This window comes from Micromonospora sp. NPDC049048 (genome assembly GCF_043197615.1).
GTDB lineage: Bacteria > Actinomycetota > Actinomycetes > Mycobacteriales > Micromonosporaceae > Micromonospora.
In genome coordinates, this window is record NZ_JBICTM010000002.1 from 556,089 (window position 1) to 612,592 (window position 56,504).

The 56,504-nt window shown below is 74.5% G+C and carries 53 protein-coding genes (2 of these 53 cut by a window edge); 28 read left to right on the forward strand and 25 right to left on the reverse strand.

The features are described 5' to 3' along the window. The 3 genes in view from ACGFIG_RS07970 to ACGFIG_RS07980 are tightly spaced (each overlapping or abutting the next) and all read left to right on the forward strand, a layout consistent with a single transcriptional unit that may run on beyond the window. Nucleotides 1–707, forward strand: partial view of an alanine racemase gene (locus ACGFIG_RS07970; protein ID WP_393000381.1) — the 3' portion only. It extends 301 nt beyond the left edge of the window; 707 of the gene's 1,008 nt are visible here — the last part of the coding sequence; its start codon lies off the left edge, out of view; the stop codon is at nt 705–707. Then, nucleotides 704–1,951 (forward strand): MFS transporter, encoded by a 1,248-nt coding sequence (locus tag ACGFIG_RS07975; RefSeq protein WP_393000383.1) that lies wholly within the window; start codon nt 704–706, stop codon nt 1,949–1,951. The genes ACGFIG_RS07970 and ACGFIG_RS07975 overlap by 4 nt, the downstream gene beginning before the upstream one ends. Then, nucleotides 1,935–2,678, forward strand: coding sequence for a class I SAM-dependent DNA methyltransferase (locus ACGFIG_RS07980; RefSeq protein WP_393000384.1), 744 nt, complete (start codon nt 1,935–1,937; stop codon nt 2,676–2,678). Before ACGFIG_RS07975 ends, ACGFIG_RS07980 begins: the two co-directional genes overlap by 17 nt. 79 nt (nt 2,679–2,757) lie before the next feature. On the opposite strand, the gene ACGFIG_RS07985 is transcribed toward ACGFIG_RS07980, so the two are convergent. From ACGFIG_RS07985 to ACGFIG_RS08000, 4 genes are all read right to left on the reverse strand, one after another. After that, complete coding sequence (locus ACGFIG_RS07985; protein ID WP_393000386.1) at nt 2,758–4,140, reverse strand: hypothetical protein; 1,383 nt, start codon at nt 4,138–4,140, stop codon at nt 2,758–2,760. After that, on the reverse strand, nt 4,137–4,661 hold the full coding sequence (locus ACGFIG_RS07990) for a SigE family RNA polymerase sigma factor (RefSeq protein ID WP_393000388.1): 525 nt from the start codon (nt 4,659–4,661) through the stop codon (nt 4,137–4,139). Before ACGFIG_RS07990 ends, ACGFIG_RS07985 begins: the two co-directional genes overlap by 4 nt. A gap of 54 nt (nt 4,662–4,715) precedes the next feature. Further along, a complete protein-coding gene (locus ACGFIG_RS07995; protein WP_393000390.1) occupies nt 4,716–6,911 on the reverse strand; it encodes an APC family permease in 2,196 nt (731 codons plus the stop codon). A 226-nt stretch (nt 6,912–7,137) separates the two neighbouring features. Continuing rightward, nucleotides 7,138–8,109, reverse strand: coding sequence for a DMT family transporter (locus ACGFIG_RS08000; protein WP_393000392.1), 972 nt, complete (start codon nt 8,107–8,109; stop codon nt 7,138–7,140). 96 nt (nt 8,110–8,205) lie between these two features. Between ACGFIG_RS08000 and ACGFIG_RS08005 the strand changes: the two genes are divergently transcribed. Further along, nucleotides 8,206–8,952: an HAD family hydrolase gene (locus ACGFIG_RS08005; protein ID WP_393000394.1), complete on the forward strand. Its 747-nt coding sequence runs from the start codon at nt 8,206–8,208 to the stop codon at nt 8,950–8,952. A 126-nt stretch (nt 8,953–9,078) separates the two neighbouring features. Here the strand turns inward: ACGFIG_RS08005 and ACGFIG_RS08010 are convergent, their stop codons facing one another. Further along, complete coding sequence (locus ACGFIG_RS08010) at nt 9,079–9,588, reverse strand: hypothetical protein (RefSeq protein WP_393000396.1); 510 nt, start codon at nt 9,586–9,588, stop codon at nt 9,079–9,081. 137 nt (nt 9,589–9,725) lie between these two features. Continuing rightward, entirely contained in the window at nt 9,726–10,595 is an 870-nt protein-coding gene (locus ACGFIG_RS08015) for a PhzF family phenazine biosynthesis protein (RefSeq protein ID WP_393000398.1), read from the reverse strand. 33 nt (nt 10,596–10,628) lie between these two features. Between ACGFIG_RS08015 and ACGFIG_RS08020 the strand changes: the two genes are divergently transcribed. The 3 genes from ACGFIG_RS08020 to ACGFIG_RS08030 all read left to right on the forward strand — a co-directional run bounded on the left by ACGFIG_RS08020 (nt 10,629) and on the right by ACGFIG_RS08030 (nt 13,807). Beyond that, nucleotides 10,629–11,915 (forward strand): magnesium transporter MgtE N-terminal domain-containing protein, encoded by a 1,287-nt coding sequence (locus ACGFIG_RS08020; protein ID WP_393000400.1) that lies wholly within the window; start codon nt 10,629–10,631, stop codon nt 11,913–11,915. After that, nucleotides 11,908–12,537 carry a DUF1003 domain-containing protein gene (locus ACGFIG_RS08025; RefSeq protein ID WP_393000402.1) on the forward strand — a complete coding sequence of 210 codons (630 nt, stop codon included), beginning with the start codon at nt 11,908–11,910 and terminating at the stop codon, nt 12,535–12,537. The genes ACGFIG_RS08020 and ACGFIG_RS08025 overlap by 8 nt, the downstream gene beginning before the upstream one ends. A gap of 124 nt (nt 12,538–12,661) precedes the next feature. Next, a complete protein-coding gene (locus tag ACGFIG_RS08030) occupies nt 12,662–13,807 on the forward strand; it encodes an Mrp/NBP35 family ATP-binding protein (RefSeq protein WP_393000404.1) in 1,146 nt (381 codons plus the stop codon). 189 nt (nt 13,808–13,996) lie between these two features. On the opposite strand, the gene ACGFIG_RS08035 is transcribed toward ACGFIG_RS08030, so the two are convergent. Further along, complete coding sequence (locus ACGFIG_RS08035; RefSeq protein ID WP_393000406.1) at nt 13,997–14,419, reverse strand: preprotein translocase subunit TatB; 423 nt, start codon at nt 14,417–14,419, stop codon at nt 13,997–13,999. A gap of 72 nt (nt 14,420–14,491) precedes the next feature. Continuing rightward, complete coding sequence (locus ACGFIG_RS08040; protein WP_393000408.1) at nt 14,492–15,838, reverse strand: S1C family serine protease; 1,347 nt, start codon at nt 15,836–15,838, stop codon at nt 14,492–14,494. A 279-nt stretch (nt 15,839–16,117) separates the two neighbouring features. Here ACGFIG_RS08040 and ACGFIG_RS08045 point away from each other — a divergent pair, with 279 nt between their 5' ends. Beyond that, on the forward strand, nt 16,118–16,705 hold the full coding sequence (locus ACGFIG_RS08045; RefSeq protein WP_089003702.1) for an O-methyltransferase: 588 nt from the start codon (nt 16,118–16,120) through the stop codon (nt 16,703–16,705). Between the two features lie 46 nt (nt 16,706–16,751). On the opposite strand, the gene ACGFIG_RS08050 is transcribed toward ACGFIG_RS08045, so the two are convergent. After that, nucleotides 16,752–18,218, reverse strand: coding sequence for a leucyl aminopeptidase family protein (locus ACGFIG_RS08050; RefSeq protein WP_393000410.1), 1,467 nt, complete (start codon nt 18,216–18,218; stop codon nt 16,752–16,754). Between the two features lie 129 nt (nt 18,219–18,347). Continuing rightward, nucleotides 18,348–18,515 carry a DUF3117 domain-containing protein gene (locus tag ACGFIG_RS08055; protein WP_007455245.1) on the reverse strand — a complete coding sequence of 56 codons (168 nt, stop codon included), beginning with the start codon at nt 18,513–18,515 and terminating at the stop codon, nt 18,348–18,350. Between the two features lie 190 nt (nt 18,516–18,705). On the opposite strand from ACGFIG_RS08055, the gene ACGFIG_RS08060 reads away from it, so the two are divergent. Continuing rightward, on the forward strand, nt 18,706–19,524 hold the full coding sequence (locus ACGFIG_RS08060) for a PaaX family transcriptional regulator C-terminal domain-containing protein (protein WP_393000412.1): 819 nt from the start codon (nt 18,706–18,708) through the stop codon (nt 19,522–19,524). Between the two features lie 2 nt (nt 19,525–19,526). Continuing rightward, nucleotides 19,527–20,318, forward strand: a complete 792-nt coding sequence (locus ACGFIG_RS08065) for an enoyl-CoA hydratase-related protein (protein WP_393000414.1) — start codon at nt 19,527–19,529, stop codon at nt 20,316–20,318. Between the two features lie 24 nt (nt 20,319–20,342). Here the strand turns inward: ACGFIG_RS08065 and ACGFIG_RS08070 are convergent, their stop codons facing one another. From ACGFIG_RS08070 to ACGFIG_RS08085, 4 genes are all read right to left on the reverse strand, one after another. Beyond that, entirely contained in the window at nt 20,343–20,969 is a 627-nt protein-coding gene (locus ACGFIG_RS08070) for a hypothetical protein (RefSeq protein WP_393000416.1), read from the reverse strand. Nucleotides 20,970–20,982: 13 nt separating this feature from the next. Then, nucleotides 20,983–21,564: a DNA-3-methyladenine glycosylase I gene (locus ACGFIG_RS08075; protein ID WP_393000418.1), complete on the reverse strand. Its 582-nt coding sequence runs from the start codon at nt 21,562–21,564 to the stop codon at nt 20,983–20,985. A 224-nt stretch (nt 21,565–21,788) separates the two neighbouring features. After that, nucleotides 21,789–22,286, reverse strand: a complete 498-nt coding sequence (locus tag ACGFIG_RS08080) for an SRPBCC family protein (protein WP_393000420.1) — start codon at nt 22,284–22,286, stop codon at nt 21,789–21,791. After that, on the reverse strand, nt 22,283–22,981 hold the full coding sequence (locus ACGFIG_RS08085) for a DivIVA domain-containing protein (protein WP_393000422.1): 699 nt from the start codon (nt 22,979–22,981) through the stop codon (nt 22,283–22,285). Before ACGFIG_RS08085 ends, ACGFIG_RS08080 begins: the two co-directional genes overlap by 4 nt. A 176-nt stretch (nt 22,982–23,157) precedes the next feature. Here ACGFIG_RS08085 and folP point away from each other — a divergent pair, with 176 nt between their 5' ends. Beyond that, complete coding sequence (folP, locus tag ACGFIG_RS08090) at nt 23,158–24,027, forward strand: dihydropteroate synthase (RefSeq protein ID WP_393000424.1); 870 nt, start codon at nt 23,158–23,160, stop codon at nt 24,025–24,027. Nucleotides 24,028–24,104: 77 nt separating this feature from the next. Here the strand turns inward: folP and ndhC are convergent, their stop codons facing one another. Continuing rightward, nucleotides 24,105–24,482, reverse strand: coding sequence for an NADH-quinone oxidoreductase subunit A (gene ndhC, locus ACGFIG_RS08095; RefSeq protein WP_393000426.1), 378 nt, complete (start codon nt 24,480–24,482; stop codon nt 24,105–24,107). A gap of 99 nt (nt 24,483–24,581) precedes the next feature. Here ndhC and ACGFIG_RS08100 point away from each other — a divergent pair, with 99 nt between their 5' ends. The 3 genes from ACGFIG_RS08100 (at nt 24,582) to ACGFIG_RS08110 (ending at nt 29,197) form a co-directional block, all read left to right on the forward strand. Then, a complete protein-coding gene (locus ACGFIG_RS08100) occupies nt 24,582–26,021 on the forward strand; it encodes a hypothetical protein (RefSeq protein WP_393000428.1) in 1,440 nt (479 codons plus the stop codon). Nucleotides 26,022–26,322: 301 nt separating this feature from the next. Then, nucleotides 26,323–28,170, forward strand: a complete 1,848-nt coding sequence (locus ACGFIG_RS08105; protein WP_393000430.1) for a 2-oxoacid:acceptor oxidoreductase subunit alpha — start codon at nt 26,323–26,325, stop codon at nt 28,168–28,170. After that, nucleotides 28,163–29,197 carry a 2-oxoacid:ferredoxin oxidoreductase subunit beta gene (locus ACGFIG_RS08110; RefSeq protein WP_393000432.1) on the forward strand — a complete coding sequence of 345 codons (1,035 nt, stop codon included), beginning with the start codon at nt 28,163–28,165 and terminating at the stop codon, nt 29,195–29,197. The genes ACGFIG_RS08105 and ACGFIG_RS08110 overlap by 8 nt, the downstream gene beginning before the upstream one ends. A 112-nt stretch (nt 29,198–29,309) precedes the next feature. On the opposite strand, the gene ACGFIG_RS08115 is transcribed toward ACGFIG_RS08110, so the two are convergent. After that, nucleotides 29,310–30,323 (reverse strand): potassium channel family protein, encoded by a 1,014-nt coding sequence (locus ACGFIG_RS08115; protein WP_393000434.1) that lies wholly within the window; start codon nt 30,321–30,323, stop codon nt 29,310–29,312. 230 nt (nt 30,324–30,553) lie between these two features. Between ACGFIG_RS08115 and ACGFIG_RS08120 the strand changes: the two genes are divergently transcribed. Together ACGFIG_RS08120 and ACGFIG_RS08125 are read left to right on the forward strand one after the other, a co-directional pair. Continuing rightward, entirely contained in the window at nt 30,554–31,051 is a 498-nt protein-coding gene (locus tag ACGFIG_RS08120; RefSeq protein ID WP_393001381.1) for a helix-turn-helix domain-containing protein, read from the forward strand. A gap of 139 nt (nt 31,052–31,190) precedes the next feature. Further along, the gene (locus ACGFIG_RS08125) at nt 31,191–31,790 is read left to right on the forward strand and encodes a ClpP family protease (RefSeq protein ID WP_393000436.1); all 600 of its coding nucleotides are present in this window, start codon (nt 31,191–31,193) and stop codon (nt 31,788–31,790) included. A 300-nt stretch (nt 31,791–32,090) separates the two neighbouring features. Here the strand turns inward: ACGFIG_RS08125 and ACGFIG_RS08130 are convergent, their stop codons facing one another. From ACGFIG_RS08130 to ACGFIG_RS08155, 6 genes are read right to left on the reverse strand one after another with little or no spacing between them, the layout of a single operon-like run. Further along, on the reverse strand, nt 32,091–33,068 hold the full coding sequence (locus ACGFIG_RS08130; RefSeq protein ID WP_393000438.1) for a zinc-binding dehydrogenase: 978 nt from the start codon (nt 33,066–33,068) through the stop codon (nt 32,091–32,093). A gap of 50 nt (nt 33,069–33,118) precedes the next feature. Then, a complete protein-coding gene (locus ACGFIG_RS08135) occupies nt 33,119–33,895 on the reverse strand; it encodes an ABC transporter ATP-binding protein (protein WP_393000440.1) in 777 nt (258 codons plus the stop codon). After that, nucleotides 33,892–34,911: a FecCD family ABC transporter permease gene (locus ACGFIG_RS08140; RefSeq protein WP_393000442.1), complete on the reverse strand. Its 1,020-nt coding sequence runs from the start codon at nt 34,909–34,911 to the stop codon at nt 33,892–33,894. The genes ACGFIG_RS08135 and ACGFIG_RS08140 overlap by 4 nt, the downstream gene beginning before the upstream one ends. Next, entirely contained in the window at nt 34,908–35,897 is a 990-nt protein-coding gene (locus tag ACGFIG_RS08145) for a FecCD family ABC transporter permease (protein ID WP_393000444.1), read from the reverse strand. The genes ACGFIG_RS08140 and ACGFIG_RS08145 overlap by 4 nt, the downstream gene beginning before the upstream one ends. Next, nucleotides 35,887–36,702 (reverse strand): siderophore-interacting protein, encoded by an 816-nt coding sequence (locus tag ACGFIG_RS08150; protein ID WP_393000446.1) that lies wholly within the window; start codon nt 36,700–36,702, stop codon nt 35,887–35,889. The genes ACGFIG_RS08145 and ACGFIG_RS08150 overlap by 11 nt, the downstream gene beginning before the upstream one ends. Then, nucleotides 36,699–37,697, reverse strand: a complete 999-nt coding sequence (locus tag ACGFIG_RS08155) for an ABC transporter substrate-binding protein (protein ID WP_393000448.1) — start codon at nt 37,695–37,697, stop codon at nt 36,699–36,701. Before ACGFIG_RS08155 ends, ACGFIG_RS08150 begins: the two co-directional genes overlap by 4 nt. Nucleotides 37,698–37,801: 104 nt before the next feature. Here ACGFIG_RS08155 and ACGFIG_RS08160 point away from each other — a divergent pair, with 104 nt between their 5' ends. Both ACGFIG_RS08160 and ACGFIG_RS08165 read left to right on the forward strand, forming a co-directional pair. Continuing rightward, entirely contained in the window at nt 37,802–38,650 is an 849-nt protein-coding gene (locus tag ACGFIG_RS08160; protein WP_393000450.1) for a helix-turn-helix transcriptional regulator, read from the forward strand. 252 nt (nt 38,651–38,902) lie between these two features. Further along, nucleotides 38,903–39,298, forward strand: coding sequence for a RidA family protein (locus tag ACGFIG_RS08165; protein ID WP_393000452.1), 396 nt, complete (start codon nt 38,903–38,905; stop codon nt 39,296–39,298). Nucleotides 39,299–39,374: 76 nt separating this feature from the next. On the opposite strand, the gene ACGFIG_RS08170 is transcribed toward ACGFIG_RS08165, so the two are convergent. From ACGFIG_RS08170 to ACGFIG_RS08180, 3 genes are read right to left on the reverse strand one after another with little or no spacing between them, the layout of a single operon-like run. Then, entirely contained in the window at nt 39,375–41,249 is a 1,875-nt protein-coding gene (locus ACGFIG_RS08170; protein WP_393000454.1) for a BTAD domain-containing putative transcriptional regulator, read from the reverse strand. A 41-nt stretch (nt 41,250–41,290) separates the two neighbouring features. Then, complete coding sequence (locus tag ACGFIG_RS08175) at nt 41,291–42,844, reverse strand: amino acid adenylation domain-containing protein (protein ID WP_393000456.1); 1,554 nt, start codon at nt 42,842–42,844, stop codon at nt 41,291–41,293. After that, the gene (locus ACGFIG_RS08180; protein WP_393000458.1) at nt 42,841–44,211 is read right to left on the reverse strand and encodes an MFS transporter; all 1,371 of its coding nucleotides are present in this window, start codon (nt 44,209–44,211) and stop codon (nt 42,841–42,843) included. Before ACGFIG_RS08180 ends, ACGFIG_RS08175 begins: the two co-directional genes overlap by 4 nt. A gap of 764 nt (nt 44,212–44,975) precedes the next feature. Between ACGFIG_RS08180 and ACGFIG_RS08185 the strand changes: the two genes are divergently transcribed. The 10 genes in view from ACGFIG_RS08185 to ACGFIG_RS08230 are tightly spaced (at most 10 nt apart) and all read left to right on the forward strand, a layout consistent with a single transcriptional unit that may run on beyond the window. Further along, nucleotides 44,976–45,224 (forward strand): acyl carrier protein, encoded by a 249-nt coding sequence (locus tag ACGFIG_RS08185; RefSeq protein WP_393000460.1) that lies wholly within the window; start codon nt 44,976–44,978, stop codon nt 45,222–45,224. After that, nucleotides 45,221–48,412: an amino acid adenylation domain-containing protein gene (locus ACGFIG_RS08190; protein WP_393000462.1), complete on the forward strand. Its 3,192-nt coding sequence runs from the start codon at nt 45,221–45,223 to the stop codon at nt 48,410–48,412. The genes ACGFIG_RS08185 and ACGFIG_RS08190 overlap by 4 nt, the downstream gene beginning before the upstream one ends. Continuing rightward, on the forward strand, nt 48,409–49,137 hold the full coding sequence (locus tag ACGFIG_RS08195; protein WP_393000464.1) for an alpha/beta fold hydrolase: 729 nt from the start codon (nt 48,409–48,411) through the stop codon (nt 49,135–49,137). The genes ACGFIG_RS08190 and ACGFIG_RS08195 overlap by 4 nt, the downstream gene beginning before the upstream one ends. Next, on the forward strand, nt 49,134–49,874 hold the full coding sequence (locus ACGFIG_RS08200; protein ID WP_393000466.1) for an SDR family NAD(P)-dependent oxidoreductase: 741 nt from the start codon (nt 49,134–49,136) through the stop codon (nt 49,872–49,874). Before ACGFIG_RS08195 ends, ACGFIG_RS08200 begins: the two co-directional genes overlap by 4 nt. Then, entirely contained in the window at nt 49,871–51,151 is a 1,281-nt protein-coding gene (locus tag ACGFIG_RS08205) for a glutamate-5-semialdehyde dehydrogenase (protein WP_393000468.1), read from the forward strand. The genes ACGFIG_RS08200 and ACGFIG_RS08205 overlap by 4 nt, the downstream gene beginning before the upstream one ends. Beyond that, on the forward strand, nt 51,148–51,417 hold the full coding sequence (locus ACGFIG_RS08210; RefSeq protein ID WP_393000470.1) for an acyl carrier protein: 270 nt from the start codon (nt 51,148–51,150) through the stop codon (nt 51,415–51,417). Before ACGFIG_RS08205 ends, ACGFIG_RS08210 begins: the two co-directional genes overlap by 4 nt. After that, complete coding sequence (locus tag ACGFIG_RS08215; protein ID WP_393000472.1) at nt 51,414–52,745, forward strand: TrpB-like pyridoxal phosphate-dependent enzyme; 1,332 nt, start codon at nt 51,414–51,416, stop codon at nt 52,743–52,745. The genes ACGFIG_RS08210 and ACGFIG_RS08215 overlap by 4 nt, the downstream gene beginning before the upstream one ends. Nucleotides 52,746–52,755: 10 nt before the next feature. Further along, nucleotides 52,756–53,994, forward strand: a complete 1,239-nt coding sequence (locus tag ACGFIG_RS08220) for an acyl carrier protein (protein WP_393000474.1) — start codon at nt 52,756–52,758, stop codon at nt 53,992–53,994. Then, nucleotides 53,991–55,490, forward strand: coding sequence for a class I adenylate-forming enzyme family protein (locus tag ACGFIG_RS08225; RefSeq protein WP_393000476.1), 1,500 nt, complete (start codon nt 53,991–53,993; stop codon nt 55,488–55,490). The genes ACGFIG_RS08220 and ACGFIG_RS08225 overlap by 4 nt, the downstream gene beginning before the upstream one ends. After that, nucleotides 55,483–56,504, forward strand: partial view of a type III PLP-dependent enzyme gene (locus ACGFIG_RS08230; protein WP_393000478.1) — the 5' portion only. The gene runs 229 nt beyond the window's last position; only the first 1,022 of its 1,251 coding nucleotides appear in the window; the start codon lies at nt 55,483–55,485; the stop codon falls past the right edge of the window. The genes ACGFIG_RS08225 and ACGFIG_RS08230 overlap by 8 nt, the downstream gene beginning before the upstream one ends.

The following is a 56,504-nucleotide window of genomic DNA, read 5'->3' on the forward strand; positions in this document are numbered from 1 at the left end:
ACGCGGTGACCGGGCTCGGCGCGGCGGCCGAGGCCCACGGCGTCGAACTCGGCGTACGGGTCGAGGTCGACACCGGCCTGCACCGCGTCGGCGTCGAGCCGGACGCCGCCGTGGAGCTGGCCGCCACGGTCGTGCGGACCGGCGGGCTGCGAATGGCGGGCGTCACCGGGTACGTGGGGATCACCGACCCCGCCGCCGCGCGCGACCGGGTCGAGCTGGGCCGCAGCCAGGCGCGCCTGCTGGTGGCGGTCGCGGAGCGGATCCGCGCGGCCGGATCGCCCTGCCCGGCCGTGAGCGTGGGGGGCACCCCGACCCTCACCGGCGCGCTGGACGTCGCTGGCGTGACCGAGGTCTGCGCCGGGGCGTACGCGCTGCTCGACGGCGGGTTCGCCCGGCTGGGCGAGTGCGACCCCGGGGCGGTCGCGATATCCGTCGCCACGACCGTCACCGGCACCGACGGGCAGGTGCTGCGCACCGACGCCGACGAACTGCTGGCGGGCGCCGACCAGACCTGGATGAGCGGCGTCGTGCTGACCGCGCCCGACGGCGGGCCGGTCGCCGTGGAGTCGGTGTCGGTGGGCGACGAGCTGCGGGTGCTGCCCGGGCACGTGTGCCCCGTGGTGGCCCGCCGGCCGCTGCTGCACGTGCTCGACTCCGGCGAGCCGGTGGCGCGGTGGCAGGCACTCGTCCGCCCGGACCGGGCGTGACCCACGCCGTCGCGTCCGTGGACCGCCCGGCGGATCCGCTGCGCGAGCGCCGGTTCCTCCTGTTCGCCACAGCCAGGACCATCTCCGTCTTCGGCAACGCGATGGGCCCGCTCGCGCTGACCTTCGCCGTGCTCGATCTTCCGGACGGGTCGCCCCCGGCGCTGTCGCTCGTGCTCGCCGCCATCTCGGTGCCCCGGATCGCGCTGATGCTGCTCGGCGGCGTCATCGGCGACCGGCTGCCGCGTCACCGCGTACTCGTGGCGGCGGAGCTGATGTGCGGCACGGCGTACGGCGCGATGACCGTCCTCGTCCTGACCGGACGGGCCAGCGTCGCCGCCCTCGCCGTCTGCGCGGCCGTCGCCGGCACCGCCTCCGCGCTGCTGCTGCCCTCGCTGAACGGGTTGACCGCCGAACTCGTCGCCCCGCAGGCACGGCAGCGCGGCAACGCCCTGCTGCGGCTCGGTACGAACACCGCCACGGTCGCGGGCTTCACCACGGGCGGCGCGCTGATCACCTGGCTGGGGCCGGGCTGGGCGCTGGCCCTCGACGCCACGACGTTCGCCGTCGCCGCCGCGCTCCTCGCCCGGCTGCGCCTCGCCGGGACCGCCCGTACGGGCAGGCGGAACCTGCCGGCCGAGCTGCGCGACGGCTGGCGTGAGTTCGTGCGGCGCAGATGGCTGTGGCAGATCGTGCTCGCCGCCGCGGTGATCAACGCCGCCGTCGGGGTCACCTTCGGGCTCGCGGGGCCCCTGCACGCCAGGGCGCACCTGGGTGGCGCGGGCGCCTGGTCCGGCGTCCTGGCCGGGTACGCGGTCGGCATGTTCGCCGGCGTGCTGGTGGCGATGCGGATCAGGACGACCCGCCCCCTACGTACGGCCGTACTCGCCGTGTCGCTGCTGGGGCTGCCGGCGTTGCTGCTCGGGTCCGGTGCCGCCCTGCCGTTCGTGATCGTCGCCGCCGTGCTGGCCGGGGTGGCCTTCGACGTCTTCGGGGTGCTGTGGGAGACGACCGTCCAGTCGGAGGTGCCGACGGAGGCGATGTCCCGCGTGAGCGCGTACGAGTGGCTGGGGGCGGTGGGGCTGGGCCCGCCGGTCATGATCGCCGCCGGTCTCGTCGTACCCGCGATCGGCGTACGGACGGCCCTGCTCGGCCTGGCCACGGTCATCTTCGTCGCCGCGCTCGTCCCGTTGGCGAGTTCCACCGTCCGGCACTACGAAAGGCAACCCGATGGCCGAGTACGTTGACGCCTTCGTCACGGCGTATGACCGCTTCTGGGCGCCCTACCCGGAGCGGATGGGTGAGGCGTGGCTGCGGCTGCACGCGCACGTCGCACCCGGATCCGAGCGCAGCCTGCTCGATGTGGGCTGCGGCACCGGCATCGTGGCCGCCCGATTCGCCGCCGCCGGCTACCGGGTCGTCGGCGTCGACATCTCCGAGGCGATGATCGACCGCGCCCGGGAGCGGCTGGCCGGCACCGACGCGGTGCTCATCGCCGCGGACGCCGCGGACTTCGAGGTGCCGCGCCCCTGCGCGTTCGCGGTCTCCACGTACGACGTCCTCAACCACGTCGGCGACATCGACCGGGTGCGGGCCTACCTGCGCTGCGTGCACCGGGCGGTCGCGCCGGGCGGCTGGTTCGGCTTCGACATGTCGACGACGAGGGGACTCCTCGCCGACGTCCCCCCGGTCGCCCGGCAGGACGGCACCGTCTCGGTCGAGGTGGCCCGGGGCCCGCTCGACGGCGACCGCCGCCCGCTGCACGTCACCGGACAGCTGCGCACCGAGGACGGCCGGACGGCCCCCTTCACCACGACGATCACCAACACCGCCCACCCCGTCGCCGACGTGCTCTCCGCCCTGGCCGAGGCCGGCTGGGCGACGAGCCACGTGGCCGCCATCGACGACCTGCTCACCCCGGTCCCGGACCCGGAGGCGCTGCCCCGGGTCGCGGTGGTCGCCCGCCGCGACTGACGGACAGCGGGCCGAGCAGCCCGACGGCGGCGGGCCGGGCCGCCGTCCAGGCGGGCAGCGGGTGCGGCGACGTCCCCGGCTACGCCGCGCCCGCCGGGCCCGCCTTCGCCGCAGCCGAACGGTGTCGGAGTCGCACCAGCGCCACCACGCAGGCGACCAGCAGCGCCACGCTGGCCAGGCCGAGGGCGACCAGCCAGGGCGGCGGCGGACCGAAGTCGGGATCACCTGACGTCCGTACCGCGCCGTCGACCGCGAGGTCGGCGGCGACCGAGAGTTCGGTGACGCCTTCCGGGGTGTGCAGCAGCACCTCCGGCACGGCGGCGCCCCGGCGCAGCAGCACCAACTGGACGGCTGCCGTGCCCGGCTCGTGGTAGGGCCCCCAGGCGCTGTCGTGCTCGTCCGGCCGGTCGACCGCGTCCGGGCCGGGCACGCCCACCAGCGCGACCGCCTCGTCCGCCGACCGCCAGCCGAGCACCTGCACGAAGGTGGCGGAACGCACCTCCGGGAAGGCGGCCCCGGTTGACGGCCCCGCCGGGACGGTCAGCTGCCAGCTACGCCGGTAGGTCGGCACCGGGCCCGGACAGGGCCCGCAGGTTGTCCGCGAGACCACCGCCACCGCTCCTCCGTCGGGCAGCCACCCGCCCGGTCCCGCCAGCCGCCCACCGCCCAGCGGCAGCTTCCGGTAGGGCTCGGCGGTGCCGTCGGCGCCCGCGTCGGCGACCCGGGTCAGCCACACCTCGTCGCGGACCTGGATGGCGAGGGTGCCCCCGTCCGGGGTGACCGCGGCCCGCCCCGGCGGCACCCAGGCCGTCCCGACCGGGACCCGGAGCACGTCGGCCCGGCGCTCCCGGTCGTACAGGCCGACGTACGGGGTGGCGTAGGTGTTCGGCGCGGTGAAGGTGTCGTCGGCCGCGTAGGCGAGCCGCTTCCCGTCGGGCGCGAAGGCCAACGGGTGGCCCCGCGCGCCGGAGCGGCGGTGTTCGCCGGTGGCCAGATCGAACAGCAGCCCGCCGGCCCAGACGTACCGGCCGTCCGGGGAGAGCAGCGCGTCGAACCCGGGGATGACGGGGCCGACGTCCAGCCGACGGTAGCGGTCGGTCCCGGCGGCCACCACGGTCATCCGGGCCTCGTTCCAGTCGCTGCGCACCGCCGGCCCGCTGAACAGCGCCGCCGCCGGGCCGGGCGGCGAGGCGTCCACGGGCGCGGTGAGCAGTCGCGGCGTGACCAGGCGGGACGGCAGGCCGGGGGCCTCGACGCGGGAGGTCGCGGGAGCCGGCAGGGTGACCGGGCGCAGCGCGTACCCGACGCCGAGGAGCAGCACCAGGACGGCGAGCGAGCCGGCCACGGCGGCCCGCCGACGCCGGTGCCGGCGCCGCGCGGTGTCGAAGAGATCCTCCGGTACGACGGCGGCCGGCACGCCGTCCGCCAGGCCCCGCAGCGCCGCGGCGAGTCGATCGGTCACCGGTGCACCTCCTGCGGGTCCCGGCCGACCATCTCGGCCAGCTCGGGGGCCAGGACGCGCAGCCGGCCGAGGGCGTGCCGCGTCTGGCTCTTGACCGTGCCGACCCGGCAGCCGAGCAGCTCGGCGGTGTCGGCCTCGGTGCGGTCCTCGTAGTAGCGCAGCACCAGTACGGCCCGCTGCCGGACGGTCAGCCGGGCCAACGCCGCCCGCAGCGCCAGCCGCAGGTCGACGTCGTCGACCGGGCCGGCCCGGTCGGGCAGGCTCGCGCCCAGCCGCTCGGGCGGCCGGGTCCGCCGCCACCGCCACCAGCTCGCCGCCTGCGTGTAGAGCACCCGACGCAGGTACGCCCCGGGATCGTCGAGCCGCTCCCAGCGCACGGCCACCCGGGCCAACGCCACCTGGACGAGGTCCTCGGCGTGGTGCCGGTCGCCGGTCAGCAGGTATGCGAACCGGGTCAGCCCTGCCGTCTCGGCGCGGACGAACTCGGCGAAGCCGGACCGGGCGCGGTCCTCACTCGTCAACGGATCGACCTCCTCACCCGGGCAGACGCCGGCGGGGGCCGTCGCGGAGGGAACCTACTCGCCCGGGTGCACCGGGAGGCTGGTGACCACCACCCCCGGCAGCCGGCGCAGCGCCGTACGCAGCCGATGCTCGGTGCGGCTGTGCAGCAGTCGGTGCCAGCGGCTGCGCACCACCACCTCCGGCACGACGACGGTCAGCACCAGGTCGGCCCGGGAGGCGTGCAGCGCCTCCAGGTAGTGCGCGAGCGGCCCGATCACCGCCCGGTACGGGGACACGATCGTCTCCAACCGCAGGTGGTCACCCCACGCCCGCCACTGCTCCCGGAACCGGTCCGCCTCCGGCTCCTCCGGGGCGATGTGCACGGCCAGCGTCGGCTGCCCGAGCGAGGCCGCGTACGCCAGGGCCCGCAGCGAGGCCCGGTTCAGCCGGGCGACCGGCACCACCACGAGGTGGCGTACCTGCTCGGGCAGTTCCTCATCCTCGGCGGGCCCGACGGCCGGCGGCGGCGCCGGCACGACCGGCGGCCCGGGGGCCGGGCCCGGCGGCGGCGGATGCAGCGCCAGGGACCGGTGCAGCGTCCGGTAGTGCCGGTGGATGGCCCAGAAGAGCAGGACCAGCAGCGGTATGGCGACCACGACCACCCACGCGCCCTCGCTGAACTTGGTCACGGCCGCGGTGAGCAGCACCAGGCCGGAGACCGCGCCGCCCACCGCGTTGACCGCGGCCCGGCGACGCCAACCGCGATCGCGCCGGCGTCGCCAGTGCACCACCATCCCCGCCTGAGACAGGGTGAACGCGAGGAACACCCCGACCGCGTAGAGCGGGATCAGCGCCTCGGTGTGGCCACGGAACGCCACGAAGATCGCCGCCGCCGCGGCGGTCAGCGCGACCAGTCCGTTGCTGAAGGCGAGCCGGTCACCCATGTGCAGGAACCGGCGCGGCGCGTGACCGTTGCCGGCCATGAAGAAGAGCAGCCGGGGGAAGCCGTTGAAGGCGGTGTTCGCCGCCAGCAGCAGGATCACCGCCGTGGCGGCCTGGATCAGCCCGTACCAGGGGCCGCTGGGGAAGGTGAACCGGGCGAGCTGGGAGAGCACCGACTGCCCGGCGGTGGGCACCACCCCGGACAGGTGGATCAACCCGACGAGCCCGGCGAAGAACAGCACCAGCATCCCGACCATCCAGGTCAGCGTGGTGCGCGCGTTGCGCCACTCGGGTGCCCGGAACGCGGGCACCGCGTTCGAGACCGCCTCAATGCCGGTCATCGAGACCGCGCCCGAGGAGAACGCGCGGAGCACCAGCAGCAGCCCCAGCCCCTCGACGGCCGGCACCGGCGGCGGGGCGACCGGGACGAAACCCCGCCCGGCCGCGCGGAACCAACCGACCGCGAGCAGCGCCAGCAGCGCGACCACGAAGGCGTACGTGGGCAGCACGAAGAGGTTGCCGGCGGTGCGTACGCCACGGAGGTTGCCGGCCAGCAGCACGCCGATCACGGCCAGTCCCAGGGGCACCGTCCAGCCGGCCAGCTCCGGGATCGCCGAGGTAACCGCCCGGACCCCGGCGGAGACCGACACCGCCACGGTCAGCACGTAGTCCGTCATCAGCCCCGCCGCCGCGGCCAGGCCGGCTCCCGCGCCCAGGTTGTCACCCGCCACGATGTACGACCCGGCCCCGTGCGGGTACGCGGCCACCGTCTGCCGGTACGAGAGGCCGACCGCGACCATGAGCAACGCCAGCCCGGCGGCCAGCGGCAGGGACAGTCCGAGCGCCCCGCTGCCGGCGAGCAGCAGCACGGCGAGCATCGCCTCCGGCCCGTACGCCACCGAGCTGAGCAGGTCGGAGGAGAGCACCGGCAGGGCGACCAGTTTGCGCATCCGCTCGTAGAGCACGGCGGCGCTGCTCAGCGGCGGCCCGAACAGCGCCCGCCGCAGCCGGGTGGCCGCCCGGCCGAGACGGGTGCCGGGCAGGTGGGCAGGCTCGGTGGCGACCAGCTCGTCCGGCTCCTCCACCCGGAACATCGCGATCGGGGCGAATCGGCCGAACCGGGTCGGCGTGGGCGGGCCGCGATGACGGCGCAGCGTCGGGTCCACCGGCAGTGTGTCCGCGCCGGGTGGGCGCGCCCGGCGGGCGGCCCGCCACCGGTCGCCGATCCGGCGCAGCGCGCCCAGCTCGTCAGGGTCCAGCGGCGGGAACTCGGCCGACGGGGTGACCGCCGTGCTGTGCCCGCTCTCGCCGCCGTCCCGCTCCGCCATCCGCCTTCCCGCCGCCGCGTCTCCTCCCTCGCACTCTCACGGACGCCGCCGGTTCCGGCAGCCGGATCGGCCGTTCCCGCGCCAAAGAGTGGCCGCCGACCGGCTGAGCGCTCGTCCGGCGGGCCAGCCGGGCAGCGGACCAGCCGGGCAGCGGACCAGCCGGGCAGCGGGCCGGCGAGGTTCACAGGGGCAGCCGGGCGTCCGGCGGGGTCTGCCGGGCGGCGGGTCAGTCGGGGGGCGGGCCGGCGTCGGCGGGGACGGCGGTGGTGACCGGGCGGACGCGGCGGGCCGCGCGGGCGCCGCCGAGCACCACCACGGCGACGCCGGCCAGCAGCAGCCCCAGCCCGACCAGGGCGGTCACCCGGGGCAGCTGTCCCAGCCAGGCCCAGCCGATCAGGGCCGCGCCCGGGGCCTCCAGCAGGGCCAGCACGCTGACCGTGGTCGCCGAGACCTTCTTCAGGGCGTAGTTGAACATCGAGTGCCCGAGCAGTTGGGCCCCGGCCACCAGGGCCAGCACCACGAGCCAGGTGCCGGTGTCGAAGCCGGTCAGCGGCACCCGGCCGACCAGGCAGACCACGAGCAGGATCAGCGCGCAGACCCCGTAGCAGACGGTGGTGTAGGTGGTCGTGCTGATCGTCGTACGGGCCCGCTCGCCGAGCGCGGTGTAGACCGCCGCGAACAGGCCGCCGGCCACCGCGAGCAGGTCGCCGGCGACGGCCCGGCCGGAGACGGCGAAGTCCGCCCCGGTCGCCACGCCCGCCCCCGCGACCGCCACCGTGATGCCGACCCAGACGACGCCCGGCAGCCGGCGGCCCTGGGCGCGGGCGATCAGCCCCTGCCAGACCGGTTGGGTGGCGCAGAGCGCGGTGGCCGCGGCGACCGAGGTGAGTTTGGTGCTCGGCATCCAGGTGGCGAAGTGTGCGGCCAGCGCGACCCCCGACAGCACGCAGTAGACGCCCTCGCGCCGGCCGGCGCCGACCGTCAGCGACCGGAACTCGGCGCGTCGCCGGGCCGCCGAGAACGGCCCGAGCACGGCGACCGAGAGCAGGTTGCGCCAGAACGCGACGGCCAGCGCCGGCGCCGCCGCGACGGCCACCAGCGGCGCGGACGACGAGACGGCGACGACGGCCAGGACGACCGCCCCGGTGGTCGCCGGATCGAACGGTGGACGGTGCGCTGCGGGGGACACGGGGAGCAATCCTCACACGCCACGGGTCACCACGGACCGTCAGCACTCCGTTACGATCATGCCTGTCCGCGCCGGCGATTCCCTACCGCCCGGAGGCGCTCCTCCATGCCCACCTACCAGGCGGTCCTGTTCGACTTCTTCGGCACGCTGACCTGCTCCGTCCAGCGGGGCGCGGCCCACCGGTCGACCGCCGAACTGCTCGGCTGCGCGCCGCGCACGCTCGTCGACGTACTCGACCGCACGTTCTACGAGCGGGCCTGCGGACGATTCGGCAACGCCGAGGCCACCCTGCGCTGGGTCTGCGAGCAGGCCGGCCTGCACCCCTCCGACGACGCCGTCCGCTCGGCGGTCGCCTCCCGCCACCGGGCCATCCGTGCCGACACCCGGCTGCGGGACGAGGCGGTGCCCACGCTCGCCGCGCTGCGCGGTCTCGGCCTGCGTACGGGAGTGATCAGCGACTGCACGCACGAGCTGCCGGCGTTCCTGCCGCAGTTGCCGATCGCCCCGCTGCTCGACGTGCACGTCTTCTCCGTACAGGTGGGGCGCTGCAAGCCCGACCCGGCGCTCTACCAGGCGGCGTGCCGGCGGCTCGACCTGGCGCCGGCGGACTGCCTCTACGTCGGCGACGGCGGCAGCCAGGAGCTGACCGGGGCGGAGCGGGCCGGGATGACGGCCGTACGGCTGGCCGCGCCGGACCTGGCCGGCCACATGGTGTTCAACGCCGACGAGACCTGGATCGGGCCGGTGCTGCGCTCGCTCGACGAAGTGGTCGACCTCGTCGGGCGGGTGCCGGGGCGGGCGGGTGAACCCGTTGCCGCGGTCGCACCCGTACCGGCCGGCTGCGTCTCCTGAGCCCGTGGCCACCGGCGCCGACGACCGGCGCGGCAGGGTCACGCCGGACAGCGGCGGGCCACGCCGGACAGCGGCAGGTCACGTCGGACAGCGGCGGGCCGCATCCGCCGTCAGCGGGTGGGCTGCTCAGCGGCGGCGGACCCGGTGCAGGCGGAACGGCTTGCGGATCGCCCGGACCGCCGGCGTCTCGCGGGGCACCTCGGCCAGCGAGTCCGCGGGCAGCCCGGTGCCGGAGACCGGCTCGCCGGCCGGGGCCAGCCGGTTCACCGCGCAGCCGTCGGCCGCCCAGCGCTCCACCAGCTCCGCCGTGGGCCCGGGCGCGTTCAGCCGCTTCGCCGCCACGAGCGGCGCGACGGTCTCCCAGTGCTCGGTGCCGGGCGTCAGGCGGCTCACCCGCGCCGGCCAGGTGACGATCCGCCCGCCGTGGTCGCCGCGCAGGGTGACCTGCGCCTCGGTCGCGTCGGCCAGACCGGGGGCGGACTGCTCCCCGGGACCGCTGACCACGAAGAGCGCCCCCTCCAGGGGCAGGCACCACAGCGCGAGCGCCGGCCCGCCGGGCACGCTCACCCAGGCCACGGCGGCCTTCTTCATCGCCTCGTCGACCAGCGGCGTGCTGGTCCGCTCCGCGTCGGTCATCCCGGCATCCTCCCGCATCCGCCCCCGTCCCGTCAGCGCCACCCGGGCTCCGGCCGCGCGCCGAGCCCGGACGCGATCGGGGCGTACGCCACGGGCACGACGCCGGACGATCCGGTCGGCGGTACGCATCGCGCGGCTCAGCCGACGAACGGCGGGACCATGATCTCGCCCCGGGCCACCGGCATGACGTGGCCGGCCACGGTGGCGCCCACGGCCTGGCCGTCCTCGGCGGTCACCGTGCAGGCCAGCACCGACGGGCGGTTGATCTCGATGCCCTGGTGGACGGTGTACTCCGCGCGCCCGTCGGCGGGCAGCAGCCCGCTGGCGACCAGCCACACCCCGAGGCCCAGCGCGGCCGAACCGGTGGCCGGATCCTCCGGCACGCCCAACCCGGGAACGAAGACCCGGGCGTGCGCGGTTTGCGAGGCGGCGTCCCAGGAGAAGACGCTGACATGCTCAACTCCGTACCGTTGCGCCGCCGCCGCGTTGACCCGTGCGCGAGCCACCGCGTCCGGGCGGACCGGGAGGTACGGGAACTCCAGCCCGCAGCCGGCCACCCGGGGCGCCGGGCCGACGTGGTCGTCCGCGTCCAGGCCGGCCATCTCCAGCAGCGGTTCCGGGTCCAGCTCGGGGCCGAGGGTGGGTGTGCCGCCGGTGAGCGTGGCCCCCGTCGCGGTCACCTCGATCGGCAGCACGCCCGCGCCGCACTCCTGGGTGACCTGCCCCGCACCGAACATGCCACGGCGGCTGGCGGTCACCGCCGCGCCGACGCTGGGATGCCCGGCGAAGGGCAGCTCCTCGGCCGGGGTGAAGATGCGGGCCCGGTAGGTGACGCCGACCTGGGTGGACGGAAGCACGAACACCGTCTCGGAGAGGTTGAACTCACACGCGAGCGCCTGCATCTGCTCGGTGGCCAGTGCTTCGGCACCGAACACGACTGCCAGCGGGTTACCGGCGAACGGGCGGTCGGTGAAGACGTCCACGATCTCGTAGGCCAAGGTCGACATGTTGATAAACACTAGGCGCTTAGGCTGGTGCCCGTGAGCACGCCGACCCGGATCTACATCGCCCGGCTCGCCGGGGTCGCCGTCTTCGACCCCAACGGCGACCAGGTGGGCCGGATCCGCGACGCGGTGGCCCGGCTGCGGCCGACGCAGCGCCCGCCGGAGGTGGTCGGACTGGTCGCCGAGATGCCGATGCGGCGGCGCATCTTCCTCTCCATCAACCGGATCACCTCCATCGACGCCGAAGCCGTCGTGCTCGGCAGCGGCACCCTCAACCTGCGGCGCTTCGAGAAGCGACCGAACGAGCTGCTCGTACTCCAGGAGCTGCTGGACCGCCGGGTGCGGCTCGACCCCGGCGGGCAGGCGGGTTCCGTGGTCGACGTGGCGATGGAGCGCAGCCGGGGCGGGGAGTGGTCGCTGGCCCGGGTGGCCGTACGCGAGCAGACCGGCCGGCTGACCCGCCGGGGCCACCTGCACGAGGTCGAGTGGGAGCGGGTGGGCGGGCTCAGCGGTGCCGGCGACAGCCGGGGCACGGCCAACCTGCTCTCGGTGCTGGAGGACATGCGCCCCGCCGACCTCGCCAACGCCCTCCAGGACCTCCCCGACGCCCGACGCAACGAGGTCGCCGCCGCGCTGGACGACGAGCGCCTGGCCGACGTGCTCAGCGAGTTGCCGGAGCGCGACCAGGTGGAGATCCTCGCCGCGCTGGACCGGCAGCGGGCCGCCGACGTGCTGGAGGAGATGGACCCGGACGACGCCGCCGACCTGCTCAGCGAGCTGCCGCCGCCCGAGCAGGACGTGCTGCTCGACCTCATGCAGCCGGACGAGGCCGACCCGGTGCGTCAGCTGCTCAAGTACACGCCGGGGACGGCGGGCAGCGTGATGACCTCCGAGCCGGTCATCCTGCCGCCGGACGCCACCGTCGCCGAGGCCCTGGCCCGGATCCGGGAACCGCAGCTCTCCCCCGCGATCGCCGCGCAGGTCTTCGTGTCCCGGGCGCCGATGACCACGCCGACCGGCCGCTACCTCGGCATGGTGCACTTCCAGCGGCTGCTCCGCGAGCCGCCGGCCGACCTGCTCGGCGGCATCGTGGTCAACGACATCGACCCGCTGCGGCCGACCACCCCGCTGCCGGAGATCACCCGCCGGATGGCCACGTACGACCTGGTCGCCATGCCGGTGATCGACCGCAACAACCGGCTGGTCGGCGCGGTGACGGTCGACGACGTGCTGGACCACCTCCTGCCGCGGGACTGGCGGGACCGGGACGCCGCCGGCCGGTCGTCCGCTGCCGAGACGACGCTGGACGACGCCGATGAGTGAGCAGCGACGGGCGCCGCGCCTCGACCAGCCGCGCGAGCCCCGGGGCGTCAAGCTGCCCCGGTTCGACCCGGAGGCCTTCGGCCGATGGTCCGAGGGGATCGCCCGGGGGATGGGCACCGCGAACTTCATCGTCTACATGACGATCGTGATCGCGCTCTGGTTCGGCTGGAACACGCTGGCCCCGGCGGACCTGCGCTTCGACCCGTACACCTTCACGTTCCTGACCCTGGTGCTCTCCCTCCAGGCCAGCTACGCGGCCCCGCTGATCCTGCTCGCGCAGAACCGGCAGGCCGACCGGGACCGGGTCTCCCTGGAGGAGGACCGCCGGCGGGCGACCATGCAGAAGGCCGACACGGAGTACCTGACCCGGGAGATCGCCGCGCTGCGCAACGCGATGGGCGAGGTGGCGACGCGGGACTTCCTCCGTTCGGAGCTGGCCCGGCTGGCCGAGGAACTGGACGAGGCGGGCCGGCGCCGGCAGCGGCTGGAGCGCCGGCAGCAGGAGCGGGTCCCGCAGTACGGCGACGGGCTGGACGAACCCCGCGACGACCTGGACGGGGACCTGGCGGAGGGCGGCCGGGCGGAGGGCCGGGAGCCGAGGGGCCGGGAGTCCGAGCGCTGACGGGACGGCACGAACCGCCGACCCGGCAGCACCGCCGGAGGGGGCCCAGCCGTCACCATCGATTCGCTCACACCGGTCCCCGCTGACGACGGTCGGGCCGGGCCGCCGACGTAGCATTGCGGGCATGTCAGCACCCGTCAGCACCGTCTCCGACGCGATCCAGGCCGCGCTGGCCACCGTCAACGACCCGGAGATCCGCCGGCCCATCACCGAGCTGGGCATGGTCCGCTCCGCCGAGATCGGCGACGACGGCGTCGTACGGGTCGAGCTGCTGCTCACCGTCGCCGGCTGCCCGCTGAAGGACAAGCTGCGCTCGGACATCACCGCCGCGGTCGGCGCGGTGCCCGGCGTGACCGGCGTCACGATCGAGTTCGGCGTGATGAGCCCCGAGCAGCGCCAGGAACTCCAGTCGAAGCTGCGCGGTGGCGGCGGCCAGGAGCCGGTCATCCCGTTCGCCCAGCCGGGCTCGCGCACCCGCGTGTACGCGGTCGCCAGCGGCAAGGGCGGCGTCGGCAAGTCCAGCGTGACGGTCAACCTGGCCGCCGCGCTGGCCGCCCGCGGGCTCTCCGTCGGCGTGGTCGACGCGGACATCTACGGCCACTCGGTGCCCCGGATGCTCGGCGCGGACGGCCGCCCGACCCGCGTCGAAGACATGATCATGCCGCCGCAGTCGCACGGCGTGAAGGTCATCTCGATCGGCATGTTCACCGCCGGCAACGCCGCCGTGGTGTGGCGCGGCCCGATGCTGCACCGCGCGTTGCAGCAGTTCCTCGCCGACGTCTACTGGGGCGAGCTGGACGTGCTCCTGCTCGACCTGCCCCCGGGCACCGGCGACGTGGCCATCTCCCTGGCCCAGCTGCTGCCCAACTCCGAGATCCTGATCGTGACGACCCCGCAGGCCGCCGCCGCCGAGGTGGCGGAACGGGCCGGCGCGATCGCGCTGCAGACCCACCAGCGGGTGGTCGGCGTCATCGAGAACATGTCCTGGCTGGAGCTGCCCGACGGCTCCCGGATGGAGGTCTTCGGCGCGGGCGGCGGTCAGACGGTCGCCGAGTCGCTGACGAAGACCATCGGCGCGCAGGTGCCACTGCTCGGGCAGGTCCCCCTCGACACCCGCGTACGCGAGGCCGGCGACGTGGGCACCCCGATCGTGCTGGCCGAGCCGGATTCGCCGGCCGCCAAGGCGCTGGGCCAGGTCGCCGACCGGCTCGCCCTGCGGCGGGAGTCGCTGCTCGGCAAGCCGCTGGGCCTCAAGCCGGCCGGCCGCTGACCGTACGCCGGCCGACCGGCCGGCACTGTCGCCACCCGCACGGGGGCGGCGTTCCCCCGCGGAGCGCCGCCCCGTCGCCGTCTCCGGCAACGGGTCAGCCAGCGCGTAGCGGCGTACGCCGCCGTCGGAGGCGCAGGCGTCGACCGCGTCGGCGACGATCCCGGTCAGCGGCGTGCACGGCGGGCGGGGTCAGGTCGCGTCGTCGTAGCTCACGCGGGGGGCGGGGGCCGGGGCGGAACCGGTGGCGGTGGCCGGGCGAGCGTTCCCCGCGCGCAGGTCGGCGGCGGAGGCCACGTCCTTCAGCTCGTTGTGCACCCCGGTGACGTCCGCCCGCAGGTTGTCGTAGACGCCCTGGAGGGGCTTCCGGATCGCCTGCTCGTCCTCCTCGCTGAGCAGGTGCTTGCGGATGAACGCCTTCGGGTGCAGATCCTCCAGCTGGATGTCGGTGCCCAGCTCACGGCTCAGGTCGGTGGTGGCGTTGCTGGCCATCGCGCGCAGGTTGCGCACCATGCGCAGGCCGTCGCTGATCACCGTGGGCAGCCGGTCACCGAAGATCAGCAGCGCCAGGAGCAGCAGCGCACCGATCTCCCACCAGTTCAGGTTCTCGAACACTGCGCGGGCCTCCTTCGGCTTCAGCAGCAAGACTACGCATGCGGGGCACCGCCCGGGAGGGGGTGAGCGGGCCTACTTGGCGTCAGCGGCCAGGGTCACCGAGGCGTTCTGCCGGTTGGCGCCCCGGCGGTACTCCACGGTCACCACGGCGCCGGGCGCGTACTTGCGGACCAGGGCGATGAGGTCGGTCGGTTCGGTCATCGGCCGGCCGTCGAGCTTCAGGATCACGTCACCGGCCTTCAGCCCCGCGCCGGCCGCCGGCCCGGACGGCTCCACGGCCGCCAGGCGTACGCCGGCTCCCCCGGTGCCCGCGCCGGCCCCGCCGACCTGGGCCCCGATCACCGTGCGCCGGGCCTTGCCCGTGCCGATGATGTCCTGGGTGATCCGCTTGGCCTGGTTGATGGGAATGGCGAAGGCGAGGCCGATGTTTCCGGCCTCCTGCCCGTCCGAGACCAGGGACTTGATGGTCGAGTTGACGCCGATCACCCGGCCCGCGCCGTCGACCAACGGGCCGCCCGAGTTGCCGTGGTTGACCGCCGCGTCGGTCTGGATCGCGGCGTAGTAGCGCGTGGGGCCGCCGGGCTCGCCGGCCCGCATCGTCCGGTCCAGGGCGCTGACGATGCCGGCCGTGACGGTGTTGGCCAGCGACAGCGGCGAGCCCATCGCCAGCACCGGGTCACCCACGGCCAGCGCGTCGGAGTCACCGAACTCGACCGGGCGCAGGCCCGAGCGGGAGACCTTGATCACGGCGATGTCGGACTCCGGGTCCTTGCCGACGACGGTCGCCGGGGCCGAGCTGCCGTCGTTGAAGACCACCGACGCCTTGCCGCCGGTCGCCCCCGCCACCACGTGGTCGTTGGTGATCACGTGCCCGTCGGCGCTGGCGATGAAGCCCGAACCCTCGCTCGTGCCGCCGAGGCCCGCCACCCGGACGGTCACCACGCTGGGCAGCACCCGCTCGGCGACTCCGGCCAGCGACTCGGGCCTGCGCTGGGCCAGGCCGGGCGCCTGCGGATCCGCGCCGAGCACCGTGCCGGCCACGGCGCCGCCGCGTACCGCGAAGGCGTAGCCGAGGGCGCCGCCCAGGCTGCCGGCGAGCAGCGCGGTGATCAACGGGATGAGCAGCAACTGCCGCAGCGTCGGCCGGCCCGGGGCGTCGGGATCGCTGACCGGCTCCGGCTCGGTGCCGGGGCCCGGCGCGGCCGGCAGCACCACGGCCGCCGGCGCGGACGGGTCGCGCCACGGGTCGGCCAGCGCGTCGGACCACCAGGGCGAAGTCGGGCCACCCCCGGCGCCCTGAGGCGTCGGCGGCGGGCCCACCGGCGGATGTCCGGGCAGCGGCGGTCGTGCCGGTGCCGGAGTTCCCCCGGGCTGGCGCCAGTCCCAGCCGTCGGTCACGTCGGTGCCCTCCCAGTCCATCCCCGGGTCCCGCGCTCCACGGCCCCGGCGACAGGGTCGCCCGGTCCCGCTCGCCGGAACACCGCTTCCAGGATTACACGGATGCCCCGGATCGAGTCACCGGTTGCCGACCGTGATCGTCGGGTGGCGGACGCGCGGCTGCGCCCGCGCGACGTCGCCTCTAGGCTCACAGTGCCCACCCGCCCCCGCACCACGCATGCCGCCCGGAGGTGTCCCATCGCCACGGTCGCCGGTTCCGGCACTTCGACTGCCCAGACCCTGCACTTCGCCGAGTCGTACGTGACCGAGGATCTCGTCCTGCGCACCGCCCGCAGCCTGGCCCACGAGGTGGGCCTCGAGGCGGTGACCCCCGGCGCCGGCGCGGCGCTGCGGCTGCTCGCCGCCGCCGGCAGCGCCCGGGCGGTGGTGGAGATCGGCACCGGCACGGGAGTCAGCGGGGTCTGGCTGCTGCGCGGGATGCGCGCCGACGGCGTACTCACCACCATCGACGTCGAGGTCGAGCACCAGCGGATCGCCCGACGGATCTTCACCGAGGCGGGCTTCGCCGCCGGCCGTACCCGGATCATCACCGGCCGGGCGCTGGACGTGCTGCCCCGGCTCGCCGACGGCGCGTACGACCTGGTCTTCGTGGACGCCGAGGCGACCGGGTTCGCCGCCTGCGTCGACGCCGCACTGCGACTGCTGCGCCCCGGTGGCGTGGTCGCGCTCAACGGCACGCTGGCCGGCGGCCGGATCGGCGACCCGGCCGCCCGGGACGTCGAGACGGTGACCGTCCGCGAGGCGATCAAGGCCATCCGGGAGTCCGAGCACTGGATCCCGGCGCTGCTGCCGGTCGGCCACGGGCTGCTCGCCGCCGTCAAGTGCTGACCCGCCGCTGACCGGGGGCCCGCCGGGGGCGGGCGCCGCCGGGCGGTCAATCCAGCGAGCCCAGCCAGCGCAGCAGCGAGCGTACGCCCCAGCCGGTCGCGCCCCGGGTCAGCTCGGCGTCGTCGCCGTCGGCCCACGACGGCGCGGACATGTCCACGTGCAGCCACCGGTCGCGCAGTCCGCCCGTGAACTCCCGCAGGTAGAGGGCGGCCATCACGGACCCGGCGCCCCGGTCCGGCGAGCTGTGCAGGTCCGCCAGGTCGCTGCCGAGGTGCTCGGCGTAGTCGGCGGGCAGCGGCATCCGCCAGGCGGCCTCGCCGGCGGCGGCGATCGCGGCCAGCACGTCCGCGGCGAGCGCGTCGTTGTCGCTGTAGAGGGCGCCGGTGCGCTTGCCCAGCGCGACCGCGTTCGCCCCGGTGAGCGTGGCGAGGTCGACCAGCAGGTCGGGCTGGAGCTCGGCGACGGCGTACGCGAGGGCGTCGGCCAGGACGAGCCGCCCCTCGGCGTCGGAGTTGGTGGTCTCGCTGGTGGTGCCCCCGTAGTGGCGGATGATGTCGCCGGGGCGGAACGCCGAGCCGCTGAGCATGTTCTCCGCGAGCGGCGCGAGCGTGGTGACCCGGACCGGCAGGCGCAGGGCCGCCGCGCCGAGGGTCGCCGCGACCACGGCCGCCGCCCCGGCCATGTCCTTGCGCATCAGCTTCATCGACGCCACGGGCTTGATGGAGATGCCGCCGGTGTCGAACGTGATCCCCTTGCCGACCAGCACCACGTGGGTACGCGCGTCGGCCGGCCGCCAGTCCAGCTCGACCAGGCGCGGGCCGTTGTCCGAGCCGCCCCCGACGGCGAGGATCCCGCCGAAGCCCTCGGCCGCCAGCTCGTCCGGGCCGCGTACCCGCAGGTGCAGGTCCGGCACGTCGGCGGCGAGGGCGGCCACCTGGTCGGCGAACCACTGCGGGTTCTTGACGGAAGAGGGGGTGTTGGTGAGATCCCGGGCGAACCGGGTCATCCGGGCCGTCGTCCGGGCCTCCTCCAGGACCGCGGCGTGCGCGTCCGGATCGGCCACCACGACGTCGACCTCCGCGAGGGCGGGGGCGGTGCCGGCGTCGGTCAGCCGGAACCGGTACGAGGCCAGCAGCAGCCCCTCGACCAGCCCGCGTACGGCCGCCTCGGTGGCGTCGGCCGGCATCGCCAACGTGACATGCGTCTCATCCTTGGCGGCCCGGGCCAGGGCCGCGCCGGCCGCCCGCCAGCCCGCCTCGTCGCCCTCGCCGACGCCGAGCAGCAGCAGCCGGCCGGGGTCGCGTCCGGGTCGCAGCTGGGCGTGGACCTCGCCGGGCCGCCCGGTCAGCCGGGCCGCCGGCGCCAGTGCGGTGGCCTCCTCGGCCACGCCGTCGGGCAGTGCCGACCCGGTCGGGGCAGGTCGGGCCTGGTCGTCGTCGGCCGGGCCGGGCCGCACGGGCAGAACGAGGGTGTCGAGCCGGTCCGGCTCGGCGAGCAGACGGATGGCGAGCACGCGGAGCCGTACCTCCAGGGAAGCGCGCGGAGCGTGGCTCCGCGGGAGATGAAGACCCTGAGCCACCGGCGGGGCCGGTGGCTCAGGGATTGACGAAAGGCCCGCGCGGGCGCGCGGACCGTTCCTCGGTCAGCCGGCGGCTGCCTTCAGTGCGTCACCGAGCGCGTTGGCCTCGTCGGGAGTCATCTCGACGACGAGCCGGCCACCGCCCTCCAGCGGGACGCGCATGACGATGCCCCGGCCCTCCTTGGTGACTTCCAGCGGACCGTCGCCCGTCCGCGGCTTCATCGCCGCCATGTTGTCTCCCCTCAGACCTACACCAGGGTCGGTGGGTTGCCCCACAGCCACTTCGCCTTGACCACCCGCAACCTATGCGGGGGTGTCGACCAACGATTTTCCCTGATGAACACCGCCGGACCCAAACCGAAGCAGCATTGATGTAACAGCATCTAGCTTATCCTGAGAAGGCCTGTCACAATGTGCGGTCATGCAGGCACGGTCGGCACTCTTCGACCTGTACGGCGACCACCTCCGGGCGAGAGGTGGCCGGGCACCCGTCGCCGCCCTGGTCAGGCTACTGGCGCCGCTCGGGATCGCCCCGCCCGCCGTACGCACGGCGGTCTCCCGGATGGTCCGTCAGGGGTGGCTCGACCCGTGCCGGCTGGCCTCCGGGCCGGGATACTCGATCACACCGAAAGCCGCCCGCCGGTTGGACGAGGCGGCGGCGCGGATCTACCGCACCGGTCGGATCACCTGGGACGGGCGGTTCGACCTCCTGGTGCTGGAGGCCCCCCTGTCCCGGCGGGACCGGCAGCGGCTCGCCGCCAACCTGACCTTCCTCGGCTACGGCGCCCTCGACGAGTGCACGTGGGTGGCGACCCGGCCGGGTGAGGACGTCGACGTACTGCTCGACGAGGCGGGCGTGCGCCACGAGCGGTTCAGCGCCGCGCACACCGCCGGCACCCCCGGCGCGATGGGCGTGGTGCGCCGGGCCTGGGACCTGACGGAGATCGGCCAGGCGTACGAGCAGTTCGTCGCCGAGCAGCGACCGCTGTTGGCCGGGGTCACCGTGCGCAGCCCGGACGAGGAGGCGTACGCCGTCCGGTTCCGGCTCGTGCACGCGTGGCGTACCTTCCTGTTCCGGGACCCGCAGTTGCCCCCGGCGCTGCTCCCCGAGCGCTGGCCCGGCACCGCCGCGGCCAGTTTCTTCGACCGGCACGCGGCCCGGCTGCGGCCGGCCGCCGACCGGTACGTCGAGCAGTGCCTCGACTCCGGCAACCGCACCGCTCGACAGAAGGGTCGTTAGAAGTGACCGAGCCGCTCCTCGTCGACCGCACCGACGCCGTCGTCACCCTGACGCTGAACCGCCCCACGGCGATGAACGCGCTCGACGTGGCGCTCAAGGAGGCGCTGCGGGAGACGTTGGCCGAGCTGGAGACCGACCGGTCCTGCCGCGCGGTGGTGCTCGCCGGCGCGGGTCGGTCGTTCAGCGCCGGCCAGGACCTGCGCGAGCACGTGCAGACCCTGGAGTCCGCCGAGGGCAACCCGCTGGAGACCGTCCGGGCGCACTACAACCCGATCGCCGCCCGGCTGGCCAACCTGCCCAAGCCGGTGGTGGCGGCCGTGCGGGGGATGGCCGCCGGGGCGGGCGCCTCGCTGGCGTTCCTCGCCGACATCCGGATCGGCGGGCCGTCGACCAGCTTCCTCATGGCGTTCGCCAACGTCGGGCTCGCCGCCGACACCGGCGCCTCCTGGACGCTGCCCCGCCTCGTCGGGCACGCCAAGGCCGTCGAGCTGCTGATGCTGGCCGAGCCGGTACGCGCGGAGGCCGCCTGCCAGCTCGGGCTGATCAACCGCCTGGTGGAGGACGACGAGCAGGTGCTGCCGACCGCGCAGGAGCTGGCCGCCCGGCTGGCCGCCGGCCCGACCGTCGCGTACGGGGCGATCAAGCGGCAGCTCTCCATCGCCGACGCGGGCACCCTCGCCGACGCCCTCGCCGCCGAGGCGCAGGCGCAGGCGATCTGCGGCGGCACCGCCGACCACCGCGCCGCCACCCTGGCCTTCGTCAACAAGCAGAAGCCGGTCTACGAGGGCCGCTGACGCCCATCGGGGTCCCGGGGGCGGTCAGTCGTCGTCCTCCTCCGGATCCTGGTTGGCCTCCGCGCCGAGCACGAAGGCCTGCATGGCCAGCTCGTCGCCGGTGGGCGAGACGAAGGCGGGCAGCTCGCGGGGGCCCAACTCCTGCACGTAGGCCCAGAACAGGCGGACCGCCTCGGCGGGCGACTCGGCCTCGATCGGCAGGTCGAGGCTGACCAGCCAGGAGCGCCGCTGCGGCGGCGGGCCCAGCCGGTCGGCCAGTTCCCGGAAGGCCGTCGGGTCGAGCGCGGTCACCGGCCCGGCGAGCACCAGCGCGTCGGCCGGCACCGGCTCGTCGAAGGCCCGCCGGGTGTACGCGACCACCAGCGGCGCCTCGACCCGCTCGGACTGCGGATCGTCCGGGTCCTCCCGCTCCTGCCCGCTGGCCGCGGTGACCCGACCCAGCGCCACCAGCCGGGGCGGCGCGTCGACCAGCACGGCCACCCGGTCGCCCGGGCGGGGGACGGCGCCGTCGGCGAGGCCGGTCAACTCGAGCGTGTCGTGGTGGACGAGTCGCTCGGCCTCGTAGCGCCCGGTGGGCAGCAGCACCGCCCAGGCGCCCGTGCCGTCGGCGGGGCGTGCCCCGTCCACCCGGTGCGCGGTGTCGGTCGTCATGGCCTCCATCCCATCACGCCGCCGGCGCCGCCACGACGTGGCAGCCCGCAAGGTGATCGTCGACCATTCCGGTGGCCTGCATCAGCGCGTAGGCCGTGGTCGGGCCGACGAAGCGGAAGCCCCGCTTCTTGAGCGCCTTGGCCATCGCGGTGGACTCGGCGGTCAGCGCCGGCACCTCCGCGAACGACGCCGGTCGGGCCGGCCGGGGCGGCGGGGCGAAGGACCAGAGCAGCGCGGAGAGCCCCTCCGGAAGCTCCAGCGCCGCACGGGCGTTGGCGATCGCCGCCTCGATCTTGGCCCGGTTGCGGACGATGCCGGCGTCGGCGAGCAGCCGGGCCACGTCGGCGTCGCCGTAGCCGGCCACGGTCTCGATCCGGAACTCGTCGAAGGCCAGCCGGAACGCGGGACGCTTGCGCAGGATCGTCAGCCAGGACAGCCCCGACTGGAACGCCTCCAGCGTGAGCCGCTCGTAGAGCGCGTCGTCGCCGCGCAGGGGCTGGCCCCACTCGGTGTCGTGGTAGGCGGCGTAGTCGGGGGTGCTGTGCCCCCAGCCGCATCGTGGCAGCCCGTCGGCGCCGGTCACGAGGTCAGTCACGCGTCCACGCTAGGGCACCGCCCCGACGCTCCCTCGGCCCCGCGGCCCGCGTCGCGCCTCGGCTGCCGGGGTCGCACCGCCCGGGTCCGGCGACATCGGGGCGTCCCGGTCGCGCCGACACCCCGACGTCGGGGACATCGAGTCGATCAGGCGAAGTCGCTCGACGGGGAGATGCGAATCGTCCCCGGCCGCCCCCGTCGGGGACAGCGCCCGGCGTGGCGCAGTCAGGGCAGCCGGCCCTGCTCCACCAGCCGGCCGAACTTCTTCAGCGCCTGGGTCAGGCTGAACTTCGACCCGGGCCAGAGCACCGGCCAGGCCACCCGGCCCGCCGAGCCGCCCGGCAGGTGGAACCACTCGTGCCAGACCACCTGCGTGCGGTCCCGCTCCAGGGGTGTGCAGCGGAGCACGCCGGGCCCGCGCAGCAGCTTGCCGCAGTGCACGACGCCGACCTCGTAGGGCGCGTCCACCCGGACCACCCGCATCTCGTCGCGCAGCACGGCGGGACCGAGCGTCGTGACCGCCTCGACCAGGCTGCCCTCGCCGCCGTCGCCCTCGACCACCCGGACGGTGGTGAAGGGGATCCAGTCCGACTGCCGCTCCCAGGCCGTCAGCGCCGCGAAGACGCGCTCCGCCGGCGCGTCGACGATCACCGTGGCGGTGACCTCCCCCGCGCCGGGCTGCGTCGCGTCGCTCAGGTCGTCGACAGGTTCCGGCCCGGTCACCTCGGCTCCGACCCGACCACGGGACCGGTCGCGTCGCCCGCACCGCTCCGGTCGGCGACGTCGTTCCCGCCGTCGCCCGCACCGCTCCGGTCCGTCACATCGTTCCCGCCGTCGCGGTCGGCGTCGTCCCCGCCCTCGCGCGCACCACTCCGGTCGGCGGCATCGTCCCCACCGTCGCCCGCCTCACTCCGGTCCACGGCACCGGCGCCCGGCGTCGACTGGGCGGCCGGACCCGCGAACGCGGGGATCGGCGCGACGACCACGTCGGTGTCCCCCGGCGCGTCCGGTCGGTCGGCCTCGACCGGGACGATCCCCCGGCTGGCCGACGAGGCCTCGGCGGCGGCCCGCTCCCGGGTCCGGCGCAGGGCGTCAGCGTCCGCCGTGCGCCCCTCACGCAGGGCGGCGACCTCCTCCTCCAGCACGTCGATCAGCTCGGACTTGTATCCGATGTCGTAGGCCGCCCGGCGCAACGCGTGGTCGACCTGGGCCATGCGGTAGCCCCGCAACGCCGTGTCGAACCGCACCTCGCCCACGTCGGACTCGCGCAGCGGACGGGCCGCCGGCAACGGCACGGCACGTCCGTCCGGCTCGGCGGGCACCAGACCGGGATCCCGGCCCGAGACCAGCACCGTCACCCCGAACACGACCGCCGCGACGGTCAACGCCACGACCAGGAGGAGCAGAACCTGACCCATGCACAGATCGTGGCATGGCGAACCGCCCGGAGCGACCCCACCACCCGCCGCGTTCCGGATCCGCGCCGGGAGAACGTCCCTCCGGCGGACCGACGGAGCCCGAGCCGGACGGACCGGCTAGCGTCGTGATCGGCCGACGGCGGGGACGGGTCGGCGGCGGACCTTCAGGAGGCGACATGGCCGGGGCGCTTCGGCTCGGTGGGCGCACGTTCGGCCCGGACGAGCTGGTGGTGATGGCGATCGTCAACCGCACGCCGGACTCGTTCTTCGACCGGGGCGCCACCTTCGCCCAGGACAGCGCGTTGCGCGCCGTGGAGCGGGCGGTCGAGGAGGGCGCCGAGATCATCGACATCGGCGGGGTCAAGGCCGGACCGGGCGACGAGGTCGACGTGGCCGAGGAGATACGCCGCACGGTGCGCACCATCGCCGCCGTCCGGGCCGCCTTCCCCGACGTGGTGATCTCGATCGACACCTGGCGGGCCGAGGTCGCCGTGGAGGCGGTGGCGGCGGGCGCCGACCTGCTCAACGACACCTGGTCGGGCGCCGACCCGGCCCTGGCCGAGGTGGCGGCCCGCACCGGCGCCGGGTTGGTCTGCTCGCACGCCGGCGGCCTCGCGCCCCGGACCCGCCCGCACCGCGCGGCCTTCGCCGACGTGGTCGCCGACGTGCTCACGACGGTCACCGGGCTCGCCGAACGCGCCGTCACCCTGGGCGTACGCGCCGACGGGATCCTGATCGACCCGGCGCACGACTTCGGCAAGAACACCCGGCACTCCCTGGAGATCACCCGCCGGCTCGGCGAGCTCTCCGGCACCGGCTGGCCGCTGCTGGTGGCCCTGTCGAACAAGGACTTCATCGGCGAGACGCTGGACCTGCCGGTGGCCGAGCGGTTGGAGGGCACGCTCGCGGCCACCGTCGTCTCGGCCTGGTTGGGCGCCCGGGTGTTCCGCGCGCACCAGGTCCGCCCCACCCGGCGGGTGCTCGACATGGTCGCCTCGATCCGGGGCGACCGCCCGCCGACGCTGACCCGGCGCGGTCTCGCCTGATCCCCCGCCGGAGTCGCGGCCGAGGCGCGTCGGTCGCGACCGGGCGGGGCGGGACAGCGTCAGCCGGGACCGGGCGGTCAGGACCAGCGCAGGATGTTCTTGCGCCAGGCGTAGAGGATGCCGAGCGCCAGCACCGCGACGAAGACCGCCATCTCCACCACCGTGACCATGCCGAAGCCCGGCCGGTCGAAGACGACCGCCCACGGGAAGAGGAACACCGACTCCACGGCGAACAGCACGTAGAGGTACGCGTACACGTAGTAGCGGATCTGCATCTGCGCCCAGTCGGCGCCCACGGGATCGAGGCCGCACTCGTAGCTGGCGCGCTTGCCGTAGGGATCCGCCGGACGGGCGGGGCGTAACACCCGGTTGGCCGTGAACGCCAAGACGAAGAAGAGAACGCTGACGAGCAGCAGCAGCCCGAGCGTCGCGTACGAGCCCAGGTAACCGGTCACGGTCGCTGAGCCTACCGCCCCCCCGTCGGCGCCCGGGTCGAACCCGTTACGGATTTGTTTCCCACCGGGACTAGTGTCACTTGGCAACAATTGTCGAGTATGGGAATCTCCCTCATCGTCACCGGAGGACAGATGACGCGCGTCGACGCACGGCCCGGCCGGCGGGCGCGGCACCGACGCGTCGTACCCCTGGTGGCGATCGGTCTCGTGGTCGGGCTGACCGTCGCGGCGGTCCCGTTCCTGGCGACCGCCACGCCGGCCGCCGCCCGGATCGCCGCCCCCGCGACCGAGCCCGCCGGGGAGCCGGGCCCGGACCCGACGACGACGGATCCGACGGACCCGGGACCGGAGCCCACCGAGGCGCCCTCGACCACGCCGCCGGAGCCCACGCCGCCGGCCGCGACGACCGAGCCGGCCCCGACGACGACGGCCCCGGAGCAGCCCGCGCCGACCACCGCCGCGCCCACCGCCGGCCCACCGCCCACGACCCCGTCGGTGCCGCCGGTGCGGCCCTCCGCGCCGGCCACCACCCCGCCGGCGCCCCCGGCCGGCGTCAGCGTCACGACCGACGACATCACCCTGACCGCCGCGTACTGGAACGCGCCGAGCACGGTCACCACGCTGCGGGTGACCGTCACGAACACGGGCGTCACGCCCGCCCGGATCCGGCTGGCCTACACGCTCCCGGCAGGGCTGACCGACGCCGGCACCGGTGGCTGCGCCCCGGCCGGCGGCGGGGAGCACCGCTGCGGCGAGTGGGCCAGCGCGCCCGGCGTGCGGTTCAGCACCCTGCTCCGCGTACGGGTCGACGGCGACGCCTGGAAGCGGATGCCGCTCAGCGGCTCCGTTCGGGTCACCGCGACCGCGCCCGGCGTACCCGGGTCGGTGGGCGACGACGAGGGCTTCGCGGTGCTCTTCCCGCCCGGCCCGCCGGTGCCCGGCATCAGGCTGGCCGCCGACGCGGTCTCCTTCGACATCGGCGGCGGGTCGAGCGGGCTCGACGTACGCCTGGGCAACACCGGCCGGGTGGACGCCGAGGGTCGGATCGAGGTGGTCCTGCCGGCCGGGGTGACCGTGCCGGCTCCCCCGTCCGGCTGCACCACGGTCGACCCCGCCCGTACGCGCTGCGAGCTGGGCACCCTCGCCGCCGGCCGGACCGCGCGGCTACGGCTGCCGGTCTCCGCGACCCCCGAGGCCCAGCGGCAGGCTCCGCTGGCCGGTGCGGTACGCGCCCAGCTCGACCCGCGCAGCGGCCCGGCCCGGCAGGTGCAGATGAGCTTCCGGATCACCGCCGCCGCCGCGCTGGCGACCCCGGTGGCCCCGCCGCCCGCGCCGACCGGGTCGCAGGGCGTGCTGGCCGCCGAGGCCCAGGTCGGCGACGGCGACGGCGGAGGCGGCGGCTCGGTACGGCGTACGGCGATCCTGCTGATCGTGGTCTCCACGCTGCTGGTGGTGTTCGCCCTCACGCTGGCGACCACCTCCCTGCGGCGGCGGATGACCGACCCGGACACCGGGGTGTCTCCGGCGCCGACGGAGTGACCCGGACGACCCGGCGACGCCTGTCCGCCACCGCCACCGGTGATCTGGATTACGGCGGGGGGACGGAAACACCTCAAACCGGGGTGGAATTTCGCTGGATCGCGTCCCACAGGACGGCCTCCGAGAAGGTTGGGACGGCGATTCGACGTAGGCTCTCAGGTGAGGTAACTACAGCGGACCGGGCCCGCCTCCGCGGGTCTGGTGCAGCGGTGCGTCAAGGAGGTCACGTGGCCGGGCAAGGCGAGGTCACCATCATGTTCAGCCGCCCGCGCGACCGCGCCCAGCGAAGCGAGGTGCAGGCGTGACCAAGCAGATCCGTCAACTGGACCGGGTGGTCATCCGCTTCGCCGGCGACTCCGGCGACGGCATGCAGCTCACCGGCGACCGGTTCACCTCGGAGACCGCGCAGTTGGGCAACGACATCTCCACGTTGCCGAACTTCCCGGCGGAGATCCGGGCTCCCGCCGGCACCCTGCCGGGCGTGTCGAGCTTCCAGGTGCACTTCGCCGACTACGACATCCTCACCCCCGGCGACTCGCCGAACGTGCTGGTGGCGATGAACCCGGCGGCGCTCAAGGCGAACCTCGTCGACCTGCCTCGCGGCGCGGACATCATCGTCAACACCGACGAGTTCACCCGGCGCAACCTGGCCAAGGTCGGCTACCAGTCGAACCCGCTCGAGGACGACTCCCTCGCCGGCTACGTGGTGCACCCGGTGGCGCTGACCTCGATGACGGTCGGCGCGCTCGCCGAGCTGGCCGTGTCGAAGAAGGACGCCGAGCGGGCCAAGAACATGTTCGCCCTCGGCCTGCTCTCCTGGATGTACAACCGGCCGTACGAGTCGACGCTGCGCTTCCTGGAGCGCAAGTTCGCCGCCCGCCCCGAGCTGGTCGCGGCGAACGTCGCGGCGTTCCGGGCCGGTTGGAACTTCGGCGAGACCACCGAGGACTTCGCCGTCCGCTACGAGGTCAAGCCGGCGAAGATGCAGCCGGGCACCTACCGCAACATCACCGGCAACGCGGCCCTGTCGCTCGGCCTGGTGGCCGCCGGCGTCCGCTCCGGGCTGCCGGTCTTCCTGGGCGCCTACCCGATCACCCCGGCCTCGGACATCCTGCACGAGTTGAGCAAGCACAAGCGCTTCGGCGTGCTCACCATGCAGGCCGAGGACGAGATCGCCGCCGTCGGCGCGGCGCTCGGCGCGTCGTACGGCGGCTCGCTCGGCGTCACCACCACCAGCGGCCCGGGCGTGGCGCTCAAGAGCGAGACGATCTCCCTGGCGGTGGCGTTGGAGCTGCCCCTGGTCATCGTCGACGTGCAGCGCGCCGGCCCCTCCACGGGCATGCCCACCAAGACCGAGCAGGCCGACCTCAACATGGCGCTGCACGGCCGCCACGGCGAGGCCCCGGTCGCGGTGATCGCGCCGAAGTCGCCGGCGGACTGCTTCCACGCGGCCCTCGAGGCGGCCCGGATCGCGCTGACCTACCGCACGCCGGTCATCCTGCTCTCCGACAACTACGTCGCCAACGGCTCCGAGCCGTGGCTGCTGCCCGACGTCGAGTCGCTGCCCGACCTGCGGGTCGAGTTCGCCACGAAGCCCAACGGCGACGACGGCACCACGTTCCTGCCCTACCTGCGCGACCCGGAGACCCTCGCGCGGCCGTGGGCCGTACCGGGGACCGCCGGGCTGGAGCACCGCATCGGCGGTCTGGAGAAGGCCGACAAGACCGGCGACATCTCGTACGACCCGGCGAACCACGACTTCATGGTGCGTACCCGGGCGGCCCGGATCGAGACGATCCCGGTGCCGGACGTCGAGGTCGAGGACCCGGACGGCGCCGCCCGGGTGCTGGTGCTCGGCTGGGGCTCCACGTACGGGCCGATCGGCGCCGCCTGCCGGGGCCTGCGCCAGCGCGGCCACGCCATCGCGCAGGCGCACCTGCGGCACCTGAACCCGATGCCGGCCAACCTCGGCCAGGTGCTGCGCTCCTACGACCGCGTGGTCATCCCCGAGATGAACCTCGGCCAGCTCGCCCACGTGATCCGGGCGAAGTACCTGGTCGACGCGATCGGCTACAACCAGGTCCGCGGCCTGCCGTTCACGGCCAACGAGCTGGAGACGATGCTGGAAGAGGTCCTGAAGAATGTCTGAGCCCGTCGCCCTCAAGCTCACCGCCAAGGACTTCAAGTCCGACCAGGAGGTGCGCTGGTGCCCCGGCTGCGGCGACTACGCGATCCTCGCCGCGATCCAGCAGTTCATGCCGGAGCTGAACATCCCGCGTGAGCGGATCGTCTTCGTCTCCGGCATCGGCTGCTCGTCCCGCTTCCCGTACTACATGAACACCTACGGGATGCACTCGATCCACGGCCGCGCCCCGGCGATCGCCACCGGCCTGTCGGCCAGCCGGCCCGACCTGTCGGTCTGGGTGGTCACCGGCGACGGTGACGCGCTCTCCATCGGCGGCAACCACCTGATCCACGCGCTGCGCCGCAACGTCAACCTGAAGATCCTGCTGTTCAACAACCGGATCTACGGCCTGACGAAGGGCCAGTACTCCCCCACCTCCGAGGTCGGGAAGGTCACGAAGTCGACGCCGGCCGGCTCGGCCGACGCGCCGTTCAACCCGCTCTCGCTCGCCCTCGGCGCCGAGGCCACCTTCGTGGGGCGCACCATCGACTCCGACCGCAAGCACCTCCAGTCGGTGCTGCGGGCGGCGGCGGAGCACCAGGGCTCGGCGTTCGTGGAGATCTACCAGAACTGCAACATCTTCAACGACGGCGCGTTCGACCAGCTCAAGGAGCCGGCCACCCGCGACGAGTACCTGATCCGGCTGGAGCACGGGCAGCCGATCACGTTCGGCAAGGACGGGCAGTTCTGCGTCGTGCACCCGCCCGGCGGGTTCGGCCTGGAGGTCCGGGAGACCGCGTCGGTCAGCCCCGGGGAGATCGTCGTGCACGACGCGACGGTCACCGACCCGGCGTACGCCTTCGCGCTGTCCCGGCTGCCGGGCCTGGACCTGCGGAACACCCCGATCGGCGTGTTCCGCTCGGTGGACCGGCCGTCGTACGACAGCGTGGTGCAGGGGCAGCTCGCCGAGGCCAGGGCGAAGGTCACCGAGACCCCGGAGCAGCAGCTCGCCGGCCTGCTCGCCAGCGGGGACACCTGGACCATCCTCTGACCGACGGCCGGTTGCGGCCATCCGGCGTCCGCAGGGACCCGGCGTCCGCACGATCCGAGCACGCGACAGGGCCCGCCACCGACTGGTGACGGGCCCTGTGCCGCGAAGTGGGTCAGGGCGTGGCGGTGGCCTGGGGCCGGTCGTCGCGTACGTGCACCAGCATGTCGCCGGTCTCGATGACCGCGCCGGCCTGGTCGGCCAGGGTGACCACCTTGCCCCGCCGGACCAGGGCGATGACCAGCGAGTCCAGCTCGCGGGGGGAGCGGCCCACCTCGGAGCGCTCGGCGGAACGCATCGCCAGCGCCATGCCCTGGCCGGGGGTGAGCAGGTCCTCGACCACGTCGATCAGCGGCGGCGCCGAGGTGGACAGACCCAGCAGCCGGCCGGCGGTGGCCGAGGAGACGATCACGTGGTGGGCCCCGCTCTGCTTGAGCAGCGGGGCGTTCTCCGCCTCCCGGGCGGCGGCGATGATCCGCACCTGGCCGGCGGTGAGCTGCCGTACGGTCAACGCCACCAGGACCGAGGCGTCGTCGCTGTCCGTCGCGATGATCACCGCCTTGGCGTTGCGTACGTGCGCCTCGTTGAGCACCGACGAGCGGGTCGCCGAGCCCTCGATCGCCACCAGGCCGGCCGAGGTGGCCTGCCGCAGCGCCGGGCCGCTGCGCTCCACCACCACGATCCGGGACTTGTCGAGCCCGTTCTCCAGTAGGGCGGAGACCGCGCTGCGGCCCTTCGTGCCGTAGCCGCAGATGATGACGTGGTCCTTCACGGCTCTCCTCCACCGCGACAGGCGACGCCCGGTGCGGTACTGCTCGGTCAGCACTTCCAGGGTGGTGCCGACCAGGATGATCAGGAAGATCACCCGGGCCGGCGTGATGTAGACGACGTTGATCAGCCGGGCGGTCTGGCTCACCGGCGTGATGTCCCCGTAGCCCGTGGTCGAGAGGGTGACCACCGCGTAGTAGAAGGAGTCGAGCAGGGTCAGGCCGTCCTCGTTGACGTCGCGGTAGCCGTCCCGGTCGAGGTAGACCACCCCGACGGTGGCGAAGACCAGACCGATGGCGGCGGCAAGCCGGAGACTCAGCGCGCTCAGGGGGCCCCGTCGCTGCGCGGGGAAATGGATCACGTGAGGGCCCGCCCCCGCCCTGTCGTCGCCTGCACGACCACAACATAGCGGCCTGCGCGGATCTCGCACGGCGAGGTCGTCACCCTGGGGTGGCGGTCCGGACCGATCGCCACGAAGTGGACGTCCGGGCCGATGGTTCCCGGCTCCGGGCACGACGGGACGACCCGCACGCCCGGCAAAGGGCATGATGGGGATGTTCCGTGGACGACGAGCCCGAGAGCGAGGCCCGCATGTCGTTGCTGCGACGAGTGATCGGCGGGGTGCTGCGCCGGTTGCGGCTGCGGCAGGGCCGCACGCTGCGCGAGGTGGCCGAGGCCGCCGGGGTGTCGGTGCCCTACCTGTCGGAGGTCGAACGCGGTCGCAAGGAGGCCTCCTCGGAGGTGCTCGCGGCGATCTGCCGGGCCCTCGGCATCCGCCTGTCCGACCTCCTGGAGGAGGCGCGCGACGACCTGCGCCGGGTCGAGCCGCGCATCCCGGCCGCGCCCCGGGCCGGCCTGACCTGGCTGGAGCGGGCGGAGGCCGGCCGGCCGGGCGCCGTCGCCCCGGTCGCGCGGGGCGGTCCCCGGGCCGGTGGCCCGCTGCTGCACCTCGGCCCCCGTACGGGCGGCCCGACCCTCCGGGTCGGACGGTCCGCCTCCGCCGCGCCGGCCCGCCCCGGCCCGCGTACCCGCGTCGCGCTCGGCTGCGGGCGGGCCCGGGTCGGCGCGCGGGCATTGACCGTCGTCTAGGCCGGCCGGTTCTGCCGTCGGCTGATCTGCCGCCGGCAGAATGGTTGGCTCCACGCGCCCCGCTCCACGCAGGCTGGAGGGGCCGGTCCCCCGGGCGCCCTCCGGTCGCCCGCCGGCGCTGTCGGAAAGGGCGGGCGCGATGATCGGTCTCGACGTACGGATGCTGGACGGTGGACAGCCGTCCTTCGGTGACCAGGTGTTCGAGCGGCTGCTGAAGGAGCGGATCATCTTTTTGGGCACCGAGGTGACCGACGCCTCGGCGAACCAGATCTGCGCCCAGATGCTGCTGCTCGCCGCCGAGGACCCGGAGCGGGACATCGTGCTCTACATCAACTCGCCGGGCGGCTCGGTGAGCGCGGGCATGGCCGTCTACGACACGATGCGGTTCGTCCGCAACGACGTGGCCACGGTGGCGCTGGGCTTCGCCGGCTCGATGGGGCAGTTCCTGCTCTGCGCGGGCACCGCCGGCAAGCGCTACGCGCTGCCCCACTCGCGGATCATGATGCACCAGCCCTCGGGCGGGATGGGCGGCACCGCCGCGGACATCACCATCCAGGCGGAGAACATGCTGCACGTCAAGCGGACCATGCAGGAGCTGATCGCCCGGCACAGCGGGCGCAGCCTGGAGGAGATCCAGCGGGACTGGGACCGCGACCGGTGGTTCACCGCCGAGGAGGCCCGCGAGTACGGCCTCATCGACCGGGTGGTGACGCGGGCCGAGCAGCTCCCGGCGAACTGACGGACCCGGGCCGCGACGGGGGCGGCCCGGCCCCGTCAGCTCGCCGGGCAGGGGCGACACCACGGGATTCTCCGGCACGGTCGCGACGAGCGACACCGGCGCCGGACGCGCCCCCTCGATCCGCGTCCGACCTCCGGTACGCGATGGCCGATGGTGCTGGCCGTCGATACGCGGAGCCTATTCCCGCCGCTGGGAATCCGCGTGGACCGCAGGGCACAGCGTCTTGCACACGAATGTCGTTACATCCGGCGCCCGGTTGGTCGGCGTGGTGGCTCCGGGCCGGCGCGGTCGTGCCCGGAGTCAGCGTGGCACGGTCAGCACGACCTTGCCGAGCGCCCGGCGAGTTTCCAGGTCGGCGTGCGCGACGGCGGCGTCGGCCAGCGGATAGGTCGAGACCAGGGGGCGCCACCAGCCCTGCCCGGCCAGCTCCAGCGACCGGCCGGCCAGTGCCGGGATGCCGCCGGGCAGGGCCCGCATCCGCTGCCCCAGCCAGCCCACCGTCAGGCCCCGGGCGACGACGTCGTCGGTGCCGACCCGGGTCGCCTCGCCCGCCGACCAGCCGAACATCATGAACCGGCCGCCCGGACCCGTCAGCTCCAGGGCGGTCCGGCCCACCGCGCCGCCCACCCCGTCGTACACGAGGCTCAGGCCGCCGACCCGCTGCCGCACCGTCTCGGCCCAGTCCGGGCGGCCGTAGTCCACCACCAGGTCCACGCCCAACTCGCCGAGCTTCGCCGTCCGCCCGGCGCCGCCCGCCGCCACCACCACGGTCGCGCCGGTCGTCCGCGCGGCCTGCGCCAGCAGCCAGCCGACCCCGCCGGCCGCCGACGGCACGAAGACGACGTCGTCCGCCGCCGGCCGTTCCAGCTCGAAGACCCCGAGGGCGGTCCGGCCCGTGCCGACCGCTGCCACCGCCTCGGCGTCGCTCAGCCCCGGCGGTACGTCGTACAGCGACCCGACGCCGGTGACCGCCTGCTCGGCGTACCCGCCCGGAACCATGCCCAGGTGCGCGACGACCCGCCGCCCGCGCCACGCCTCGTCCACGCCCTCGCCCAGCTCGTCGACGACGCCGGCAACCTCCCGGCCGGGGATGGTGGGCAGCTCGGGCAGCGGGAGCGGGCCGCCCGCCTCACCCCGGCGCAGGGTCGTGTCGAGCAGGTGCACGCCGCTGGCCGACACCGCGATCCTGACCTGGCCGGGGCCGGGCGACAGGTCGGGCAGGTCGTCGAGGAGCAGGTTTCCGGGGGCACCGAACTCGTGGAGCCGAATCGCACGCATGCCACCATCCGACAACCTCAACGGGGATTGAGGTCAACCCCGCCAGCGGGTCAGACGGTCGGCACCACCATCGGGGTCCCGGTGACCGGGTTCGGCATCACCACGCTCGGCAGGCCGAACACCTCCCGCATCAGGTCGGCGTCCACCACGTCGGCCGGTGGCCCCTGCGCGACGACCCGGCCGTCCTTCATCGCCACGATGTGGTCGGCGAAGCGGCACGCCTGGTTGATGTCGTGCAGGACGGCGACGATCGTGCGGCCCTCGTCGCGCAGCCGCGCGAAGAGCGCCAGCAGCTCGTACTGGTGGGTGATGTCGAGGAAGGTCGTGGGCTCGTCGAGCAGCAGGTACGGCGTCTCCTGCGCCAGCACCATGGCGATCCAGACCCGTTGCCGCTGGCCCCCGGAGAGTTCCTCGACCGGCCGCTCGGCGAGGTCCGTGACGCCGGCCACCGCCATGGCCGCCCGGACGGCCTCCTCGTCGGCGGCCGACCCGGTGGCGAGCAGGGACTGGTGCGGGTACCGGCCCCGGGCGACGAGCCGCCGGACGACGATGTTCTCCGGCGCGACGAGGCCCTGGGGCAGGAACCCGACCTGACGCGCGAACAACTTCGGCCGGTGCCCGGCGACGTCCCGGCCGTCGAGGCGTACCGTGCCCGACGACGGCGTGAGCAGCCGGACGAACGCCTTCAGCAGCGTCGACTTTCCGCACGCGTTGGGCCCCACGATCGCCGTGAACGCGCCGTCCGGCACGGCCAGGCTCACCCGCGTCGACACCACCCGCTCGCCGTAGCCGAGCGTGACGTCCTCCGCGGTCAGGCGGCTGGTCACCGTCGTTTCACCTCCATGCCGAGCAGCCAGATGAGATAGCAGCCGCCGACGGCCGTGGTGACCACGCCGACCGGCAGCGCGACCGGTGCCAGCAGCACCTGCGCGACGAGGTCGGCGGCCAGCAGCAGCACCGCGCCGGTCAGCGCCGCCGGCACCAGGGGCACCCCGGCGGCCCGCGCGAGCCGCCGGCCGATCTGCGGTGCGGCGAGCGCGATGAACACCACCGGCCCGGCGACCGCCGTCACGGTCGCGGTGCAGCCGACGCCGGCCAGCACCATCAGCAGCCGGAGCCGACCCAGGCGTACGCCGGTGGTGCGGGCGACCTCGTCGCCCAGCGCCGCCTGGTGCATGTCGTGGGAGATCACGACGAGCAGGAGCACGAACAGGCCGATGACGGCGAACGGGAGGCGGACCTCGGCCCAGTCGACGCCGTTGAGCGAGCCGGCGTTCCAACCGGTCGCCGCGAGCGCCACGTCGATCTCGGCCCGCAGGACGATCCAGGAGTTGAGCGCCGTCAGCATCGCGTTGACGGCGATCCCGACGACGATCAGCCGGAGGCCGCTGAGCCCGGAGTCCAGCGACAGCACGTAGATGACCCCCGCGGCCAGCAGGCCGCCGGCCACCGAGCCCGCCGCGAGCTGCCCGGCGGTGCCGTTCAGCACCGTGATCGCCACCAGTGCGCCGGTGTACGCGCCCGCGTCGAGGCCGATGACGTCCGGGCTGCCCAGCGGGTTGCGGGTCAGGTTCTGGAAGACCGCCCCGGCGAGCCCGAGGGAGGCGCCGAAGACCAGCGCCGCGGCCACCCGGGGCAGCCGCCATTCCCGGATCACGAACGCGGACTCGCCGCCCCGGGTCAGCGCGGTGAACACCTCCGCCGGGGTGGCCCAGTCCTGCCCCTGGCAGAGCCCCAGCAGGGCGAGGCCCGCGGCGACCGCGACGAGCGCCGCCGTCACGACGGCCGTACGTCGTTCGACCTCGGCCACGAACCGGCCCGCCCGCAGCGTCAGCGTGCTCACAGCGCCGCCGCCCCGTACCGACGGACGGCCCAGATCAGCACGGGAGCGCCCAGGAACGCCGTCACGATGGACACCGGCACCTCGCCCGTGGGCAGCAGGATCCGCGACCCGACGTCGGCGGCGAGCAGCAGGCACGGACCGAGGAGCATCGAGTACGCCATGATCCAGGGAATCGAGTCGGCCGCCAGCCGCCGGGCCAGGTGCGGCACCATCAGGCCGACGAACGCGATCGGCCCGGCGACGGCCGTGGCGACGCCGGTGAGCAGGGTGACGAGCACCAGGACGGTGACCCGGATCCTCGTCACGTGGGCGCCGAGCGCGTGGGCGACGTCCTCGCCCAGTGCCAGCGCGTTCAGCGGCCGGGCCGCGAGCATCGCGGCGACCAGGCCGACCACGGTCACCAGCACCGGCAGCGCCAACGGGGTCTGCTCCGTGCCGGCCATCGCCCCCACCGACCAGAACCGGTACCGGTCGAAGACGTCGGGGAAGGTCAGCCGCAGGCCGAGCGAGACGCCCATCAGGACCCAGCTCAGCGCCACGCCGGCCAGGACGAGTCGCAGCGGCGAGGCCCGCCCGACGGCGTAGACCGCGACCGCCGCGAGGGCGGAGCCGACCACGGCGAGCCCGAGCTGACCGGCCTGCGAGCCGGCAACGCCCGCCAGGACACCCAGGTTGATCGCGAAGCCGGCCCCGGCGGTCACGCCGAGGATCCCGGGCTCGGCCAGCGGGTTGCGGGTCAGCGTCTGGATCAGCACGCCGGCCGCGCCGAGGGCGGCGCCGACGCAGACGCCGAGGAGCGTGCGGGGCAGCCGGATGTCGCGTACGACGAGGTGGTCGGTGGTGCCCGCGAAGTCGGTGAGCGCCCGCCACACCTCGGCGGGCGCGACGGGGCGCGCCCCCACGGCCATGCTCGCGCCCGCCGCGACGACGAGCAGCGCGGCGGACACGAGCAGGAGCGACGCCCGTCGGGGCAGGTCAGTCTTCAAGCCCGGCGATCCCGCGTTTCCAGTACCCGGTGATGAGCGAGTCGAGACGGTCCCGGCTCCAGGCGCGCAGGGGCCTGATGTCGGTCGCCTCGCCGGCGGCGAAGAGGAACGTCCGCCCGGCCGGCAGGCGCAGTGATCGGACCTCCTCCGCGAGCGTCGAGCCGGGGCCCTCGCGTACCAGCCACGTCACCGCCACCCCGTCGCGCGCCGCCAGCGGGTAGTCCCGGTCGGCGGCGTCGTCGACCTCGACCACCAGGTGCGCCGACACGTCGGCCGGCGCTTCCCCCAGCCACCGGGCGGCGGCCGGCAGGGCCGTGGCGTCGACGGCGAAGACGTAGTGGTCGTACGTGTGCGGGAACGCCTTCGCCCCGGGCGGGCCCGCGATCGTCACCTCGTCGCCGACCGCCGCCCCGGCCACCCACGTCGAGGCGACGCCGCCCTCGTGCAGCACGAAGTCCAGGTCGATCTCGTGGGTCACGGGGTCGTAGCGGCGCACCGTGTACTTGCGGGTGGTCGGCAGCGGGCGGGGCCAGTCGAGCATGCCCTGCCCGTCGGGGACGGGGTCGCGCCGGGTGCCGTCCGGGTCGGGAAAGACGATCTTGACGTGGTCGTCCGCCTGGTAGGTGTGGAAGTCGGCGAGAGCCGGGCCGCCGAGGGTCAGCCGCAGCATGCGCGGCGTCAGCTGCCGCCGGGCGACGACCCGGACGCGCCGTACGCCGATGGGGTAGCCGATCCGGGCCGTGCCGCTGCCCCCGCGGTGGTGGGCGGCGACCCGGCCCGCCGGATCGTGGCGGTCGACGGTCATGGTGTGAGCAGCGGCGCGAACGCCTTGTCGATGGAGTCGAGGGTCTTCAGGGCCGACTCGTACGTCGCCGCCTCCGTGTACTGCAACGGGAACACCCGGCCGGCCTTGACCGCAGGCAGGTTCTTCCACAGCGCGGAGTCGAGCACCTGCTTCACGGCCTCGGCGGGAGTGCCGTCGGGCTGGAGCGTGTACGTGATGGCGTCGGCCTCGCCGAGGCTCTCCGGCAGTTCCTCGATCGCCGGGTACTCGGTGACGTCGCGCCCGCCCCCGCCCTTCTCCTTGACCTCGCCGTAGTAGGTCACGCCCGCGTCCTGGGCGATGTTGGTGCCCCACGAGCCGGCGAACTCGCGGTGGAAGGTGCCCTTGGAGATCTCGCCGTAGCTGCCCACGTGCCCGAACTTCCACCCGGCGAGGGCGGTGCCGTACTTGGCCTTCAGCTCCCCGGCCTTCTTGTCGTACGCGTCCTTGGCCGCCTGGAAGTTCGCGCTGCGGCCGGCGGCGTCGGACTGCCGGCGGGACAGCTCGCGCCAGGCGTCGGGCGTGGTGGGGCCGATCGCGACGACGGGCGCGATGCTCTCCAGCCGCTTCATGTCGAGGCTGGCGAGGGCCGGCTTCGGCACCCCGATCACGATGAGGTCCGGCTTGGCGGCGGCGACGGCCTCGTAGTTGGTCTCGGCAGCCGCCTCGCCGGCCACCTTGGGCAGCTGGTCGTAGGTGGCCCGGTCCTGCTCGGTCATCATCGCCAGGCCGCGCTTCCAGGTGGAGATTCCCACCAGGGCCGCGTCCGCCTCGATGAGGACCGGCACCGCGTATCCGGTGGCGACGACGCGCTCGGGGTCGACCGGGATGGTGATCTCGCCGTTGTCGGCGGAGAAGACGCGGGTGTCGGAGGCGCCGTCGGACGTCGCGGTTTCGGCGCCGTCGGAGCCGCAACCGGTGACCACGGCGAGAGCCAGGGCGGCGGCGGCCAGACGCCAGTGCTGTCGTACGGACATCTACTGTTCCTTCGAGGGGCTTCAAGGGGGTGGCAGCCCCGCTGGGCTGCGAAGCTTAGGCTAGCCTTACCAAGGTTTCCGGGATGTCGACGAGAGGTCAACCCATGTCGGGGAGAGGTCAGGTCACCGTTGCGGACTCCCACGCGGCGGATCCCGTCAGCTGCGAGGAGTTCGCCTACAACCTCGGTCGGGTCGACGGCATCCTCGTCCTGAGATACCGCTCGGTGACCCGCCTGGCGCTCGGCGAGAACCGGCAGGACTTCCTGCACCAGCTCTACTGGTCGCCCGACGGCCTGCTCTCCGCCCGGCACGGCCGGCACACCAGCTTCATCGGGCCCGACGAGGTGTTCTGGGCCCACCGGGCGGTCACCCACGAGGTGCACGCGGCGGACCGGCAGACCGTCTACCGGATCTGCCTGCGCGAGGTGCCCGCCGCCCTCGACGGGCTGCGGGCCTGCGCCGCCGCCATCGACGCCGAGGCGGCACGGCTCATCGTCGCGCTCACCGAACCCGGCTACGACGAGCGGCACGCCCTCGACGCCCGCGGCCGCATCATGGCCGGGATCGGTGCCCCGCCCCACCCGGTCGACGACCGGCCGGCCGGCCGTCCCGGCGTCGCGGTGACGGTCGCGATGGCGCTGGCCCACGACCCCGGTGACACCACCGGCCTCGCCGAATGGGCCGAACGCCTGCACGTCAGCGTCAAGACCCTGCAACGCGACTTCACCCGCGAGTTCGGCATGTCGTACTCGCAGTGGCGGACGAAGCTGCGCCTGCGCGCCTCGCTGGCGCTGCTGGAGACCCGGCCCGTGGGCGAGGTCGCCCACCGCATCGGCTACGCCAGCCCGTCCGCCTTCATCGCCGCCTTCGCCCGGGAGTACGGCTACACGCCGGGCCGCGCCGCCGCGATGCGGCACACCGCCGACGTGTTCCGGGCAGCCGCCCGCCCGTAGCCCGCCCGCTCCACACGGCGGCGGGTCCACACCCCGGCGGGTCCACACGGCGGCGGGTCCACACCCCGGCGGGTCCACACGGCGGCGGCTCCCCGCGCCGGGGAGGGTTGGGCCGGGCCCCGGTCCGGGTACTCGGAAGGTGCCAGAACGACGCGATCCCCGTCCGACCGGGATCGGGACCCCGGGACGACCTTTAGACTAGGGTCACAGTCCGTAATCCGGATTCCCCCGGACAATCGGAAGGACTTCACCGTGATCGAGACCATGCAGATGAGGCCGATCAACCCCGAGTCGGTGCCGGAGGCCACGGGCGGTTACCACAACGCGCTGGAGGTCCAGACCGCCGGACGGATGCTGTTCATCAGCGGGCAGATCCCCCAGACCCGGGACGGTCACGTCCCGACCAGCCCCGAGGGCCAGTGCCGAGTGGTCTGGGACAACATCCGGGCCGTCCTCGCCGACGCCGGTATGGGCGTCGACAACCTGGTCAAGGTCACCACCTTCCTGGCCGACCGCCGGCACGCCGACGTCAACACCAAGGTGCGCAACGAGGTGCTCGGCGCGCACCGCCCGGCCCTGACGGTGATCGTCACCGGGATCTTCGACCCGGAGTGGATCATCGAGATCGAGGCGATCGCCGTCGCCTGACCGGCGACCGACATCCGGGCCCCCACCCGGCGCGCCTGCTGGGAAACGCTGGCCGCCCGGGCCACCGCGCGCCGGTTCACCCGCGCGGCCGGGCGGTCGTGGTGCGACGCTGGGCGTTCAGGCCGACGACCTGGTCGCACTCCGGGCTGCGGCCCAGCTCGCGCACATGGGCCCGGACGAGTTCGGGGATGCGGTAGCGGCCGTCCGGCAGTGCCTCGGCGAGCCCCGCGTCGACCAGGCGTTCGGCGGCGACCTCGGCGGCGGCCGGCGGCTGGCCGGACAGGGCGGCGAGGTTCGACACGCTGACGGTGCCCCGGTCCAGCCGGCCGAGCAGGCGCAGCGTCCGCAGCCCCAGCCCGTCGCCGTCGCCGTACCGGGCCAGCACCCGCACCGCGCCCGCGAGGCAGTCCCGCATCGCCATCGACTCGCAGGCCAGGGCGTCGAGGCGGCCGGCGGGATCGGCCAGCCGGTCGGCGAAGGCGGCGAGGGACCAGTTCTGCCGGGTCGCCAGCCGGGCGGCCGCGATCCGCAGGGCCAGGGGCAGCGCGTCGCAGCGCCGCACGAGCGTCCGCGCCGCCTCGGGCTCGGCGTCCACCCGCTCGGCGCCGAGGTGGTAGCGGAGCAGGTCGAGCGCGTCGTCGGTGTCCAGCGAAGCGACCGGGACCCGGGCGGCGCCGTCGAGGGCGGTCATCCCGGACCGCGAGGTGACGATCAGGGCGCTGCCGGCGGGCACCGGCCCGAGGACGCGTACCTGCGCGGCGGTCGCCACGTCGTCGAGGACGACCAGGACCCGGCGGCCGGTCAGCAGGGTCGACCAGCCCGACGCGGAGTGGTCGCCCGTCGGCGACGGCAGCCCGAGCGCCTCGGCCAGGACGCGCACCGCCCGGACGGCTTCCGCCGGGCCGTCGGACGTCCCGCCGCCCATGGGTACGAACACCGGCCCGCCCGGGTACTCCGCGGCCAGCGCGTGGGCGGCGCGTACGGCCAGGGCGGTCTTCCCGGCGCCGGCCAGGCCCTGGACCACGCACAGCCGCCCGGACCGCACCCCGTCGACGAGGCGCGCCAGCTCGGAGTCCCGCCCGTGCAGGGTCACCGGGTCGGCGGGGAACCGGGCGGCCGGCGGGCTCGGCGTGGCGACCCGGGCGGGCGGACGGGCCCCCGGGTGGTGCAGCCGCAGCGACGGGTCGTTGCGCAGGATCCGCTGTTCCAGCTCCCGTAGCGACTCGCTGGGTTCGATGCCCAACTCGTCGACCAGCAGCCGCCGCAGGTCCCGGTACGCGCCCAGGGCGACCGCCTGCTGTCCGTCGCGGTACAGGGCGGTCATCAGGTGGGCGTGCAGGCGCTCCCGCAGGGGGTGCTGGCTGACGAGCACCTTGAGTTCCGGCAGCAGCATGCTGTGCCGGCCCAGCTCCAGTTCGGCGCCGATGCGGGCCTCGACCGTCGCGATCCGGGTCTCCTCCAGCCGGGCCACCTCGGCCATCACCAGCGGAGTCGGCCGGACGTCCGCCAGCGGCACGCCGCGCCACAGCGCCAGCGCCGCGTCGAACCCCTCCACCGCGGCCTCCGGCAGGCCGGCCGCGAGATCGGCGTGGGCCTGCCGGATCAGCCGTTCGCACTCGCCGATGTCGATCGTCTCGGGGGCGACCACCAGCCGGTAGCCGGGGCTGCGGGTGGTCAGTACCTGACCGTCGCGGTCGTCGAGGGCACGGCGCAGCCGCCACGCGTACCCGGCGACCAGGCCGCTGGCCGAGGCCGGCGGGTGGTCGTCCCAGAGTTCGGCGACCAGCTGTTCGAGCGACACCACCTGGTCGGCCTTGAGCAGCAGCATCGCCAGCAGGGCGCGCTGTTTCGCCGAGCCGATCCCGCGCCACTGGACGCCGTCGTGGAACTCCACCGGCCCCATCAACCGGAAACGCAGGCGGGCGGGTGGCGCTTGCCGCGGGATGGGCATCTCTGCTCTCGATTCGTGAGCGTGGTGGGTGTCGCTGCCGCTCAGACCAGCCCGACGTCGGCTGCGAGCCGCCGGCGGTCGACCTTGCCGTTGGCGTTGACCGGGAAGAACTCGACCCGGTGGTAGCGCGCCGGCGCCATGTAGGGCGGCAGGTGGTCGGCCACCAGCGCGGCCAACGCCGGCTCCGCCACCGTGTCGCAGGTGTAGAGCGCGTGCAGCTCGACCTCCCCGGCGCCGGTGGGCAGCGCCAGGACGACGACGTCGTGCACCCCCGGATGCCGGCGCAGGACGGACTCGATCTCGCCCAGCTCGATCCGGTATCCGTGGATCTTGACCTGGTCGTCGAGCCGGCCCAGGTGGACCAGTTCGCCGTCCTCCCGGCGGACCCGGTCCCCCGTCCGGTACCAGCTCGCCGGGCCGGGCAGGCCGTCGACCGGAGTCGTCCGGCGGCCGTCGTGGTCGACGAACCGGCCGTGGTTCTGCGCGGGGTCGAGGTAGCCGTCGAACCGCTGGCTGCCCCGTACGCAGAGCTCGCCGTCGTCGCCGGCGGTCCCGTCGGCCGCCAGCAGGACCCCCTCCAGGTGCGGGTGGATCCGCCCGATCGGCACGGTGTCGTTGCTGGTGCGGGGCCATCGCGCCGGATCGGCGGGGAGCCGGTAGCGGGTGCAGGTGACGGTGAGTTCGGTCGGCCCGTACAGGTTCTCCACGGTGCTGTGCGGCGCGGCGTCCGCCCACGCCCGCGCCTGGGCGATCGTGAGCTGCTCGCCGGCGAAGAGGCTCCACCGCAGGCCCGGCATGCTCCCGGGCCGCAGGCCGCGCAGGCGGCGGGCCAGGGAGACCACCGACGGTACGGAGAACCAGTGGGTGATCCCGTTGTCGTTGACGTAGCGGACGGGGGCCAGGGTGTCGCCGGGCGCGGCGACCACCAGCAGCGCCCCGGACAGCCAGGCGACGAACATGTCGAACACCGACGGGTCGAAGGTCAGCTCGAAGGTCTGCGACAGCCGCGAGCCCGGGCCCACCTGGTAGGCCTCGACGCAGTGCGCGAGGTAGGGGGTCAGGTTGCGGTGCCGGACCGGCACCCCCTTGGGCGTGCCGGTGGAGCCGGAGGTGAACAGGGTGTAGGCGACGTCGTCGGGGCCGCCGTCGTACGCCCGCGTCCACCGCTCGGCCGGCACGTCGTACCAGCGGCGCTCGGGGGTGTCGGGCAGGTGCAGGACGCGGACCGGCCCGGCCGCCTCGTCGACCACCCGCCGGCCGGCGTCGTCGGCGAGCAGGGCGTCCACCCCGGCGTGGGCGCAGGTGCGCCGGATCCGTTCCGCCGGCGCGTCGGGGCTGAGCGGCACGACGGTCGCCGCCAGGCGCAGCGTGGCGAGATAGCCGACGTACGCCGCGAGGCTGCGCGACGCGCAGAGCCCGACGACCCGGGGCGGGCGGCCGTGCGGGTCGGCCAGCCGGCCGGCCAGCCGCTCGACCCGGTCCAGGAGTTCGGCGTACGTGAGCTCGTGCCCGGCGACGCGCAGGGCCGGGGCGTCGGGATACCGGCGGACCGTGTCGGCGAACCCCTGGAAGAGGGTCGGGCCGCCCGTGTTCACCGGGAGCCGCCGGTCGTCGCCGCCTCCGGCAGGTCCCCGCCGTCGTCAGCGGTGCCGGCGCCCCCGTCCCCGTCCGGGCCCCCGCCGGGCGCCGGGGCGGCGGCCGGCTCGGCCGGGCCGTCGACCTCCGCGATCCGCTCGCGGGTGACCACCTTGAAGAACGGGTAGATCAGCAGTACGCAGAGCACCGCGAAGAAGCCGAAGGCCACCTGGTAGGTGAAGACCTGGGCGAGGATGCCGGCGAGGATCGCGGCGACCGGGGTCATGCCCCAGGCCACGAGGCGGCTCGCCGCGCTGAACCGACCGAGCATGTCGGCCGGCACCAGCGACTGCGTGATGAACCGGGAGTTGACCGTCCACATCGTGCCGCCGGCACCGGCGATGAAGGCCGCGGCGCCGATGACCCAGGCGCTGGACGGCGCGGCGGGCAGCAGCGCGGGGGCCGCGACGAGGGCGAAGGCGCCGACGATGTCGGTGAACATGGACCAGCGCCGGCCGATCCACCGGTTGACCGGCCCGACGATGACGGTGCCGACCACCCCACCCGCGCCGAGGCAGGTGAGCAGGAAGCCGTACTGCCGTTCGTCGAGCCCGAGCGGGCCGCCGACGGCGTAGACCGGGATGAGGGCGAGCCACGCCGCCCAGCAGCCGGCCATGATCGCGATGAGCAGCGCCATCGTCCGGAGCAGCCGGTGCTGCCAGAGGAACTGGAGGCCCTCGCGGATGTCCTCGTTGACCGAACGCTTGCGGGTGGCGGCAGCCACCTTGAAGTTGCCGACCAGCAGGAGCAGCAGGACCGCGCCGGCCACGTACGCGAAGCCGGTGACGCCGAGGGCCAGGCCGAATCCGATCGCCACCAGGAAACCGCCGATCGGCTGCCCGGCGAAGCCGTTGAACAGGTACTCCAGGGCGGTGATCCGCGCGTTGGCGGTCTCCCACCGGTGTTTCGGCACAGCCGACGGGACGATGGAGGCTCCGGCGATGCCGGCCACGACGTCGGCCAGGCCGATGACCAACGCGGCGGCGTAGATCAGCGCCAGGGTCGGGCTCGCGGCGAGCACGGCGACGAGGAGTGCGCCGACGGAGAGCATCCGGGCGATCTCGGCGCCCATCAGCAGGGCCCGCCGGTCCATCCGGTCGACGAAGACCCCGACGTGCAGCGCGGCCACCAGCCACGGCAGGCTCATGATGGCCGCGACGGCGGTGACCACGACGGGTGATCGACTGATCTGCGCGGCGAGCAGCGGGAGGGCGATCCGGGCCACCGCGTCGGCGATGTTCGTGGTGCCCGTGAAGATGACCAGAATCCATTCGTTTCGCCTGGCTCCGGGCGGATCCGCCTGCACTGTGGGTTGAGCTGTGGCCACGACAATCCCTCACACGGTCTTGAATTCAGAGAAGTGAATGGGAACTCCGCTGCGAAGTGCGCACACCACCCGGACAAACGATAAAGGACCATTTGGCCGGCCGCGCTTGTCAATTAGGTGACATGTGGAACCGGGCGGGCGGCCGACCGATCCCGCGCATCCGTTCCGTCATGCCGGCAATTCCGATCGACCGGTCGACGGGCGGCAAGGAGTCGCAGGTCATCGGGGTCCGCGCGTTGACGGTGTGGGCGTACGGGCATCGACAGGCAACTCCAACAATCGCGGAAAAGTCCCTTTCGCACCTTTTGGGAATACTCTGCGTTGCGCTTGTTGCACCATAGGTCATCCGAAGAGGCGTGTCCATCCTCACGCCGAGAGGTTCCCGGGCTCCCGCCGCCCGGTGCCGGTGGGCGGCCCGCGCCCCGCCGACGGCCCGAATAATGCGTACCGGAGAGTTCTGTCGGGCCGTGCCGCATCTGCGGCGATTGCGGGGGCATTGCCGCCCGCCACCTCCGCCCGGCCACTGCTCAACGCCCCTCTTGTGCCGCCCCATCCCCCGATACGGATGATCCCGCAGCGCCGCCCGAATCAGCGACCAACGACATTCCATCTTGCGAACATCGAGAGAACATCGGGGCCGGGATGCTCGGACCCGTAGAACTTCCAAGCGCAAATTCAGTCGGCCCCCACCTCGATCGGCGACCGCGATCATCCGGTTCCCGATCGCCCGGGCGCGGCCGACCTCAGGTGAACGGGAAGCAGGGATGACGACTCCAGCTGACCTCGACACGACGATCGCGAAGTACGCGTCGGTGGCCTTCGACGACTCGACCCCCCTGCTGGAGGCCGGCCTCGAATCGCTGTCCCTGCTGCGGCTCGCCGTCGAACTGGCCAACGACGACGACGCCGAGATCGACGCCACCCGCCTCGTGGATCTGCGCACGGTGGGCGACCTCAAGCAGTGGCTACGCGAGCTGAGCGCCATGGGCGCCGAGACCGGAGGCGCACGGTGACCACGACGGCCGGAACGCAGCTCGCGGCGGAGACCGCCCCGGAGCGGCTGCCGATCACCGAGTCGCAGAAGGGGCTGCTGGTCGTCAACGAACGCTCACCCGGGCACGCCGTCTACAACCAGCTCGTCCGGTTCGACATCGACCCGTCGATCCCCGACGAGACGATCGAGCGCGCGCTCGCCACGGTGGTCGCCGTCCAGCCGGCCATGCGCCAGGTCTTCGGGCTGCTGCCCGAGATGCACGCCCGGCTCACCCCGCCCCCGCGCCCGGAGGACTTCCCGCTCGAACGGGTCACGGCCCGCCGGCGCGACTTCGAGGAGGCGGTCGGCGCGGCCCAGCGGCGCCTCGGCCGGCCGGAGTTCGACCTGGCCAACGGCCCCGCGTACCGGTTCGCCGTCGTCCGCTGCCTGGACGAGCCCCGCGTGGCGGTCCTCATGTGCGACCACCACATCATCCTCGACGGCGTGTCGATGGGTCCGCTGGTACGGGACCTCCAGGAGGCGCTGTCCGGGCGCCTCGCCGGGGCGGAGATCGAGCAGCGGCGGGCCGCCCGCGAGAAGGCCTTCGTCAAGGAGCTGGCGGCGCAGAACCGCACCGCCGCCTCCGACCGCGTCGCCGAACGGTCCCGGGAGTGGGCCGCCCGGCTGCGGGAGGTCCCGCCCCTGGTGCTGGCGCCCCTGCCCGGTCGCGCCGTGCAGACGGAGTTCACCGGCGACCGGGTGAGCTGGTATCTCAGCCAGGCCGAGACGGCCGCGCTGTCGGAGACCTGCCGGCGGCTGGAGATCTCCCCGTTCGTCTTCTTCTCCGGCATCTACGGCACCGTGCTGGCCCGGCACGGCAACGTGTCCAGCGTCCTCGTCGGCAGCCCGTTCATGGCCCGCCGCACCATCGGCGCGTTCGACCTCGGCGGCTTCTTCGTCAACACGCTGCCGGTCACCGTCGACGTGGAGTGGAACCGCACCGTCGACGAGCATCTCGGCAAGGTGGTCCGGGAGTCCATCGACTTCTGCCGCGCGAACGTCGACGTCACCTTCAACCGCCTCGTCGCCGACGTACGGCCCGACCGGTCCAGCAACCGCAACCCGCTGTTCTCGGCGATGCTCGCCATGCAGGACACCTTCACGCCGGAGCCGGGCGGGGCCGTGCTGCGGGTCCTGGAGCCCGGCAACGGCACCGCCAAGTTCGACCTCTGGCTGGGCGCCACCCCGGTCGACGGTCGCTGGCTGCTCGAACTCGAGTACGACCGGCAGCTCATCGCGCCCGTGGTCGCCGACGGGCTGCTCACCTCGCTGCGCGACGCCGTACGCGCGGCGGTCTCCGACGGCTCGTGCCGGCTCGGTGACCTCTTCGGCGACGCCTCCGCCGCGGCCAGCGTCCGCTCCGACGGCTGGACCAGCCCGGTGACCGGCGACACGCCGTGGGACTGGGTGTCGGCGGCGGCCCGACGGCGGCCCGACGCCCCGGCGATCGAGGACCCGATCCGCCAGCTCGACTACCGTCAGCTGCTGGCCGAGGCCGAGCGGATCAGCGCCGGGCTCGCCGCGCACGGGGTCGGCCCCCGGGCCGTGGTGGGCCTCGCCGCGACGACCCTCTGCGACACGGTGACCGCCATCCTGGCCATCCTCCGCCGGGGCGCGGCGTACCTGCCCCTGGACCCGGGCCTGCCCGCCGAGCGGCTGGAGTACATGGTCCGGCGGGCCGGCTGCGAGTTCGTGGTCGGCGAGGCGCTGGTGCCCGACGTGCCCACGGTCGCGGTGGCGGACCTGGCCGCCACGACGGAGCCGGTGCCCGACCCGCTGGCCGACCCCGCCGCCCCGATCTACGTGATGTACACGTCGGGCTCCACGGGCCAGCCCAAGGGCGTCCAGATGGGGCACGGCCCGCTGGCCAACCTCACGAGCTGGCAGATCGCGGCCCTCGCCATGGACGCCGAGACCCGCTTCCTCCAGTACGCCCCGCTCGGCTTCGACGTCTCCTTCCAGGAGATCCTGCCGACCCTGGCCGCCGGCGGGACGGTGGTCTCCCGCGAGCCGGCCGACCGGCGGATGTTCACCGCCGTGCTCCGCCGGATCGCCACGACCCAGGTGACGCACGTCTACCTGCCGGTCGCGGCGCTGCGTCCCCTGGTGCAGACCGCCGCCGCCCGGGGCACCCGGCTGCCCGCGCTGCGCTACCTGTGCGTCTCCGGCGAGCAGCTCACCGTCGACGACGAGATCCGCGAGTTCTTCCTCGCCCACCCGCACTGCACCCTGGTCAACCTGTACGGCCCCACCGAGACCCACGCGGTCACGTCGCACCGGCTGTCGTACCGGGACGTGGTGTGGCCGGCCCACGTGCCGATCGGTCAGCCGTACCCGGGGGTGCGCGCGTACGTGGTCGACGCGACCGGCCACCTCGCCCCGCCCGGCGTCGCCGGTGAGCTGCTCCTGGGCGGGGACTGCCCGGCCGACGGCTACATCAACGACCCGGAGATCACGGCCGAGCGGTTCGTGCCCGACCGCTTCTCCGGCACCCCCGGCGGGACCATGTACCGCACCGGGGACCTCGTGGTGCGCGACGACCGGGGCGACCTGGTCTTCCTGGGCCGGATGGACACCCAGGTCAAGATCCGGGGATACCGGATCGAGCTGGGCGAGATCGAGACCGTCGCGAACCAGGTCGACGGCGTACGACAGGCGGTCGCGGTGGTCCGGGGCACCGGCGCCGACCGGGAACTCGGGCTGTTCGTCCGTTCCGACGCGGACTCCACCGTCGACCCGGAGCAGGTCCGCCAGCGGCTGACCACGGCGCTGCCGGTCTACATGCGACCACTGTGGATCTTCCCGGTCGACCGGGTCCCGACCACGCCGACCGGCAAGACCGACCGCGACGCGCTGCTGCGGCTCGCCGACGAACTGCTGGTCGAGCAGCAGAGCGCCGACACCGCCGAGGTCACGTACGCCGACGAGCTGGAGCGGGAGCTGGCCGGGCTGTGGGGCGGGGTGCTCGACGTCGAGGGCATCCGGCCGGACCGTCCGCTCATCGAGTACGGCGCCCACTCCCTGAACATCTTCACCACCCTCGCCGAGGTGCAGGAGCGCTACGGGGTGGCCGTACCCCTGGTCGACTTCTTCGCCGCGCCCACCGTGGCCACCCTGGCCGGGCTCGTCCGCACGGCGCGGGGCGGCGACGCGGCGGTGACGCCGTGACGACCCGACTGCCCGGCCGACTGGTCCCCCTGCTGCGGCGCGGCGACCGGCTGGCGTGCGTGCTGCTGCCGGGCGCAGGCGGCGGGCTGCACCCCTACCTGCGGCTCGCCGCGGCGCTCGGCAAGACCCACAACGTGGCGGCGGTACGCGCGGCCGGCCTGCTGCCCGACGAGGAGCCGGAACTCAGCATCGCCGAGATGGCCGACGCGGCGGCGCGGGCGCTGGACGCGGACGGCACGGTCCCGGCGGCCGTCTTCGGCTGGTCCCTCGGCGGCTCGGTCGCCTGGGAGCTGTGCGTCCGGCTGGCCGAGCGGGGGCACCTGCCCGACCTGGTGCTGGTGGACGCGTCGCCGCTGCCGCGCCGCGCCACGGCCGAGGAGGACGCCCGGGTACGCGAGACCATCGTCGGGATGCTCGGGCCGCGTCCCGATCCGGCGACCGTCGAGCGGGTCCGGCGGGTCTTCGACACGCAGGTCGCCGCCCTCGCGGACTACCGGGCCGACCGGCCCTACGCCGGCCGGGTGCTGATGCTGATGTGCACCGACGAGGAGTTCGCGTCGTTCCGCGCCGGCGCCGAGGCCCGGTGGCGGGAACTCGCGCCGGACCTGAGCGCCGGGCGGCTCGACGCGGGACACTTCGACGTCTTCGACCCCGAGCGCCTGCCGCAGCTGGTCGACGAGGTGACGCCGTTCCTCGGCCGGGCCTCCGGGGCGGTGCTGCGATGAGCCCGTTGGCGGTCGTCAGCGGCGGTACCCGGGGCATCGGGCTCACCTTCAGCCGCCGGCTGGTGAAGCTCGGGCACCGGGTGGTCGCGCCGTACCGCGGTGACGCCGTCGCGGCGGCGTCGGCGGCGGCGGAGCTCGGCGACGCGTTCCGTCCGATCCGGCTCGACGTCGCCGACGCCGACGCCGTGGGCGCGGCCGTGGCGGCGGTCCTCGCGGAGCACGGCCCGCCGACCGTGCTGGTCAACAACGCGGGCATCAACATCGACCGACCGTTCCTGGAGATGTCGACCGAGGACTGGCGGCGGGTGGTGGACACCAACCTTTCCGGCGTCTTCCACCTGACCCGGGGGTTCGCGCCGGCGATGCTGGCGGCCGAGGGCGACGGCGTCATCGTCAACGTGGGCGCCACCACCGGCATCCGCCCCCGGCGCAACGGCGCGAACTACTGCGCCAGCAAGGCCGGCCTGCTCCAGCTCACCAAGTGCCTGGCACTGGAGCTGGCGCCCCGGATCAGGGTCAACTGCCTGATCCCGGGCATGACCGAGACCGACGAGCTGGTGACCCGGTTCCGGCTGGACGATCCCGCCGCCCGGGCGGCGGTGGTCGCGGAGATCCCCCGGGGCCGCATCGGCACCACCGAGGAGATCGCCGACGCACTGGAGTTCCTCGTCGGGCCGGCAAGCGGATACCTGACCGGGCAGAAGCTGATCGTGGACGGTGGGCAGTTCATGTGGTGACCGATGTGGACGACATCCTGGACGGCGCGACGCGGGCCCGGGCCGAGCTGCCCCCGCCCGGCGACGGACGCTACGACCGGTACTGCGAGGCGCTCGCCGACCGGCTCACCTCCGGCTGGGCCGACGTGCTGGCGGCCAACGCCACCGATGTGGCCCGGGGCACCGAGGCCGGCCTCGGCCCCGAGCTGGTCGACCGCCTGGCGCTCGGCAAGAGCCACCTCGACGCGCTGGTCGACCTGATCGCGCGCACCCGGGCGGCGCTGCCGGCGGTGACCGCCCCGAGCGCCGGGCACCGCGCCGGCAACGGCGCCACCGTACGCCGGCTGCCCAAGCCGCTCGGCGTGGTTCTGATGATCTTCGAGGCGCGGCCGACGGTGACGGTGGAGGGCGCCCTGCTGCCCGTGGCGGTCGGCAACGTGGCCGTCCTGCGCGGCGGGGCGGAGATCGCGGCCACCAACCGGGCCCTCGCCGTCGTCGTCGGCCAGGCGCTGGAGGACGCGGGGCTGCCCGCCGGCACGGTACGGGTCGTCACCGACCCCGACCGGCGGCTGGTGCGGGCCCTGCTGAAGCGGCACGACGCGGTCGACGTCCTCATCCCCCGGGGCAGCCCGTCCCTGATCGACTACTGCCTGACCAGCTCCACCATCCCGGTCATCGCCAGCGGCGGCGGGGTCAACCACCTCTACGTCGACCGCAGCGCCGACCTGGAGCTGGCCGCCCGGATCGCCCTCGACAGCAAGCTGGGCGAGCCCACCGCCTGCAACACCCTCGAACTGGTGCTGGCCCACGCGGACGTGGCCGAGGAGCTGACCCGGGCCCTGCTGTGGGCCGGCGCCGGGCTGGCCGAACCGTGGCTGCTGCGGGTCGATCCCCGGCTGACCGCCGCCGCGCCGGCCGGGGCGCCGGTGGCCGAGCTGACCGCCGCCGACGACGGCCGGGAGTTCCTGGAACGGGCGGTCGGCATCCGGCCCGTCGCCGGCCTCGACGAGGCGGTGGCCCACATCCGCCGCTTCGGTTCCCGGCACACCGAGGGCGTGGTGGCCGCCGACCCGGCCGTCGTGGCCGCGTTCCTGGCCGGCGTGGACGCCGCCGCGCTGGTGGTCAACGGCTCCCTGCGCCTGCACGACGGCCCGACGATGGGGCTGGGACCGGAGCTGTCCATCGCCACCGGCCGGCTGCACGTACGCGGCCCCGTCAACCTGTCCGCCCTGCTGACCTGGAGCTGGGTCGTCGACGCCGGGGGCCGGCTGCGCGATGGCGGGACGGAGGCGGCATGACCGACCGGGCCCTGATCAACGATGCGGTGAAACGGCTGGTCGTACGCGAGTCGCGGCTCGCGGTCGACCCCGCCACGGTCGACGACCTCGAACCGCTCAACGGCGACCTGCTGCGGGTCAACTCGCTGGGCTTCCTCGGCATGCTCGTCCGCCTCGAGGACGAACTCGACGTGACGCTGCCCGACGACATCTTCGCCGGGCGGGTCTTCACGACCGTCGCCGACCTGGTCGACGTCGTCGCCGAAGTGGTGAAGGAGGAGCCGTGACCGAGACACCCCGGGCCTGGCGCAGCGTCCTGCCGCACCTCGGCTACGAACTGCCCGCGGACGTGACACCGGAGGACACCGACGGCCCGGTGACCGCCACCCTGCCTCTGGAGCTGATCCGGCAGAGCGTCTCGACCCGGGAGTTCTGGCCGATCCCGGAGCCGGTGGCCGAGCGCTACCGGGCCTACCGGCCGGCGCCGCTGTGGCGGGCCCGCCGCTTCGAGGCCGAGATCGGGGCCACCGTCCCGATCTACGTCAAGTACGAGGGCGGCAACATCTCGGGCAGCCACAAGTTCAACACCGCGCTGGCGCAGGCCCACTACTACCACCGCGCGGGCTTCCGGGAGCTGGTCACCGGCACCGGCGCCGGGCAGTGGGGCAGCGCCCTCGCCGCCGCGTGCGCCGCATTCGGCATGGCCTGCACCGTCTTCATGGTCGGCGGAAGCCTGCGCGACAAGCCGTACCGGGGCAGCCTGATGCGCCTCTACGGCGCGGAGCTGCACGCCAGCCCCAGCCCGCTGACCGGGGTGGGACGCGCCGCCGCCGAGCATCCGGGGCAGGGCAACAGCCTCGCGCTGGCCATCGGCGAGGCCGTCGAGTACGCCCGGGCGGACCCGAAGCGGGCCTTCTGCATCGGCAGCGGCGAGACGTACAGCATCCTGCACCAGTCGGTGATCGGCCTGGAGGCGATCGACCAGCTCGCCGCCGTCGACGCCGTCGTGGACGCGGTGATCGGCTGTGTGGGCGCCGGCAGCAACTTCGGCGGGCTGGCCCTGCCGTTCTTCGCCGCCTGGCGGGCCGGCGAGCTGGAGGTGCCCGCCGACCTGATCGCGGTCGAGTCCAGCGCCACCCCGAAGCTGACCCGTGGGGTGTACGCCTACGACCACACCGACTCCACCGGCACCGGCCCGATGGAGCCGATGTACACGATCGGCAGCGGGTACGCGATCCCCGCGTCGCACTCGGCCGGGCTGCGCTTCCACGGCGCGGCGAAGCTGATCTCCGCCATGCGGCACCGGGAGCAGATCTCGGCGCTGGCGGTGGGCCAGCGGGAGGCGCTGACCGCCGGCCGGACGTTCGCCCTGACCGAGCTGGTGCTGCCCGCGCCGGAGTCGGGGCACGCGCTGGCCGCCGCCGCCCGGGTGGCGACCGGCCGCGAACCCGGGCACCCGGCGCGGCACGGGGTGCTGGTCTGCGTCAGCGGGCACGGCCTGCTCGACCTGGCCGCGTACGACAAGCTCCTCGCCGGTCTGCCCGAGGACCGGCCGGCCGACGCGGACGCGTTGCGGGCGGCGACGGCGTCGCTCCGCGCGGTCCACCCGACGTGAAGGGCGTGACATGGTCGCTGTGCCTGCGGTGCCGACGCGCAGCCGGGAGTGGACGCCGGTGCTGACCGGCCTCCGCGCCGACCTGCTGGACTGCGTACAGGTGAACCTGGCCGCGCTGGCCGACCGGGCCTACGGGCCCGGGGCGCACCTGGCGCTCGGCGCCACCCTGCGGTTCCACACCGCCGAGGGGCCCGCCGGGACACCGGCGGTGACCGCGTCGGTCGAGCAGCGGCTCGCCGAGGCGGCCGACCTGCTCGGCCTGCGGGTCACCCGACGCTGGGACGACGTGCCCGGCGCGCGGCTGCGCGAGCTGCTCGCGGAGCACTCGCCGCTCTACGTGGTCGCCGACACGTTCACCATGAGCTGGCTGCCGTACGCCGGGAACCAGCACATGGAGCACAGCTTCCTGCTGGTCGACGCCGGCGAGCAGTGCGTGGTGGTCGACGGCTACCACAACTCCACGCAGTGGGGCGACGCGCGGCCGGGGACGTGGCGGATGCCGGCCGCGGACTTCGACGCGGCGGTGCCCCGGGCGACCGCGATGACCGTCGCCGCCGACGGCGCACCGGTGCTCGACCGCGCGGCGGTCCTGCGGGACAACGCCGCCGCGCTGCGCGCCGGGGCCGACCGGATCGAGGACTACCTGGCGGCGGTCCGGCGGCAGGCGGGCGAGGCGGAGGCGGCGGCCCAGCTGGTGCTCGACGTGTGGCTGCTCGGCCGGTCCCGGGCGCTGCACGCCGCCTGGCTGGCCGGCGACCCGGCCACCGCCGACGCGGCACGCGAGGCCGCCGACCGTGCCGACGCCTGGCTCGCCCTGGCCGGGCAGAGCTACGTGGCGATGCGCCGGGTCCGCCGGGGCGGGGTCTTCCCCACCCCGGTGCTCGACCAGCTCGACGGCCTGCTGCGCGACGACGTGGCGCTCGCCGGTCGGCTCGCCGACGCCGGGCCGGTGCCACCGCCGCAGGGCGGGCCGGCGGCCGACCCGGGCCGGATCCGCGGGGTGCTGGCCGACGAGGTGCGGGCCGTCCTCGGGGTGGGCCCGGAGGTGCCGGTCGACGGGCGTCCACTGCGGACGCTGCCCGGCTTCAACTCGTTCCGGCTGGTCGAGGTGATCGAGCGCGCGGAGGCCCGGCTGGGGGTGGAGCTGGATCCGGACGACCTCACCGGGCCGGCCCTGCACGACCTCGACTCGCTGGGCGCCGTGTTCGACCGGGCCCGCCCGGCGGCGCAGGGGGTGTCGGGCCGGTGACCAGGCTGCTGCACGACCTGCTGGACCGTACGGCGACCGCCCGGCCGGAGGCGCCGGCTATCGCCCACGGCGACCTGGTGCAGAGCTACGGGGAGCTGGACGCGGCCAGCCGGCGGCTCGCCGGCTGGCTGGCCGGGCGGGGCGTCCGCCGGGGCGAGCGGGTGATCGTCTGCCTGCCCACCGACCCACTGGTGCCCGCCCTGCTGTACGCCTGTTCCCGGGCGGGCGCCGTGTTCAGCGTCGTCAACGAGCAGTCCCCCGCGGTCGCCCTGGCGCACGTGCTGACCGACGCCGAGCCGGCGCTGCTCGTCACCGACAGCCCCCGGGCGCTCGCCGTGGCCGCCGGGCACGGGGTGCCGACCGTCGGCACGGCGGAGCTACGCGACGTCGTACGGGACGGCCCGGACGCCGAGCCGGCCGCGTCCCCGCTGGCCGTCGACCCGGTCTGCCTGATCTACACCTCCGGCAGCACCGGCATGCCGAAGGCGGTCGTGTCCACCCACGCGCAGGTGGTCTTCGCCGTCGGGGCCATCGCCGCCCAGCTCGCCTACCGGGCCGACGACGTCGTGTGGTGCGCGCTGCCGCTCTCCTTCGACTACGGCATGTACCAGGTCTTCCTCAGCACCCTCGCCGGCGCCCGGCTGCACCTGGCCTCCCCCGCCGACACCGGCCCGACGCTGCCCCGGCACCTGGTGAACAGCGCCGCGACCGTGCTGCCCGCCGTGCCGGCGCTCGCCCGTGGCCTGGCCCGGATGCTGTCCCGCCCGGGCGCGACCGTGCCCGCGCTGCGCCTGCTCACCAACACCGGCGCCGCGATGCCGCCCGAGGTCCTGCGCGACCTGCGCGCCCGGATCCCCACCCTGCGCGTACAGCTGATGTTCGGGCTCACCGAGTGCAAGCGGGCGGCGATCATGCCGGTGGACGAGGACCTGCGCCGGCCCGGCGCCTCCGGGCGGGCCCTGCCCGGCACCGAGATCCTGATCGTCGACGAGGACGGCGCGGCGGTGCCGCCCGGCACCGTCGGCGAGATCGTGGTCCGGGGGCCGCACGTGATGGCCGGCTACTGGCGTCGCCCGGAGCTGACCGCGCAGCGCTTCCCCCGCGCCGAGGGGCTCTTCCCCCAGCTGCGCACGGGCGACCACGGCTGGCTCGACGCCGACGGCTACCTCTACTTCGTCGGCCGGCGCGACGACATCTACAAGGAACGCGGCACCCGCGTCAGCGTCACCGAGGTCGAGGCGGCGGCGTACCGGCTGCCGCAGGTGCAGGCCGCCGCCGTGCTGCCGCCCCGCGCCGAGGACGGCGGCGACTCCGCCACCCTGTTCGCGGTGACCGAGCTGACCGCGCCGGAGGTGCTCGCCGCGCTGCGCACCGAACTCGACGAGATCAAGACACCCCGGACGTGCCTGGTCGTGCCGGAGATCCCGCTGACCCGCAACGGCAAGGTCGACCGGGCCGAGCTGTACCGGATGTGGTCGGAGCGGGCCCGTGTCTGAGCTGGCGGCACTCTTCGACCGGCCGGGCGCGCCGCAGACCCCGGCGTACCTCTACGACACCGACGAGCTGGCCCGCTCGTACGCGGCGCTGCGGGCCGCCCTGCCCGGGCCCGCCGAGCTGTTCTACTCGCTCAAGGCCAACCCGCACCCGACGGTCGTAGCCGACCTGACCGCCGCCGGGTGCCGGGCGGAGGTCTGCTCCCCCGGCGAGCTGCGCGTCGCGCTGGCGGCCGGCTGCGACCCGGCCGAGATCCTCTACACCGGCCCGGGCAAGCGGGACGTCGACCTGGCCGAGGCCGTACGGGCCGGGGTCGGGCTCTTCTCCGTCGACTCGCCGTACGGGCTGGACCAGCTCGACCGGGTGGCCCGCGAGCACGACGTCGAGGTACGCGCACTGGTGCGGATCAACGACGACAGCCCGGCCCCCGGGCAGGGGCTCACGATGACCGGCGTCGCCTCGCAGTTCGGCGCGGACGTGCGCTGGGTGCTGGACCGGCCCGACCTGTTCGGGCCGCGCCGGAACGTGTCCCCGGTCGGGTTCCACCTCTACATGGGCAGCAACGTCGACGGCGAGGACGCCCTGGTCGCCCAGTTCACCCAGTCCGTCGACACCGTACGGCGGCTGGCGGCGGCGACCGGGACGCAGCCGGAGCTGATCGACCTGGGCGGTGGCTTCGGGGCGCCCTTCGCGCGGGCCGGCGGCCGGCCGGACCTGCCGAAGCTGGCGGACCGGCTGACGGCGCTGCTGGCCGACGCCTTCCCGGGCTGGCCGGAGCGCGGGCCGGGGGTGGCCTTCGAGTCGGGCCGGTACCTGGTCGGCACCTGCGGCACGCTGGTCACCCGGGTCCTGGACGTGAAGCGGTCGCAGGGCGCCACCGTGGTGGTGCTGGAGTCGGGCATCCACCACCTCGGCGGGATGTCCGGCCTGCGCCGGCTGCCGCCGATCGTGCCGGACCTGCTCACCGTGGACGCGGCGGCCGGTGCGCCGGTGCCCGGGACCATCGTCACCGGGCC

What these genes read in the sequence shown, in the direction of transcription:
- ACGFIG_RS08055 (WP_007455245.1), bottom strand. Translation starts at nt 18,515, where the DNA reads ATGGCGGCGATGAAGCCGCGGACGGGCGACGGTCCGCTGGAAGTCACC.
- ACGFIG_RS08210 (WP_393000470.1), top strand. Translation starts at nt 51,148, where the DNA reads ATGACCGACCGGGCCCTGATCAACGATGCGGTGAAACGGCTGGTCGTA.
- ACGFIG_RS08010 (WP_393000396.1), bottom strand. Translation starts at nt 9,588, where the DNA reads ATGACCGACGCGGAGCGGACCAGCACGCCGCTGGTCGACGAGGCGATG.
- ACGFIG_RS08150 (WP_393000446.1), bottom strand. Translation starts at nt 36,702, where the DNA reads ATGACCGTCGACCGCCACGATCCGGCGGGCCGGGTCGCCGCCCACCAC.
- folP (WP_393000424.1), top strand. Translation starts at nt 23,158, where the DNA reads ATGGCCGGGGCGCTTCGGCTCGGTGGGCGCACGTTCGGCCCGGACGAG.
- ACGFIG_RS07995 (WP_393000390.1), bottom strand. Translation starts at nt 6,911, where the DNA reads ATGGCGGAGCGGGACGGCGGCGAGAGCGGGCACAGCACGGCGGTCACC.
- ACGFIG_RS08125 (WP_393000436.1), top strand. Translation starts at nt 31,191, where the DNA reads ATGATCGGTCTCGACGTACGGATGCTGGACGGTGGACAGCCGTCCTTC.
- ACGFIG_RS08085 (WP_393000422.1), bottom strand. Translation starts at nt 22,981, where the DNA reads ATGGGTCAGGTTCTGCTCCTCCTGGTCGTGGCGTTGACCGTCGCGGCG.
- ACGFIG_RS08130 (WP_393000438.1), bottom strand. Translation starts at nt 33,068, where the DNA reads ATGCGTGCGATTCGGCTCCACGAGTTCGGTGCCCCCGGAAACCTGCTC.
- ACGFIG_RS07980 (WP_393000384.1), top strand. Translation starts at nt 1,935, where the DNA reads ATGGCCGAGTACGTTGACGCCTTCGTCACGGCGTATGACCGCTTCTGG.
- ACGFIG_RS08160 (WP_393000450.1), top strand. Translation starts at nt 37,802, where the DNA reads ATGTCGGGGAGAGGTCAGGTCACCGTTGCGGACTCCCACGCGGCGGAT.
- ACGFIG_RS08120 (WP_393001381.1), top strand. Translation starts at nt 30,554, where the DNA reads ATGTCGTTGCTGCGACGAGTGATCGGCGGGGTGCTGCGCCGGTTGCGG.
- ACGFIG_RS08015 (WP_393000398.1), bottom strand. Translation starts at nt 10,595, where the DNA reads ATGTCGACCTTGGCCTACGAGATCGTGGACGTCTTCACCGACCGCCCG.
- ACGFIG_RS08170 (WP_393000454.1), bottom strand. Translation starts at nt 41,249, where the DNA reads ATGCCCATCCCGCGGCAAGCGCCACCCGCCCGCCTGCGTTTCCGGTTG.
- ACGFIG_RS08100 (WP_393000428.1), top strand. Translation starts at nt 24,582, where the DNA reads ATGGGAATCTCCCTCATCGTCACCGGAGGACAGATGACGCGCGTCGAC.
- ACGFIG_RS08060 (WP_393000412.1), top strand. Translation starts at nt 18,706, where the DNA reads ATGCAGGCACGGTCGGCACTCTTCGACCTGTACGGCGACCACCTCCGG.
- ACGFIG_RS08185 (WP_393000460.1), top strand. Translation starts at nt 44,976, where the DNA reads ATGACGACTCCAGCTGACCTCGACACGACGATCGCGAAGTACGCGTCG.
- ACGFIG_RS08070 (WP_393000416.1), bottom strand. Translation starts at nt 20,969, where the DNA reads ATGACGACCGACACCGCGCACCGGGTGGACGGGGCACGCCCCGCCGAC.
- ACGFIG_RS08220 (WP_393000474.1), top strand. Translation starts at nt 52,756, where the DNA reads ATGGTCGCTGTGCCTGCGGTGCCGACGCGCAGCCGGGAGTGGACGCCG.
- ACGFIG_RS08110 (WP_393000432.1), top strand. Translation starts at nt 28,163, where the DNA reads ATGTCTGAGCCCGTCGCCCTCAAGCTCACCGCCAAGGACTTCAAGTCC.
- ACGFIG_RS08040 (WP_393000408.1), bottom strand. Translation starts at nt 15,838, where the DNA reads ATGGACTGGGAGGGCACCGACGTGACCGACGGCTGGGACTGGCGCCAG.
- ACGFIG_RS08030 (WP_393000404.1), top strand. Translation starts at nt 12,662, where the DNA reads ATGTCAGCACCCGTCAGCACCGTCTCCGACGCGATCCAGGCCGCGCTG.
- ACGFIG_RS08025 (WP_393000402.1), top strand. Translation starts at nt 11,908, where the DNA reads ATGAGTGAGCAGCGACGGGCGCCGCGCCTCGACCAGCCGCGCGAGCCC.
- ACGFIG_RS08200 (WP_393000466.1), top strand. Translation starts at nt 49,134, where the DNA reads ATGAGCCCGTTGGCGGTCGTCAGCGGCGGTACCCGGGGCATCGGGCTC.
- ACGFIG_RS08155 (WP_393000448.1), bottom strand. Translation starts at nt 37,697, where the DNA reads ATGTCCGTACGACAGCACTGGCGTCTGGCCGCCGCCGCCCTGGCTCTC.
- ACGFIG_RS08005 (WP_393000394.1), top strand. Translation starts at nt 8,206, where the DNA reads ATGCCCACCTACCAGGCGGTCCTGTTCGACTTCTTCGGCACGCTGACC.